Below are 57,671 nucleotides of genomic sequence, written 5' to 3'. Positions count from 1 at the left end.
GAAGCGCAATCGGCTTGGGTTCAAGTTGGCGGCAAAGCCGACATTGCCTTGGCCGCTTTTCCCGGCGTACCACTCACCGGCAAAATCACCGCGATTTTGCCGAGCTTAAATGACGCCAGCCGCAGCATCAAAGTGCGCGTAGAGCTAGCCAATCGGGATGGCCGTTTACGCCCCGGCATGTCGGCACAAGTCAAACTCGCAGCTCATTCAGCCAACTCAGCGCTGGTGGTGCCAACAGAAGCCGTGATACGCACTGGTAAACGCGCGCTGGTGATGCGGCTTAATGCAGACAATCACTTTGAGCCAGTTGAAGTCATCCTCGGTGCTGAAGTCGGTGACAAAACCATCATCGCTAGCGGCTTAACTGAAGGGCAAAAAATCGTTGCTAGCGGGCAATTCTTGATTGAATCCGAAGCCAATTTGGCCGGCATTAAAACCAAGCTGATCAGTGAGCCCGCCGCAATCAGCACGCCTGCCGTCGTTATCGATGAAGCCAATGCCAGCATTAAAGCCATGGATGACACACAAGTCACGCTGGCGCACGAGGCATTCAAAATCATCGGCATGTCGGCCATGACGATGCCGTATCCGGTGAGCAACCCCGAGGTACTCAAAGGCTTTAAAGTCGGCGACAAAGTGCGCGCCACAGTGCAGCAAACCGATGATGGCTTAATGCTTAAACGTCTACAGATCATCCCCAAATCAGGAGGTCACTCATGATTGCTCACCTTATACGTTGGTCGGTTGCGAACCGATTTTTAGTGCTGCTGGCGATGGCCTTTCTGACTGCTTGGGGCGTTTGGGCGGTGAAAACCACGCCGATTGACGCCCTGCCCGATTTATCCGATGTGCAAGTGATTATCCGCACCAGTTATCCGGGGCAAGCGCCGCAGATTGTCGAAAACCAAGTCACCTATCCGCTGACCACCACCATGTTGTCGGTGCCCGGCGCCAAAACCGTGCGGGGTTTTTCTTTCTTTGGCGATAGTTTTGTTTATGTACTGTTTGACGACAGCACCGATTTGTATTGGGCGCGCTCGCGCGTTTTGGAATATCTCAATCAAATCCAAAGCCGTTTACCCGCCTCTGCCAAATCATCCTTAGGCCCCGATGCCACCGGTGTCGGCTGGATTTATCAATATTCATTGGTGGATAAAACCGGCCAATATGATTTGTCACAACTGCGCGCTTTACAAGATTGGTATCTGAAGTTCGAGCTGAAAACGCTGCCCAATGTCGCCGAAGTGGCCACCGTCGGTGGCATGGTCAAGCAATATCAAATCGTGCTGGATCCGGTGAAGTTAATCAACTTTGGTATTAGCCAAAGCGAAGTACGTGAAGCGGTGGAAAAAGCCAACCAAGAAACCGGTGGTGGGGTTTTAGAAGCCGGTGAAACCGAACTCATGGTACGTACCGACGGCTATCTAAAGTCCATCAACGACTTCAAGGCTATACCCATCAAACTGGCGAATAATGTGCCGGTTTTACTCGGCGACGTGGCCCATATCCAGCTTGGCCCTGAGATGCGCCGCGGGATTAGCGAGCTCGATGGCGAAGGTGAAGTCGTTGGTGGCGTGGTGATTTTGCGCTCAGGTAAAAACGCCCGCGATACCCTCACGGCAGTGCATAACAAGCTAGAGCAACTTAAACCCAGCCTGCCCGCTGGCGTTGAAATCGTCACCACCTATGATCGCAGTCATTTAATTGATCGCGCCATTGAAAACTTGAGCTTTAAATTACTCGAAGAATTTCTAGTGGTAGCGCTGGTTTGCGTGATTTTTCTCGGGCATTTTCGCTCCAGCATGGTGGCGATTGTCTCCTTGCCGCTCGGCGTGCTGATCGCGTTTTTGGTGATGCGCTATCAGGGGGTGAACGCCAATATCATGTCGCTCGGCGGCATCGCAATTGCCGTTGGCGCGATGGTCGATGCTGCGGTGGTGATGATTGAAAACGCGCATAAAAAAGTCGAAGCTTGGCAACACGCCCATCCGGGCGAGGAGCTAAAAGGCGATGCGCATTGGCAAGTGATGACCGATGCGGCGGTTGAAGTTGGCCCGGCGCTGTTTTTCTCTTTGCTGATTATCACGCTGTCGTTTATTCCGGTGTTTACGCTCGAAGCGCAAGAAGGCCGACTATTCTCACCACTGGCGTTTACCAAAACCTACGCCATGGCCGCCGCTGCCGCACTATCGGTGACGCTGATTCCGATTTTGATGGGCTATTGGATCCGCGGCAAACTACCTGAAGAGAATAAAAATCCGCTCAATCGCTGGCTAATTCGGATTTATCGCCCGCTGCTCGATGCTGTTTTGGCCAAACCCAAAACCACGCTCGTGGTGTCGGTACTGGTCTTTTTGACTGCGCTGTGGCCGATTCAGCACTTGGGTGGCGAGTTTTTGCCGCCGCTCGATGAAGGTGATTTGCTGTATATGCCATCGGCCTTGCCGGGCTTATCGGCGCAAAAAGCCAGCGAGTTACTGCAGCAAACCAACCGGATGATTAAAACCGTGCCCGAGGTGGCACATGTTTCGGGCAAAGCCGGTCGCGCCGAAACGGCCACCGATCCTGCACCGCTAGAAATGTTTGAAACGACGATCCAGTTCAAGCCGCGCGATCAATGGCGAGCCGGTATGACGCCGCAAAAACTGATTGAAGAGCTCGATAATGCGGTGAAAGTACCGGGCATGGCCAATATCTGGGTGCCACCGATTCGTAACCGCATCGATATGTTGGCCACTGGGATTAAAAGCCCGATTGGCGTCAAAATTGCCGGCAGCAATCTGGATGATTTAGACCAAATTGCGCAGCAAATTGAAGCCATCGCCAAAACCGTTCCCGGCGTGAGCTCAGCGCTGGCCGAGCGACTCACCGGTGGGCGCTATGTCGATGTCAAAATTGATCGCGCGGCAGCGGCACGCTATGGGCTCAATATCAGCGATGTGCAGGCGGTGGTTGCCAGCGCCATTGGCGGCGACAATATCGGTGAAACCGTTGAAGGTTTGGCGCGCTTTCCGATCAATATGCGCTATCCGCGTGAATGGCGCGATACCGTCGACAAGGTCGCTAGCCTGCCACTATTAACCCCACAAGGCGCGCAAATTACGCTGGGCATGGTGGCAAAAGTGTTGGTGACTGACGGCCCGCCCATGCTCAAAAGCGAAAATGCCCGCCCGACCGGCTGGGTATATGTCGATGTGCGCGATCGTGATTTGGCATCCGTGGCGCAAGATTTACGCCGCGCCGTCAGCGAGCAAATCAAACTTGCACCTGGGATTAGTATTAGTTATTCCGGGCAGTTTGAGTTTTTGGAACGCGCCAATGAACGGCTCAAACTGGTTGTTCCTGCGACTTTGCTCATCATCTTTGTACTGCTTTATCTCACCTTTAAACGCTTTGATGAAGCCTTACTGATTATGGCAACGCTGCCCTTGGCACTCACTGGCGGCGTGTGGTTCCTGTATTTAATGGGCTACAACCTATCGATTGCCACGGGGGTGGGGTTTATTGCTTTGGCGGGGGTTTCGGCTGAATTTGGCGTGATTATGCTGCTGTATCTAAAAAATGCACAGCAAGAACGACTCGACCAAGGCGATCACAGCAATGCGGGCTTACACGATGCCATTACTGAAGGCGCGGTATTGCGCGTGCGCCCCAAAGCCATGACCGTCGCCGTGATTATCGCCGGTTTGCTGCCGATTTTATTTGGCAGTGGGTCTGGTAGCGAAATCATGAGCCGGATTGCTGCTCCTATGGTCGGCGGAATGATTACTGCGCCTTTGTTGTCGCTATTTATTATTCCTGCCGCTTACCAATTAATGCGCCGAAAAAAACCCGCAACCCGCGATTAATTCGGTGGCGATGCCGTCGTTTAACGCCGCACTCGGTGGCAAGACGACGGATCAAGTATAAAAAAAAGCGGAACCTCGGTTCCGCTTTTTTAGGTAATGTTCAGATTACGTGTTGATGGTTTTAAGTGCCTACGGCACGGCTGTTTACAGTCGCAGTCAGTGGCGGCCCCCTCTTTCTTTGACTCGCCAAAGAAAGAGGGGGAAAGAAAGGCGCCCCGAGCGCGCATCGGTCCCCGATGCCCTCGATCGTCGTGATCCAAACGATATAGCTGTTTGTCTCACTCCTCACTCGGTGCGCTTAGACGGGTGTTTAAGCCCCAGTCCGACGAGCGCGGCACGGCATCAACACCAAATCTGAACATTGCCATTTTTATTGGGTATAGCTATAGAGATCTTATCTAACAATAGCTCACAATAGATACCCTATTATTTAGAGTGATACTCAGATTTGCTGCTGGTGGTGGTTTTAAGTGCCTGCGGCACAGCACAACACACCAGCACCAAATCTAAAAAATGCTTACTTTGCTGGGCGGCCGGTTTTGATTTTTTCTAGCTGATGCAGCATTTTATGTAGCTCTTCATCGGCCAAGGCGCTTAAAGCATTTAAGCCAGCACGAATCAATTCGCTTTTTTTCACTTCAAGACCGGCGCCGATCACCCGCTGTTTTAATGCGGCAATCAAGGCGTAGTCGGCTTCGGGGAAGGTAAAACTATCGCGAATTAATTTGGCTTTTTTTCCCGCTTTTTTCGCTGGTAACTGGCTGGCTTTATCGAGTTTTTTACCCATTTTGGCTTGCGGCGCAGCGCTTGATTGCTCGCTGAGTAAATGCGTGGCCAAGGTTTCCAGATCATCAACAGAAACCGCCGCTTTACGTTTGCTAGTCACTTTAGCCATTGGCACATCGGCGACCGTGCTGGCGGTGTCAGCTTTAGCTGCGATGGGTTTAGCGACGGGTTTAGCTGTGGCAGTTTTCGTTGCGGCGGGCTTACGCGCAGCGGCTTTGGTCGCAGTAGCAGGGTTGGCCTTGACTGCGCTTGGCGCTGCGAGAGCAACGGCGCTCGATTCAGCGCTAGTGGGCGCCGTGTTCGATTTAGCTGGCGTGGTTCGAGCGCGGCGCGTTGTCGTTTTACGCGCTGTGCTGGCGCTGGTTTTTGGCGCAGCTGCGGCAGGAACTGTTGCTGCTGGTGTTGCAACTGGTGCGGCGCTTTCTACGGCGTTTTTAGGGTCTTTCACAATCGCCACCGCTGGATTTGTGGATTTAGTCATCAAAATCTCCATCAATAAAAGAATATAAACCGTATAAACACTTTACCCTGCTATTTTGCATGGTTTTAGCTGAAACATACATGTCTATTTGATGACAAATACTTAAATACAAACTAACAACATTTGAAAAACCATAAATCAGCGCTTTGCTGCGCGGCAAGCTCATTGCTTGGCCGATAACGCACCACAGCAATTAAACAAATTTACTGCAAGCTCGTTTTCAGGATTAAACCCAGCACCGCACTGGCGGCAATCACGTGGATGACATTGCTTTTGTATTTAAATAAAGCGATGGCCGCCGCGATGGAAATCAATACCGCAAGCCAATCGATTGAACTCAAAATGCCGCTGGCAAAGCCCGTTGGCCACCACACGTGATAGCCAAAAAACAGCGCCAGATTCACGATCACCCCCACCACTGCGGCGGTAATCGCCGTTAAGGGTGCGGTAAATTTCAAATCATTGTGGGTGGTTTCAATCAACGGAGCACCCGCAAAAATAAACAAAAATGACGGCAAAAAAGTAAACCATGTCACCAAACAAGCGGCGAGCGCACCGGCTAAAAACACCGATTCGGGCCCAAACAGCGCCTTGGTATAGCCGCCGATAAAACCAACAAAAGCCACCACCATAATCAACGGCCCCGGTGTGGTTTCGCCCAGCGCCAAGCCATCAATCATTTGTGTTGGCGTTAGCCATTGGAAGTCCAGCACCGCGCCTTGATACACATACGGCAGCACCGCATACGCGCCACCAAATGTGAGCAACGCGGCTTTGGTAAAGAACCACGCCATTTGCGTGAAGGTATGCTGCCAGCCAAAATACGCCATCAATAAGCCCATCGGCACCAGCCACAGCAGCGCACCGATCACGATGATTTTAAGCAGTCGGGCCCAGCTAAAAATCGCATGCGCTGGCGTGGGCGTATCGTCGTCAATCAATGCCGCGCCGTAAGACTGAGCGCCCTTGCCATGCCCACCAGCGGTTTTGAATTTGTCTGGCGCTATTTTGCCGCCGATATAGCCAACCACGGCCGCCACCAAGACAATCAACGGAAACGGTACATTCAGCGCAAAAATCGCCACAAATGACGCACCCGCAATGCCCCACAACAGATTATTTTTAAGCGCGCGCGAGCCGATGCGATGCGCCGCTTGCAGCACAATCGCCGTCACCGCCGGCTTAATCCCGTAAAACAATCCCGCCACCAGCGGTACATCGCCAAAAGCAATATAAACCCACGCCAATACAATGAGTATCACCAGCGAAGGCAATACAAACAACACCCCAGCGGCAATACCCCCACGGGTTGTATGCATTAACCAGCCAATATACGTTGCCAATTGCTGCGCCTCGGGGCCGGGCAACACCATGCAATAGTTCAGCGCGTGCAAAAAACGTTTTTCTGAAATCCAACGCCGCCGCTCAACCAGCTCTTGATGCATGATGGCAATTTGCCCAGCAGGCCCACCAAAGCTAATTAAGCCCAGTTTTAACCAAAACCAAAACGCTTGCCAAAAGCTCACCGTAGGTGGCGGCAGTTCAGTGGGTACGGTGGTGGGGATTTCATTTGGATTCATTGAATTTCCGAGCATCAAGCGCAGCCACACGCCAGCAAGCAAGGCACGAACTGCGGGAAAAATAGATTAGGCGATCGATCCGCTGCCTTACGATCCGCAGTCTTAAATAGGACGTAGACCCAAGACAAAGCAGCGTGACACCGCAGGTTGGCATTTTCACGACAAAAGAGTGCGATTAACGCTGCGCCCAAGCCCAAAAACTGACATTCAGTGTTTTTTGCTGGGGATCAAAAGAAGCTCTGCCGTCATTTCACCGGCAGAGATTACAACATTTTTGTAAGCAAAAAAAAATAATCAATCGGCAAGATCAAGCAAAAAAAGAAGATAACAAATAGGTATAGCCATCTAGGCTTTAATTAAAATGGCATAGACAGTAATACCCCAAATAATTACTTCAAAACCAAGCGCCATTGCACTGTGGTTTTATTTGGCAACACGGCAGTGCTGCATTGGCGATGGCTAGGGGTTTTTGAAGTTTGGTTTGGCGGCGGCTTTTTTAAAAAAAGTCAGCCTGATGCTGCGTTACCAAGCGCTGACGTAGAATGACTACGCTGCGCGCTTTGTGCCTTGGCTCATGCCAAAATCCGCGCAAACGCGGTTGTTAGCCAAGCAAACCTCAACAGCCCTAGATCGGCATATTGGAGGGCCAAATAAAGTACGGCCCAAATTTAGGGTTAAACTTCGCCTCACCGCCGATGGCTTTGCCTTGCTGAGTCAGTTTTGGCTTGTCATTCACCATCTCGACCAAGCCCTTGGCCACCAATAGATCAATCAGTGCTTGAGTATTTTTAAGCCCTAACTTGGCGGCGAGTTTTGAGCTGGTCAGCTTAGCGCCCTCTTGCTCCGTGTCTGCCACGGGAACAATCGCCAGCGGCGCAATCACCTGCGGTTTTGCCGCCACCTGTTGCGCCGTAACCGCGGGGTCATTCATACCAATAATGCCAAACTTTGCTTTGTAATCGATTTTTATCGGACGATGATGCCGCGTAAATAGTTCGGCAATGTCCATCACCGTTTCACCACTCACCATCTTGGCTAAACTGCCAAAAATACGCCCAAAGCCCGCATCATCCGAATTCGTTTTCGTCACCCATTCCAAAATCTGATCCGCTTTAATGATGTTTTTGCTATCGAAATTTTTGGGCCGCGTAATCCGTTGCTGCTTGCTGACCATCACCACACTGTGAAAAGAGGGCATCAGCGTAACGCCAAGGCGTGTTGGTAATGGCAGGGTTTTACTCAACGCCTTGAGTACTTCTATATGCTTTTCATTTTGTGCGAATGGGCTAGGAATACCGATGGGCTTTTTGTTATACCAAGCGGTGAACTCGCCTTGTTCGTTGATTTGCAAGTCAGCACTAAAGTTCTTGGTTTCAATCACAAATACATCGAGCAAACGGTTGATCAACAAATGGTCAATCTGTGCCACACGCCCATTGTGCTCGATCCGCAGGTCGTGAATCACTGCCCAGTTTTTTGAATCTTGTAAATAAAAATTGATTTCGTATTCACTATTTTGCTCACCCAGCATACCTTGCTTGAGGGCGTGGATTTCTTTGCTGATCAGCTCATGCTGCTTGGCGCTCAAATTGGGCGTTAACAACAATCGATTCAATTCATCAAATTGCGCTTGTTTTGACTCAGAAGACTTAAGGATCATCGGCTTATATTTTTGACATTTTTACGCTGTAAGTATAACTCGATTCTGAATCCACCCTCACGAAAAGCGAAATCAACAGCTTGCAGCCTTGAAATGACGCATTTAGACAAAAGACGGTTTATCAAAATAAAGGTGCATTATCTGGCAATGACCTAGGGTCCATTGATCTTTGGTTTTGCGCCGCGACTGACGTGCTTTTCGCGGCAAATCAAGGCCTAGCCAGCGATGACTAACCATTTTATGCGAGCTTGTACAGCACAGAGTCTCCGCAAAAAGCGCCAAAGCCCAACACGGCATCGCGCGCAGCAATGATTTGCGGCTAAGACTTAAACTGATTGATTTTTTAATTGACGCGATGAGGGCTAAATCATCGATATTGAGCGTACAAGAAAGATCGCCCGTGTAATCGGCGTCACAGCGACTTGGGACTGCTGCGGGTGGGTAGATTGATTTTCGAGCGCCAACGAAAAAGGGTTCCAGCTAAAAGGCTGGAACCCTTATATTCTTTGGTGCCGACGGCAGGAATCGAACTCGCGACCCCCTGATTACAAGTCAGGTGCTCTACCAACTGAGCTACATCGGCAACAGGACTGCATCATATAGAACGACTTGATTTAAGGCAAGCACTTCTTACAAAAGAATCGATAAACGTCTGGTTTTACAACGTTTTTATTTTAAATCCTTGCTGGTAAAAAAGGCGTCGGAGAAGAACGCGTCGCTAGGTAGTTGGTGTGAAAGGCAGCCGGTATAAGCCGCTTCGACCATCATGGGGGATCCGCAGGCGTAAACTTGGTAGTGAGCCAGGTTGGCAAAGTCGGACAAAACCACTTCGTGCAAGAATCCGGTACGGCCCTGCCACTGATCTTCGGGCTTGGGGTCAGATAAAACCGGGATAAAAGTAAAGTTGGGATAGAGCTGCTGCCACTGCGATGGCAATTCGGGCATATAGAGATCAGCCAAGGTGCGGCAACCCCAATAAAGCACCATTTCACGCTGGGTATGATTGGCCAACGCATGCTCGATCATGCCTTTGATGGGGGCAAAACCGGTGCCGGTGGCTAGGAACAAGATCGGTTTATCGCTGTCTTCACGCAAAAAGAAGCTACCGAGTGGGCCGGTAAAGCGGAAAATCTCGCGCTCTTTCATCGTGTTCCACACGTAATCAGAAAACTCGCCGCCGTCGATGTGGCGAATATGCAGTTGCAAAAAGCCCTCGTGATGCGGTGGATTGGCAATTGAGAAACTGCGCTTTTTGCCGGTTTTGGTGTGGATATCAATATACTGCCCAGCCAGATAGGTCAGCTTTTCGGTCGATGGCAGTTTTAAAGTCAAAATAGCGACGTCAGGCGATACTTTTTCGATGCGCTCGATGCGTGTTGGCAAGGTTTTAATTTGGATATCTTTAGTGGCGCTGACTTCGCGGCATTCGATACTCACTTGATCGCTGACCGGTGTGGCGCAACAAAATAAGGCATAACCTTGTTCTTGCTCGGCCGCGCTCAGCGCCGTTTCAGAATGATCACCATGGACGACTTCGCCGCTGAGCACCTTGCCTTTGCAGGCGCCGCACGATCCGTTTTTACAACCATACGGCATGTTAAAACCTTCTCGCATGGCGGCGTCGAGCAAGGTCTCTCCCTTAAAGACAGAGAGTTGCTGGCCCGAAGGTTCGATGGTAAGTTGTTGACTCATATTCATTCCATACTGTGTTAATGCGTGTCGAGCATTGACCAATGCCTGCCCTTAACTACGCCACGCTGTGAGCTACTAAATCTATGAAAAAACCACGCTTATTGATTATTGGTTGTGGCGATGTTGTTCGCCGCGCCCTGCCTTGGCTTAAGCAGCACTTTACGGTGTATGCAACTGCACGCTCTAAAGAATCTGCATTACAGCTCAATACCCTTGGTGTTCGCCCTATTCTTGCCGATTTAGATCGGCCAAAATCTTTAGCACGCTTAAGTGGCATTGCTGAGTATTTGATTCACAGCGCACCACCCGGTGACGGCGTGGGCGATCAACGAACGCGAGCCTTAATTGCCGCTCTAAGCCACGCCAATATCCAGCAAAATAAAATTTTACCACAGCGCTTACGCCGAGCTGTTTACATCAGCACCAGCGGTGTTTATGGCGATTATGCAGGGCAATGGATTAATGAAAGCAGCCCGCTTAAAACGCAATCGCTGCGCGCATTGCGCCGAGTCGATGCCGAAAAACAATTGCGTGATTGGGCAGGACGGCACGGTGTTCGACTGAGCATTTTACGCTCGCCTGGTATTTATGCTGCCAATCGTTTACCGCTGGAGCGCATTGCGCGGGGTGAACCGGTGCTCCACCGTGAAGAAGACAGTTATAGCAATCATATTCATGCCGATGATTTAGCGCATGCGCTATGTTTGGCGCTGTTTCGCGGTTTGCCGCTACGCACTTACAATATCGTGGATGATGAGCCGCATAAAATGGGCGATTATTTTGATCAAGTCGCCGATGCGATGCAGCTGGCGCGTCCGCCACGCATTAGCCGAGTCGAAGCGCAAACGCGGCTGTCGCCCGCCCTATTGTCTTATTTGAATGAATCGCGGCAAATTGGCAATGCCCGCGCCAAAAATGAGCTCAAGCTGCAATTACGCTACCCTAATACCGCTGCGGGTTTAGCGAGCGGCCTTTAAAACTGGCGCGCATATATGATGCTGAGTCCGTAACCTGATTTAATCGCCGTAAAGCTGGCCTAACAAAGTATTTGCTTTCGACGTATCTTTTACTATGCTGACTGATTGTTGACTGCGGAGTATAGATAATGATCAGCATCTGGATCACATGGGCGTTAATCTTGGCGGGCGCAGTGTATTTAATTTATTGCTGGTGGACGTTTCATCACAGCGCCGATGCACCGCGCGTTGACTATCGCGATGATCAGGCGCATTTTAATTTGCAGCTGTATACCCATGCCGAGCATTTTTCGCCGCACAAACCCGCCAAAAAGATCGTGAATGACAATAACGATCAAGCTGTGTGATGCGGTAAATGCAGCCTTCGAGTAGCAATAAAAAACGCACAGTCCGCTGTGCGTTTTTTTTTTGGCATCACCACCGAGATACGATTGGCGATCAAGACCAAAAGCGTTCTAACCAGCCTTTCTTTTGCCACGTTTTTTGCACGCCGCGCGATAAGAAGTGCTCAACATAGCGTTGATCGGCTTCCATAATATGCCGCGTCAACCAATTGCGTAAAAAATGCAGCAACTCAAAAGACACCGCTTCTCCTTGATTGAGCCTGGCTTGCAAATCCACCATTTGCCCAATCAACTCTTCATGATGCTGTTTGTGCGTTTCATAATCGGGATAACCCAAAATTCGCATCAAGCTTTCTTCTACCGTGAAGTGGATACGGGTGTAATCGGCCAAACGCTGCAAAATCTCCACCGAGGCCTCACGGCCATGATGCTGGCGAATCGCATCGTGTAATTCATTTAATAAATTCACCAGCACTTTATGCTGCTCATCAATCTCTTGAATCCCGACCGATAACGTTTCATTCCATTCAATCAATAAACTCATCGCTGACTCCCTCAGAAGCCGCCATACTGCCCAGCGCCGCACTGCCACTGTTTGATCCACATCAAAAAGTGAGCCAAGCCCGAGCCAGCCTCCCCTATCTACAACACTTGGCGCAGGGTTTAAATTCATTCACGGCAAACCGCTACAGGCAAACCCTTAGCGATGAATACCAGCGCCAAGCGCTTAAAACCTAATCGCAAAGAAATGGGTATATCACTGCAATATCTATACAACAAGATCTACACGGCAATACCCAATGGAGATAGGCAATATCACAAGTGCTTGAGTAGATCCCACTAAGCAGGCGATAGCATACTTTCGCGCATCACTACGCTTTGCAATGCGGCAAAGCAATCGGCATCAATGGCTGATCCCAGCATGCCGCGCATGATCTCAATGGTTTTTTCTGGCGAATTGGCGGCGTGATACGGGCGCTCGGCGCTGATGGTGTCAAAAATATCGGCGACGGTGATAATGCGCGTTTCCATACAAATCGCTGCGCCACTGATTTTGCGCGGATAGCCTTGCCCGTCGAGACGCTCGTGATGCGCTGCGGCCACCACGGCTAATTCGGCAAACTGGGCAATTTTTCCCAAAATAGTTTCAGTTAAGCTGGCGTGTTGTTGCACGGCCCGAAATTCTTCATCGGTTAAACGCCCCGGTTTTTCCAAAATTCGGCTACTCACCCCTAGCTTGCCGACGTCGTGCAATAACGCTGCGCGGGTAATCCATTGACAACGCTCGGCAGAAAAACCCATTTCTTGCGCGATTAAATTGGCATAAAAACCCACCCGCTCACTATGCCCAGCGGTAAACGGGCTTTTGGCATCCACCACTTGACCAAATGCCGAGGCGATATCGTCCATGTATTGCTCATCCAGTGGCTGAGTCCATTGCGCGGGCTCTAGCGACTGCACGATTTGATCAATATTGGGATCGTTCAACGCCTGCCAAAATGCCGGTTCTTGGCCAACCACATTAAACGCAGCCACCAATTCAGGGTCAAACCACACGCCGGCACGCTGCTGAATTTCTAAACGGGCGGCTTCCATGCCGTGCGAGAAATTAAATACATCAATCACTTGCGCTAATAAGGCAATCCGCGCATGGATTGGAATCGCGCTGCCACGCAAACCTTCTGGTCGGCCACTACCATCCCAATGTTCATCTAATGAATGAATCCCTTGCGCCACGGCTTCAGGGAACCGCAGCTGGCGGGCAATACGTGCACCACGATCACAGCGGGTTTGAATTAACTCTTGGGCGATTTGATCGCCATTACGCAAAATATTCAAAATCGCCGTTAAGCGCTGCGTCCAGTTTTCATTTTTGCCGGTGTGCTCAAAAACAAAGCCTAAAACTTGCGATAAATTATTACCGACTAATTTGAAATCATGTTTAAAGTGCTGATCGTCGACCAAATACAGCTCGCAAATTCGCGCCGCATTGCTGCTGCAACCCAAATCCTTGAGTAATAAGGTGTAATACAAAGCCCAAATCTGCGCTTCGTCCATGCCAATTTGCCGGCCAATATGCACGCCAATCCAGCAACAACGCACGCAATGGCCTTCAGGCTGTCCTTCAGTTAGATCTAAGGCATAACTGAGCGAACCCAATAGTTCAGCTAGTTTTAAATTTGCAGCCATTTTTCGTCTCACTCAGCGAAACACTCAAGGTCTTTAGACTTAACGTAACTGCTTACGCTAGCGTGCCAGCAAAACTCAATGAGCCATACACAAGTGATTGGCAACGGCTGGCACGACATCAGACCCAGCATAGCTTAATTTAGACTGACTTAATCCATACGAAAAAAGCCACCTTGCGGTAAATACAGTTCACTTAACGACAAACCCTGAAAACCTGACGCAGAGGCGCAGAGGCGCGGAGGAAATTGATGGTTTTGCAATTGATTTTCTCTGTGCCTTGGCGTCAAAAGCGACACCAGCAATGAAATCGAGAAAAAAAATGCCGCTCACTTGGCTAAGTGAACGGCATTACACCTTGCGGTGGCTTTAGCAATGCTGCAGTAATAAATGGCTTAATCTACGCCGCGAGCTCGCTCGGCATGGAATTTGGCGACAAATTGCGGGAATTGATCGACTTCAATTGCGGCGCGCATTTCCGCCATCAGCACTTGGTAGTAGTGCAGATTGTGGATGGTATTAAGCTGCGAGCTCAAAATTTCTTGGCAACGGAACAAATGATGCAGATAGGCACGGCTAAAATTGCGGCAAGTGTAGCAATCACAGCTTTCATCTAGCGGGCGCAGATCTTTTTTGTAATGCGCATTTTTGATTTTAACGTTGCCATAACGGGTAAACATCATGCCGTTGCGGGCGTTGCGCGTTGGCATCACGCAGTCAAACATATCAATGCCTTGCGATACGCCATATACCAAGTCTTCAGGCGTACCCACCCCCATTAGGTAGCGTGGTTTGTTGACTGGCAATTGCGGCGCGGTATGCGCCAAAATGCGCTCCATTTCTTCTTTGGGCTCACCAACCGACAAGCCACCAATCGCCATACCGTGGAAATCCAACTCATCCAAACCAGCAAGTGATTCATTACGTAGGTCTTCATGCATACCGCCTTGCACAATACCAAACAGTGCATTGGGATTTTCTTGGCGGTTAAATTCATCTTTCGAGCGCTTAGCCCAGCGCAGCGACATCCGCATCGAATCGGCGGCGGTTTTATGATCAGCAGGATACGGCGTGCATTCGTCAAAAATCATCACCACATCCGAATTGAGCACCTTTTGGATGCGCATTGATTCTTCTGGGGTCAAGAATAATTTATCGCCGTTGATAGGATTTTGGAACTTCACGCCTTCTTCGGTGATTTTGCGCATTGCGCCCAAGCTAAATACTTGGAAACCGCCCGAATCGGTCAACATCGGCTTATCCCAGCCCATAAATTGATGCAGGCCACCGAATTCTTTAATCACTTCCAAACCTGGGCGCAGCCACAAATGGAAAGTGTTGCCGAGAATGATTTGCGCTTTGATGTCGTTCAAATCGCGCGGCGTCATCGCTTTCACGGTGCCGTAAGTGCCAACGGGCATAAATACCGGCGTTTCAACCACGCCGTGATTCAAAGTCAAAGTACCGCGACGGGCACCTGATGAGGTGGTTTTTAATTCAAATTTCATGTGTTTCCTCGCAAGCCGGAAAACAGTCCGGCGCTCATTTTAAAGCACTCAAAAGATCCAACGCAGAGGCGCAGAGACACAGAGAAACCCACTTTGTTTTTTCTCTGCGCCTCTGCGTTAAAATTTTATTGTTATGACTATAGCGACTTCTCCAACAACATCGCATCACCATAGCTAAAGAAGCGATATTCATTGCTCACTGCATGTTCATACGCTGCGCGCATGGTATCAAATCCAATAAACGCTGCCACAAGCATTAATAACGTTGATTTGGGTAAATGAAAGTTAGTGATCAAACGATCCACCACTTTAAATTCAAAACCCGGCGTAATAAAAATATCGGTGTCGCCCACCGGCTCTACCAACAAGCCTTGCTGTGACGAGGCCTCCAGCGCGCGCAAACTGGTTGTTCCTACTGCAATCACCCGTCCACCGCGTGCCTTGGTCGCCAAAATCAGCTCGATAGTCGCTGGCGGAATAAAGTACCGCTCGTGGTGCATGGTGTGCTCGCTAATATCGTCGACGCGCACCGGCATAAAGGTGCCGGCCCCCACATGTAAGGTCAAAAATGCCGTATCGACGCCCATCGCACGAATTTGCGTTAGCAACTCATCGGTAAAATGCAAGCCCGCTGTTGGTGCAGCCACTGCACCGGGGTCACGCGCGTAAACAGTTTGATAGCGCTTAGCGTCTTCATCGTCAGGCACATGCGTGATATAGGGTGGCAATGGCAATAAGCCCGATTGCTCCAAAATCTCAAACACGCTTAAATCGCCAGCAAAGCGCAATTTAAATAAATCGCCTTGGCGCTCGACCATTTCGGCGGTGAAACCGCCTTGAAAATGCAAAATCGTCCCCGCCTTGGGCGCTTTAGACGCTTTAACGTGCGCTAAAGCCGTATGCTCATCTAAAACCCGCTCAACCAACGCTTCAATTTTGCCGCCACTGGCTTTTTCACCAAATAAACGCGCTTTAATCACCTTGGTGTCGTTAAACACCAAAAGATCGCCAGCACGCAAAAAATTGGGCAAAGCGCTAAATAGCGTATCTTGACGCGTTTGACCGTCAATATGTAGCAAACGACTCGCGCCGCGCACCTCAGGAGGGAACTGCGCGATCAATTGATCGGGCAAATGGTAATCAAAATCGGCAATCTGCATTAAAAAAACGCCTTCGTCGCATATGTAGCAAAACTACAAGATTGTATCAGCAAACATCGATATAAGCCGCGCCAACATTGACGTAGGCACGATTTAAAACAATCGTTTACACCCTCAGTAAAAAAGAAAAAGCACGCTTTTTCTGGACAAGTTCGCAGAACTTGCGGCAAACTCCGTCGATTACATTGTGTTACAAGGAGTTCGCGAATGGCCGATATCGGTAAAATTCTGGTTTTGCATGGCCCCAACCTTAATTTACTCGGACTACGTGAACCCCAACATTACGGCAGCAATACATTGGCCAGCATCAATCAACAGTTAATTGACTTGGGTGCGAGCCAAAAAGTTTCAGTCGAGACTTTTCAGTCCAATCGCGAATATGAAATCATCGAACGCATCCATGCCACATTACAAGACGGTACGGATTATATCGTGATCAACCCTGCTGCGTTCACGCATACTAGTGTGGCGATTCGTGATGCTTTGGCTGGCGTCAAAGTACCTTTTGTCGAAGTACATCTATCGAATGTACATGCACGGGAAACCTTCCGTCATCACTCCTATTTTTCTGATCTCGCCATTGGCGTGATCTGCGGCCTCGGCGCTAAAGGCTATGCCTATGCACTCGAGTTTGTCATCGACCGCTTAAAATCGGCCAAATAAAAGGCCTAAACAGCTGTTTTCTGACTAACCGCCACGCAAATATTTAAGTACGGCAAGACAAGACCTACTTTTACTGACACACATTTGTTTAAACCATAAGGTGGCCTGCACGACAGGACACCCATTTGACCTTTCAGAGGGGATTGCAACATGGATCTACGTAAACTTAAAAAACTCATCGACTTAGTTGAAGAATCAGGCATTGCCGAATTAGAAGTGACTGAAGGCGAAGAAAAAGTACGCATCACCCGCACCGTTGCCAACGCCCAATACATGCAACCGATGCAATATCATGTTCCAGCCCAACAACAAGCTGCCGCACCTGCGCCAGCCCCTGCGGTAACCGTTGAAGCCAGCGAAGCTGCAGCGCCGGTGGTTTCGGGTAACACCCAAAAATCACCGATGGTTGGCTCTTTCTATCGCTCATCGAGCCCAGATGCCAAACCATTTGTTGAAGTTGGCCAAAGCGTGACTGCGGGTCAAACGATTTGTATTATCGAAGCAATGAAATTATTGAATGAAATCGAAGCTGAACACAGCGGCGTGATTAAAGCCATCTTGGTAGAAAACGGTCAGCCCGTTGAATATGGCGAACCAATGTTTATTATTGGCTAATTCTGTGAGATGCCGGGTTAGGGATAGTAAGAAATTGGGAATAAGGGGAGTAGAGAATAGGGAGTGGGGAATAAAACCCACTCACCAATCCCCACTCCCCACTCCCCTCCCCCCAATCAGCAGCACTCACTGATCACGGAGTACCTATGTTTAAAAAAATCCTCATTGCCAATCGCGGCGAGATTGCACTGCGTATCTTGCGTGCCTGCCGTGAAATGGGCATCAAAACTGTTGTGGTTCATTCTGAAATTGACCGCGAAGCCAAATACGTCAAGCTGGCGGATGAATCAGTCTGTATCGGCCCGAATCCATCAGCACAAAGCTACCTGAATATGGCGGCGTTGATTTCTGCAGCCGAAGTGACCGAAGCCGAAGCGATTCACCCGGGCTATGGTTTTCTTTCTGAAAACGCTGATTTTGCGCAAAGAGTCGAAGAATCGGGCTTTGTATTTATCGGTCCACGCCCAGAAACGATTCGCCTAATGGGCGACAAAGTGTCGGCCAAAGATGCAATGAAAGAAGCTGGCGTACCTTGCGTACCAGGTTCAGATGGCGCATTGCCTGAAGACGGCGATGAAATGATTAAGATTGGCCGTAAAGTCGGCTATCCAGTCATTATTAAAGCCGCTGGTGGTGGTGGTGGTCGTGGTATGCGCGTTGTTGAGCGCGAAGAAGACTTGCTCGCTGCCGTCGCAATGACGCAAGCGGAAGCTGGCGCGGCATTTGGCAATCCAGTGGTGTATATGGAACGCTATTTGCAAAACCCACGTCACATCGAAATCCAGATTTTGGCCGACCAGCACGGCAATGCGATTTATTTAGGCGAGCGCGATTGCTCAATGCAACGCCGCCACCAAAAAGTACTCGAAGAAGCGCCAGCACCAGGCATTACCCAAGAGCAGCGTGAGCGCATTGGTGAATCTTGCGCCGAAGCATGCCGCCGTATGGGCTACCGCGGTGCAGGTACGTTTGAATTCTTGTTTGAAAACGGTGAATTCTTCTTTATTGAGATGAATACGCGAGTGCAAGTTGAACATCCGGTGACTGAGCTCATTACCGGTATCGACATTGTGCAAGAGCAAATTCGTGTCGCAGCGAACTTACCACTGAGCTACACCCAAGCGGACGTTAAAATCCACGGTCATGCGATTGAATGCCGGATCAATGCCGAAGATCCACTCAATTTCTTCCCAAGTCCTGGCCGGATTACGACGTATCACACACCGGGCGGCCCGGGTGTTCGGGTGGATTCGCACGTGTATCAAGGCTATTTTGTACCGCCAAACTACGACAGCATGATTGGTAAAATCATCACTTACGGCGACACCCGTGAGCAAGCGATTGCCAAAATGCGCATTGCTTTGTCCGAAATGGTAGTGCAAGGGATTTCAACCAATATCCCACTGCATCAGCAGCTCTTGGTGGATGCTGAATTTATCAAAGGTGAAACCAGCATTCATTACCTTGAGCATCAAATGCCGGAAATTCGCAAATTGATCGCGGAAAAAACGGCCGCATCACAGTAAACCTCGCAGCAAACTAAAAAAACGGAGCCCAAGGGTTCCGTTTTTCATTTTTACCTTGGCAAACCAGCAGTGAAGTTCAGATTTGGTGTTGATAGCTGGTATCACAAGTGCTTGAGCGGATCGAATTCAACCCCTTCCCCCTCGACGGGGGAAGGTTGGGATGGGGGTGTTGAACTTACAATATACGCAAGCGTATCACCCTCACCCTAACCCTCTCCCATCAAGGGAGAGGGAATGCCGCGATGCTATCGTCACCATCAACACGTAATCTGAACATTGCAAAAAAAAGCACAGTATTTAATCCTAGCTTTTAATTCATATGAGCTACGGATGCATACCTCATCAAAAATGCGGATACTCAAATTGAGCATAGCGACTACCTCAGCCTCGTCGACTTGGGCCTGAAAAACCAGTCCAGCGCCTCTGCAGCGCAGTGATCAATCAAACTGTAACCCTCAATTCACCCCGGCAATGCCTCTGTCATGCCATTGAGATTCCCCCTACTATCAAGGCTCATTTTCTTACCGAGGTGCTTGTGCTGAACATTGCATTAATAACTTATGTGTCGATTATGTCGGTCACGCCGGGGCCGAATAATTTAATGCTCGCCGCTTCAGGCGGCAATTTTGGTTTTCGCCGCACCCTACCGCATATGCTGGGAATTAGTATTGGCCATGCGGTGCAGGTGTTTTTAGTCGGGATGTTTTTAGCATGGGTGATGGCTGTGCTCAGTAGCGTTCGGCCGATTTTGGGTGTCATCGGTTGTGCTTATTTGCTGTGGTTGTCATGGCAAATTTGGTGTGCCGCCTCACCCGAAGGCAAACAAATTGCGCGGCCGATGTCGTTTTTGGCCGCGGCGGCGTTTCAGTGGATCAATCCCAAAGCGTGGGTGATGGTCCTCAATACGGTGATTTTGTTTTTGCCACACGGGCAGCAAAATCTGGGCGCAGTGCTCAGTTTGGCGCTGATTTGTGCGCTTATCAATTTGCCATGTATTGCCCTATGGGCATGGCTGGGCGATGCTTTGCGCCACCATTTGCTAGTGCCAAAAAACCTCAAACTGTTTAACGGCATCATGGCCTCGTTGATGGCGCTAACAGCATTTTATTTGCTGTATGGAGAGCTGATCGTATTGGTTTAGTCGTGCCCTTAGTCTCTGGTCCTAAACATTTTTGCGACGCAAAGTAAACAAGCACAAAAAGCTTTTTCGTCGATAGGGTGCGGTTCGTGGCAAAATACGTCCCTACAGAACTTAGGAACAGCATCATGGCATGGCAAGAACTCCGCCTAACAACCGATTCTGCACAAGCAGAAGGCTATTCGGACACCTTATTTGATTTGGGCGCGCTTTCCGTGTCGATTGAAGACGCAGCAGCGGGCACCGATGCTGAAAAACCTATTTTTGGCGAACCCGGTGAGCCAGTCGATCAATTGTGGGAAACCAGCATTGTAGTGGCGCTGTTTGATGTTGAGATGGATGTCGCCACTATTGTTGAGCACGCAGCGCAAGTCCTGCAGCTGCCTGCGCCAAGTTTCGAGATTGTCGACGTTGCCGATCAAGATTGGGTGCGCTTAACCCAATCGCAATTTGATCCGATTCCAATCTCTCCGCGCCTATGGATTACCCCAACATGGCACGACTGCCCAGATCCTGCGGCAGTGAGCATCCAGCTTGACCCCGGTTTAGCCTTTGGTACCGGCAGCCACCCAACGACCCGCCTGTGTTTGCAATGGCTAGATTCCAATTTGCTGGGCGGTGAAAACGTCCTCGACTACGGTTGCGGCAGTGGGATTTTAGCGATTTCTGCGCTCAAACTCGGCGCAGGAGAAACCGATGGCGTGGATATCGACGCCCAAGCGATGATTGCCAGCCGCCAAAATGCCGAGCAAAACAACGTGGTCGCGCAGTTTTATTTACCCGATGCCGCGCCGAGCAAAACCTACGACGTAGTCGTTGCCAATATCCTGACCAATCCACTCAAAGCATTAGCGCCATTACTGGCCAGCCGTTGCCGTATCGGTGGCAAAATTGTGCTATCGGGTATTTTGGCCGAACAAGCGCATGAAATTATCGCCATTTACAGCGAATGGTTTGATTTTTCGCCCGCAGCCGAGCACGAAGGCTGGGTTTGCCTCTCCGGTATCCGCAAATCCGCTTAATGAGTGAAGTCAGCGCATGAACCAAATTACCTGCTGCCCTAATTGCAGCACCGCCTTTCGGGTAACCGATCAGCAGCTCAGCGCACATCAAGGCAAAGTGCGCTGTGGCCGCTGTGCGTTTGTGTTTCATGCGCCTGATTTTATGCAAGCGCCCCTTGCTGGTAATGAAGCGAGCAATGAGCAAAACCAGTCCGACGATGCCATTGTCAATGAAATCCCCCCCAGTGAGACCGTTGACAGTCACATCGCTGACACCGCAACCGCTACCAGTGAGATTGCAGCTCAAGCCAGCTTCGCTGAGCCTGACAGCCCAGCTAGCCACACCGACACCATCGCAACGGTATTTGAACCGCTCGATACGCAAGCTGATCAGCAAAGTATAGCCACAGAGCCTTTAATTAATAAAGGCGATAGCAACATACCCGATGATATTGCCCAAGAAATCGATTTACTCCAGTTTGAAGTGCTCGCCCGCAACAGCAGCAATGACGAACCGCCATTGCCGACTGAAAACGAAGCTCAAAGCCAAGTAGAAGCGGCCGCCACACCAAGCGCAGCACAAGACCCAACACTGGCAATGGAAATTGAACTGGCCTTAGCCGCTGCAGCGGCGGCAGACGCAGCGCCAGTAGCGAGCGCGCCAAACCCAAGCCAAATTGAAATCGATAGTAATGCGGAATATCAACCGATTCTGAGCGATGACGATTTATTTGTACCGCACAAAAAAACCGCGCAACACACCGGCTGGTGGGCGCTAGCCAGCCTATTGGCAGTGATGATCTTGGTGCTGCAATTGCTGTATCAATTCCGGCTTGAGCTCAGCCAAGACTTTCCGGCTTTACGGCCAAAATATCTGGCACTGTGCGCCAAGCTCGATTGTGCGATGCCGCTGCCACAAAAAGCGCAATTGCTGCGCTCGGAGTATTCAGAGCTGAGTTTTATTCCGAATAATCCGCAATTAATTCAACTGAACGCCACCTTGCGTAATCTAGCGCCTTTTGCCCAAGCACTACCCAAGCTAGAGCTCACACTGACTGACGACAATGAACGCGTCATTGTTCGCAAAGTATTCACCGCCAAACAGTATTTGGTGCAAAACGAGCGCCAGCAAGATCGCATCGAAGCCAACGAAGAAATCCCCGCCTTCTTACAATTGGACTTGGGCGATTTACATTCAACTGGCTACTCCCTCTTTTGGTTTTATTAAGATCGCTTGTTTTTCTGACATTTGAAGTCATACTAAAGTTTGTTGACACTTGCTTTTCCTGCGCCTGGCAAACCAAATTTCAACAGACCCTAACAGTAGAAATTCAATCAGGAGATCAGCAATGTCGACCGTTATGCTCAATAGCACCCCAGTTAGTATTGGTGGCCGTTTTCCTCGCGCAGGTGAAACGGCGCATAGTTTTATGCTGGTCGACATTCACTTACAAGATGTGCCGCTGTCTAAATTTTGGGGGCAAAGAAAACTCATCGCCGTGGTGCCCAGCCTAGATGCCGCGATTGGTTTAACTATCGCCAGAAAACTCGAAACCATAGGGTATGAGCTCGAAAACACTGTGATTATGACGGTATCGGTTGATACCCCCTATGCGCTATCGCGAATTTTGGATGCCGAAAGATTTCTTAAAATCCAATTAATGTCGACCTTGCGCGGGCGTGACTTTCATAAAGACTACGGCGTGATGATTACCGATATTCCGCTGTCTGGCCTGATGACCACCGCCTTATTTGCGCTAGATGTCGACGACACTATTTTGTATTCCGAGCTGGTGAGTGATCTCAATGCCGAGCCCAACTATATGTCGGCGCTCGATTTACTCGACCCACCTACCGCTACCGCAGCCGTAACGGAAGTCGAAGTACTCAGTATCGAATAACACCCCAAGCTAAAAGCCAAGATCGGAGCAGCAATCCATCTTGGCTTTTTTGCGTCTGCAATACCCTGCGCCCCTTTTTTATGTCCGCCAACGACTCAATAAAAATTACGCTATTTAAATAAACTCTCACTTTTGATTTACTAAAACAGCCCCACTTACTTTCATGCAGCATTCATATAAAAACTTAGGAGCATTACATGGCATCAGTTACTCTTGGCGGCAATCCAGTCACCCTCAACGGCACATTCCCAGCAGTGGGCAGTACAGCACCGGCATTTAGCTTGGTGGCCAAAGATCTTTCTGACGTGAGCTTGGCTAGCTTTGCTGGTAAACGTAAAGTTTTGAATATTTTCCCTAGCGTTGACACCCCAACTTGCGCGATGTCAGTTCGTCATTTCAACGAGTCAGCATCCAAACTCGAAAACACCGTGGTATTGTGCATTTCTGCCGATTTGCCATTCGCCCAAAGCCGCTTTTGCGGTGCCGAAGGCATTGAAAACGTTGTGACTTTGTCGACCATGCGCGGTCGTGAATTCTTGGCCAATTACGGCGTTGAAATCACCAGCGCACCATTGGCTGGCGTTGCTGCACGTGCGGTCATTGTGTTGGATGCGAATGATCAAGTCATCCATGCTGAACTCGTTGCCGATATTAAAGACGAGCCTAACTATGAAGCCGTATTGAAAGTTTTAGCTTAAGCGCCCGATCAGGGTTAAACTTCGCACTGTTTAACCCTGTTTGATTTTTGAATTTTATGACCTCTTGGCCCCTAGATTTTTTCTCGACCACCCCTGCCTTTGCTCCGGTTTTACCCTATCTACAACGCTTTTCCCAAGCCCCATTGCATGCCGATTGGTTGACGGTGAGCGAGCGCATCCAAACCCAAGGCGGTGCCAATATTCAGTTTGTCGATCCCGATAGCATCACTGAATATTACGAGCTAGAAATCTACCAAAAAGGCCGTGTAGCTACCCGCTTAAACTGGCATGACACTTTTAACGCAACGATTTGGCAAGCCTACCCCAAAAGCAAAGTCGCACTCAATGCGCTGCACTTTAAAGCGATGCAAGCCGATCCAGACAGCAAAATCCGTGGCCCAGTGCGCGATGCGGCCACCCTCTTTGATGAATGCGGCTTAATTTTGCCGTATAGCCGCCCAGCGCTACTTGAGCTGATGGTCGCGCACCAATGGCAGGCATTGTTTGTCGAAGAAGCACAGGCATGGGGACAAGAAATCAGCGCCTTTGTTTTTGGTCACGCGACACTAGAAAACCTACTGCAACCCTTTGTGGGTTTAACCGGAAAATGCTGGCCGATTCAAGTTGACGCGGATTTTTTTGCGCTTGATTTAATCGCGCAACGCCAAGAACTCGATCACCGAATTGCCGAACAAATCGAGCTACACGCGCTACAAACCCCGCGCCAGCTCCCTCCCCTGCCGTATTTGGGCATTCCACAATGGTGGCCCGAGCAAGACGCCGACTTTTATGCCAATACGCGCTACTTTCGCCATGCGCGGCAAAAAAGCGCACCAAAATAAACCGTCACGCACGCTAACGCTGCCCTTATTGCACTCTTATTGCGCATGAAAGCGCTCCAGACGCTCGCAGATCGGTAGCAAAAAACAAGATAAGCACCTTAAATCAGCCACTTAATGGCAATGGCATACTGCTTGCTTTTAGTGCCGATCCGTTTTCAAGCTGATCACTAAGGGAGCAAGCAATGAGTGCGAGTAGTGTCGACGTTTTATTTATTTTATTAGGCGCCATTATGATTTTGGCGATGCATGCTGGCTTTGCTTTTTTGGAACTGGGCACGGTACGTAAAAAAAATCAGGTCAATGCCTTAGTTAAAATTTTGACCGACTTTGCTGTTTCTGCCATCGCTTATTTTTTTATTGGCTACGGTATCGCCTACGGCGTGCATTTTTTTGGCCCAGCCAGCGCCATGCTAGAAAACCATGGTTTTGAGCTGGTTCGATTTTTCTTTTTACTGACTTTTGCTGCCGCCATTCCAGCAATTGTTTCTGGCGGCATTGCTGAGCGCGCCAAATTTCACCCACAATCAGCGGCGACTTTTTTACTGGTCGGCTTTATCTATCCCTTTTTTGAAGGCATGGTGTGGAATAATAATTTTGGCATGCAAGATCTATTTAAAGCTTGGTTTGGCGCGCCCTTTCATGATTTTGCTGGCTCGGTGGTGGTGCATGCGGTCGGCGGCTGGATTGGCCTTGCCGCCGTACTGCATCTGGGCGCGCGCCGTGGTCGTTACAGCAAAGAAGGCCGTATTGCCGCGCATCCACCATCCAGCATCCCATTTTTAGCCCTAGGCGCATGGATTTTGATCGTCGGCTGGTTTGGCTTTAACGTGATGAGCGCGCAAAAAATTGAAGGCATTTCCGGTTTAGTAGCGATGAACTCACTCATGGCGATGGTGGGCGGCACCTTAGTGGCCACCGTGGTCGGCAAAAACGACCCCGGCTTTATTCATAATGGTCCACTCGCGGGCTTAGTCGCGGTCTGTGCTGGCTCCGACATCATGCATCCATTAGGCGCGCTGGTTGTTGGCGGTATTGCCGGCGGACTGTTTGTTTGGTTATTTACCCTGACGCAAAATCGCTGGAAAATCGACGACGTGCTTGGCGTATGGCCACTGCATGGTATTTGCGGTGCATGGGGGGGTATTGCTGCAGGAATATTTGGCAGCAACTATTTGGGCGGCATAGGTGGCGTCAGTATCTTGGCGCAAATCGTCGGCACCCTACTCGGAATTGCCATTGCTTTTATTGGCGGCTATCTGGTTTATGGCGTATTGAAAAAAACCGTCGGTATTCGTCTGACTGACGAAGAAGAATTTAACGGCGCCGATTTAAGCATCCACCAAACCTCAGCCAGCCCCGAGCGCGAAACCAATTGGTAAGTTTTAACGCCAGAAACAAAACCGCCAGATCCGGCGTTTTTTATGCAGGATTCGAGTTGTTTGCTTGGGCATGAAATCGGCACGGAGCGAATGCTGCATCGCCAAAGTAAGCACTTAAGTCGTTTGGTGTGCGGCAATACAGTTTGAGAAACAGGCCTGATTAGGCCTGTTTTTGTTGCTGCCGTTAAGGCATGCAAAAATAGCACCGCCTAAATCTTTGATTTATATTTATGTAGTGTCTATGGCATTCAAACTATCTTTTGAGTGCGTACTTAGAATTAATCATGTAATAATTTAAAAAGTGTCTATGGCATATCAAATAAATAATAGATTAGCAATGACAACGATTTTCGCAAAGCAATAAGCTATCCTATGGGCTGTGAAATAAGTAGTTCAACATAATTTTTCATAGCTTCGGGCTAGGGTAACTTAGGTCGGATTACTTGTATGTTAATATTGCCTATTATTTATAATTACCAATTGTTTAATTAAAATATTAACAAAGGTGCACTTTGAATAATTCAAATGAATTTAAAGATTTACATACTGTTTTTTCTGAAAGAATGCGTCCAATCGTATTTTGGACAGGTGCAGGTTTAAGTTCCCCACACATTCCATCTTGGGGCGGACTAGCAAATAAGTTGATCGAAGTAGCTAAAAATAGAGCCGGGGAATTTAATAAAACTGACTCAGCCTCGGTTATATCACAAATACAAAACGCAAATGGAATTAAAGATCTATGGACGAGAATTGGTAAAATCAAATCCATTCTTGGAAATGAAACATTCTCAACAGAAATAAAAAGAATTATTGGTGCAAGCGATACAATTGATATTCCTAAAATCTATGAACAACTATGGTCATTATCACCAACAGGGATGGTTACATTAAATTTAGATTTATTCACGCATCGAGCATCTACAAGCCACCCATCTGGACTTACACCAATAAGTCACTATCCAAAAAAATTCAATACTGCACTAAATTTTTTAAAAGAAAGAAAACCATTTATTGCATACCCACATGGGTATTTAGATTACTCTGATAGCTGGGCTTTTACTCGTCAAGATTTAGATGACTTACTAAAAAATAATGAGTACAAAGCATGGTTAAATATATTGTTTAGAAGCGCGACGGTAATCTTTATTGGTGTAACCGCTGATGATGTTGCTATAACAACATTTATGGACGCTATTAAAAAAGAGTCTAACTGTGATTTTATTGGTAATTTCTGGATAACTGACAGAGCAGATAGCACAACGGACAAATGGGCCAATGACAATGGAATTAGAGTTATTAGATATTCTAATACAGATGGTAGCCATTCTGAACTAATATCAATGATAAAAGAGCTTAAAAAACTCGTTAAAGAAGATGATAAAAATAAAGAAGAACCCGTAACGTATAGCGGTGCAGTGATAAACTACGACGAACTACTAGCGACAAATACTAATGAACAAGATCCAGATGTTTTAGTTACGAAAGATGAAGAAGTAATTAGATTGGAATTAAATAAAATTGTCGCTGGAATATTTAAAGAAAAAGACATAAAAAATAGAGACATTAAATATCAGGAATTCCTGAATAAGTATGAACGATCTATTCATAGAAGTTGGTATGTTTCTACATCTGGAAGTGGTAAATTTTTGGGTTACACAGTGACACGCGAAGTGGCTGGCGGAGCATTTGGAACTGTTTACGCGGCACATGATAATGATGGCAATCAATTTGCGATTAAAGTACTTAAACCAGAAAACTTCAAGAAGGTTGATTTTTACCGTAATTTTAGACGAGGAGTAAATTCATTAAGAATAATTACAAATAGAAAAATTAATGGAGTAGTTGAATTTAATGATGCATCAGAAATCCCACCATCTCTAATAATGGAGTGGATCGACGGCCCAAGCTTACAAAGCCTAGTTGCTGCACAGCAAACAAATAATTGGTACATTCGACTAAAAATTGCTCTTGAACTATCTTCTGTGTTAATTGATTCTCACGGAGTTCCTGAACGAGTTTATCATCGCGATTTAAGACCAGCCAATATAATGGTCAGTGATTTTTATGCGAACCCAGATGATTGGAAAGTTATTGTTCTTGATTTTGATCTTTCTTGGCATAAAGGTGCAGAAGATGCATCTATTATGCACAGCCCTGCTTTGGGGTATTTGGCTCCAGAACAACGCAGAAAAGTAGAAGGGCAAAACTCTAGAAGTGCGTTAGTTGATTCATATGGATTTGGAATGACGCTTTATTATTTATGTTCTGGAGTTCACCCGTACCCAGATCAACACTTATTACCAAGCTGGAATAAAACGGTAATAGATGCGTGTTTAAAATTAAGCTGTAAAGAGTGGAAATCTTTACCTGCAGTTATTGCAAGGCTCATTCTAAATTCAACATTAGAGAATCAATACGGAAGATGGAGCATGGCTCAAATTAATGGCGAGATTGAATCAGTAAATAATGCAATAAATGGCACCACGGGAGTGTCTGGAGAAACTATTGCTGAAGAACTCGCTATACATATAAACACAATGGCATCTTACAAGTGGAGTGATGATGATTCATCAGCTAGATATACCGGAGTAAATGGACTAAAAATATGCGTACGATTTGATCATGCAAAAAATAAAATAATTCTTGAAGTATCTTGGGAATATACTGGTGACCAGGATTGGAGTCGAGTAGAGCGAATGTTATCATCTGGATTGGACAACCTTAATACCACGCTTTTAAGTTTTGGATGGGAAGAAAATTGCAACAGGAGATCTAGAGGCTTTACAATAGAAGCATCTATAAATATTGATGCCATATCTATAAATATAATTAGCGCAGCAAAAAATATTGACAAGGCTGTAGGATATGCATCTAGTATTTCCAGTTTTTAACAAGGTAGAATAACAATGAAACCACATAACAATTAAGCATGTGTTATGTGGTTTTAATGTTTGGTACGCAATAAATATTAAAATAAATTCTTTAGTCGTGAAGAATTTACAGCAAGCTAGGCACTCTTTAATCAAAGTTCTTATCAATGCGATTTTTGTTGTAGGCATTAAACAGATACCTATGGATTTTAGTTGCAGAAACTATTGTTTGCGCAACGTAAACCCAGAATAGTTGTCCACTCAATTTGCCGGCTTATGGCCAACTGCCATCACCAATTGATTGGAATTTGCGCTCACCCAATATCACCCTTGATATTGGGTGAGCGTGAACACATTAGGCTGCGGTGATGATTTTGCTTTCGCGTGGTACGAGGTAGACGGTTTCGGCGACTTGCCAAGCGCCTTCGAGTTGTCGCTCGCGGGTGAGTTCGACCTCGACGACTTCGTGATCGGCCACTTCCACTTCGAGTCGTACCGTTGCGCCGAGTAAGCGAATATGGGTGATGGTGCCTTCAATCGCATGCAGGCTGGCAACACGGCTCAAATCAATTTCGTGCGGACGCACATACACGGTGGCGTGCTCGCCCGGCTCGGCGGCAAATTGACCGCTGCCTACCTTGGCCCACCCCTCGTGAACGCGAGAATGAAATAAATTCACATCGCCCAAAAATTGATACACAAACGGGCTGGCTGGCGTGTCGTAAACTTGAGTTGGCGTACCAATTTGCTCAATTTTTCCTTGATTCATCACCACCACGCGATCGGCCACTTCCAGCGCTTCTTCTTGATCGTGGGTTACAAACACCGAGGTGACGTTGATTTCATCGTGTAAACGGCGCAACCAACGGCGTAGCTCTTTACGTACCTTGGTATCGAGCGCGCCAAACGGCTCATCGAGCAGCAAGACTTTCGGTTCAACCGCTAAGGCTCGCGCTAAAGCAATACGCTGTCTTTGCCCACCAGAGAGTTGCGCAGGATAACGATCGGCCAACCAATCGAGTTGCACCAGATTGAGTAATTCATGCACTTTGCGTTTAATTTCCGCATCGCTAGGCCGAGTGGATTTCGGGCGAACGCGTAGGCCAAACGCCACGTTTTCAAATACCGTCATATGGCGAAACAGGGCATAGTGCTGAAAGACAAAGCCCACTTGGCGTTCACGCACATGCCTATCGGTGGTATCTTCACCATGAAATAAAATTTGCCCAGAGTCTGGCGTTTCTAGCCCAGCAATCACCCGCAGCAATGATGTTTTGCCGCAACCGGACGGGCCAAGCAATGCAATTAACTCTCCGGATTCAACATTCAAGCTCAAGTCATTGAGCGCTTTAAAGTCGCCAAATGTTTTGACGATATTGCGAATTTCGATGCTCATGGTTTATTCCTCGTGCCACCGTATCAGGGTGATATGTTAAGGCCACAAATACGGTGACTGATCTATTCGGTTTCTGATCGATTGCTGCGTCGCCGCGCCGCGACTTTCAATTGGGCTCAATTGGGCGACACGGTGCTACATTTAGGCTTGCGTTGCCGCACGACGATCGGCGATTTCTTGCTGCTCGGTACGCCACTCGATATAGCTTTTTATTGCCAGAGTCAGTAGCGCCAACAAAGCCAGAATCGACGCGCAAGCAAAAGCACCGACAAAATTGTATTCGTTGTACAAAATCTCAACGTGCAAGGGAATGGTATTAGTCATGCCGCGAATATGACCCGACACCACCGATACCGCGCCAAACTCCCCCATCGCCCGAGCATTGGCCAAAATCACGCCGTACAGCAAACCCCATTTAATATTGGGTAAAGTGACATGCCAAAACGTTTGCCAACCCGTTGCCCCGAGCACCAATGCCGCTTGTTCTTCATCTGTGCCTTGCGCCTGCATCAGTGGAATCAGCTCACGCGCCACAAACGGAAACGTCACAAAAACTGTTGCCAATACAATCCCGGGCACCGCAAAAATAACCTTAATATTGTGCTCGGCCAGCCACTCGCCCCACCAACCATGTGCGCCAAACAGCAGCACATAAATCAAGCCTGCCACCACCGGCGACACGGCAAACGGCAAGTCAATTAAGGTAATCAATAGGCTTTTACCTTTAAATTCAAACTTGGCAATCGCCCATGCCGCAGCCACACCAAAGGTTAAATTTAACGGCAGTGCAATCGCCGCCACAATCAACGTGAGTTTAATCGCCGCCAGCGCATCGCTTTCAACCAAGGATGCTTGATACAAGCCCCAGCCTTGATGCAATGCTTCAAAAAACACCGACAACAAGGGGATAATCAGCATGAAGCTAATCAATACCAAGGCCAAACCCGTCAGCGCATAACGTACCCAAGGCGCTTCCGTCGTCACTACTCTGTTTGCAATCTGTGTTGCCATTTTATTCTCCTAGAACTAGCGACGATGCCGTGTCACCCACCACTGCAAACCATTTATCAGTAGTAATAATGCAAATGAAACCACCAGCATCACCACCGCAATCGCCGTCGCGCCCAAATAATCGTATTGCTCTAATTTAGAGATAATCATCAAAGGCGTGATTTCAGATTTAAACGGCATATTGCCAGCAATAAAAATCACCGAACCAAACTCACCAATCGCGCGGGCAAAGGCCAGCGTAAAACCAGTCAGCAGCGCCGGAAAAATCGTTGGTAAAATCACTTTGCAAAAAATTTGCCAGCGGGTTGCTCCTAGGCTCGATGCTGCTTCTTCCAGCTCTTTTTCCATGTCCTCTAACACCGGCTGCACCGTACGCACCACAAACGGCAAGGTGATAAAGGTCAGTGCCAAGACAATACCGGCGGGAGTAAACGCAATCTTGATGCCGAGCTGATCTAAAGGCGCACCCAACAAACCATTGGGCGCATACAACGTGGCTAAAGCAATCCCCGCCACGGCCGTTGGCAATGCAAATGGCAAATCGACCAAGGCGTCGATAAAGCGTTTACCGGGAAAAGAATAACGCACCAACACCCAGGCAATCAGCAAGCCGACAAAGAGATTAATCAGCGCCGCGATCAATGACGCGCCAAAAGTCACCTTATAACTGGCCACCACCCGAGGTTCGGTGACAATCGCCCAAAACGACGCCCAATCCAAACCCATTGATTTACTAATCAAAGCGGCCAATGGCAGCAATACAATCAACGATAAATACAGCACGCTATACCCGAGCGCTAAATTAAACCCGGGTAAAACGCTACTTTGTTTCCATTTCATAGCGATTCCTTATGGGAATGTGCAGATGAGGTGCAGATAGTCAGCATCGCGGCATTCCCTCTCCCTTGATGGGAGAGGGCGTAGGGTGAGGGTGATCCGCTGGCGTGTTTTGTCAGCTCAACACCCCCATCCCAACCTTCCCCCGTCGAGAGGGACGGGGCTGCAGTCGATCTGCTCAAGCGCTTGTGATGTACGCATCAACACCAAATCTGAACATTACCATCTGATTATGGGTATATCTATCAGATCAATGACTAGCAAAGGCTAGATAGATATACCCAAGTTTTCCATCGACTTGCATTAACGTTTTTTGGCGATTTCTGCCGAGATTTGGTCGTAAATTGCGCCGTCGTCAAAGAATTTTTTCTGCGCCGCTTTCATGCCACCAAACTCAGCGACACCAAATAATTTAATCGGAGGAAACTGCTTGGCATATTTGGCGGCCACGGCGGCATTGCGTGGGCGTAGATAATTTTGCGCCGCAACTTCTTGCCCTTCTGGGCTCCACAGATAGCGCAAATATTCATCAGCCACTTTGCGCGTGCCGCGTTTATCGACCACTTTATCCACTACTGCCACCGGCAAATCCGCATCAATCGACACCGATGGGTACACCACTTCAAAATTGCCGCGGCCAAACTCACGCGCAATCATTTCGGCTTCGTTTTCAAACGTCACCAACACATCGCCCATCTGGCGCTGCATAAACGTCGTGGTTGCTGCGCGACCACCGGCATCAAGCAACGGCACATTGGCAAATACCGCTCGAGTAAATTCACGCGCCTTAGCTTCATTGCCACCATTTTGCTTCAGTGCTGCGCCCCAAGCGGCTAAGAAGGTATAGCGGCCATTGCCACTGGTTTTTGGATTGGGCACCACCACTTGCACATTCGGTTTAATTAAATCAGCCCAATCTTTAATGCCTTTAGGATTGCCTTTACGCACAATTAAAACTTGCATACTGGAAAAAGGCGCCGCTTCATCGGGATATTTCTTTTCCCAACCTGGATTAATTTGGCGGCCTTTTTCAACAATGGCATCAATATCGGTGCTTTGATTCATCGTAACCACATCGGCTTCTAAGCCATCAATGACTGAGCGCGCTTGTTTACTTGAACCACCGTGCGATTGCTGAATGGCTAATTTATCTTTGTATTTCGCTTCGTAATATTTTTGGAACACCGGGTTATAGTCTTTATAAAAATCACGCATCACGTCATACGACACATTTAATAAAGTGGTATCGGCCCAGCTGAATGCGCTGAAACCACCGAGCGAAATTGCCAATACGATTTGTTTAAATTTGGACATGATGCGCTTCCTTAATTTGAATACTGGCGACTGTAGCAACTTGGCAAAAGCGCGACAAAGAATATAAATCTATTTCTATATTCCATTTAATGGATTTAAATTTTTATCTGAATAAAAACAAAGACTTGCTCAGATTTTAACCAATAATCAACCGCAGTGGCTTGGCGATATTGCATCTGCAAAGCACTGCGGCTCAAATATCAATTGGTTTATTTATTGGCATTGATCATTTGATCAAAGATGCCGCCATCCGCAAAATGCAGCTTTTGCACTTTGCCCCACCCGCCAAAAACATCATCAATATCAAAGCGTTGAATCACCGGAAATTGCTTGGCATATTTAGCGGCAATCTCTTTATCAATTGGTCGATAATAATTTTGCGCAGCGATTTCTTGCCCTTCTTTGGAATACAAATAATTGAGGTATTCAGTCGCGACTTTACGGCTACCTTTTCGATCCACATTTTTATCGACAATCGCCACCGGTGGCTCCGCTTTAATCGACAATGATGGCGCAATAATTTCAAATTTATCGCGGCCTAATTCACGAAAGACCAGCTCAGCTTCGTTTTCCCACGTCACTAAAACATCGCCAATTCCACGCTGCGTAAAGGTCACGGTTGACCCCCGTGCGCCAGTATCTAAAACCGGGACATTCTTATATAGTTTTTGCACAAATTCGCGCGCTTTTTCATCCGAGCCATATTTTGTTTTGGCCCAACCCCACGCCGCCAAATAATTCCAGCGCGCTCCGCCAGATGTTTTTGGATTTGGAGTAATCACTTTTACATCGGCACGAATTAAATCATGCCAATCTTTAATGCCTTTGGGATTGCCCTTTTTAACTAAAAATAAAATCGTCGAGGTATAGGGAGAAGCGTTGTCAGGAAACTGTTTTTGCCAATCCGGTTTGAGTAGCTTGCCATGCTCGGCCAAGACATCAATATCTGACGCTAAAGCCAAAGTCACAATATCGGCATCTAAGCCATCGAGCACCGATCGCGCTTGTTTACCGGAACCACCGTGCGATTGTTTAATCGTCACATCATCGCCAGTTTTCTTTTTGTAGTAAGCAGAGAATGCTTTGTTATAATCTTGATAAAGCTCTCGTGTCGGATCATAAGACACATTGAGTAGCTCAACAGTGGCGGAATAACTTGGCGTAGCGATCGCCAAGGTCAAGATAACAAAGGCTATTTTTTTGATTTGCATGATAAATTCACCAACAAAGAAAAGGTGGAATTATCATGTCATATTTTTATTATAATCATTAATATCTTATTGTTGATTGCAAATAACAAAAATGAATATAGCTAGCACAGGAATGTATAAGTATTTGATATGCCAATGAAATAATGAAGCAACCTACTTCAGATCAAAATCCAAGCTCACGCAAGGTGATCATGCCGCTGCTAATCCAGCAAAGCTGACAACAATCAAAAGCAAATCGTCTTACTGATGAAACACATTGTTATTATGCTGCGAGCATTTATTGCTAAATAAGTTGACGACCATGCCGTCCAGCGCCAATAAACTCAATGCCATTTACTGCAAAACCGCGGTTGGCGAAAACGAAATTGTGACGCGCCAGCACGCCCTATTGAGCAAACCAAGACAAGCTTTGATTCTCATCGATGGTAAAAAAAGTTACGCCCAACTCAATCAATTACTCCCCACGATTGAACTTGATCGATTGATTAACGAATTACTTCAATTAGGTTTAATTCGCGACGCAAATGCCACCCTGCCCCCGCAAAGCTCTGTAACCAATCATGCCAATTGCATTACAGCCAACAATACTAAAGCCAGCACAATACCTTTAGATATCGAGCGTTTAAATACGATTAAGCAATTGATGATTGATAGCTCAAAAACATTACTGGGCATTTTTGCCAACACCTTGATCGAAAAAATTAATACTATTGATGATGCAGCACAACTCAGCCCCGCGATTGCGCAATGGAATTTAAGCCTGCGCGAATCAAAAAATGGCCAATTACATGCCGAACAATACTTAGAAGCCATTAAATCACTGATGAAATAGCGTAATAAGCAGCACGGCGATATACTAAGAATCTATCTTTTTTTACTAGGTTCGCTCTAATGCTTGCTCGATTCAGCTCATCATTATTTGCCGCAATGACCGCACTTAGTTTTACTGTGGCGCCACCGGCAATGGCCGACCAAGGCGAAAAACAAGCCATTTTATGGAAAGTTGAAAAAGCCAATACCCCTGCTTCTTGGTTATTAGCCACCATTCAAACTACCGATGGTCAAGTTGGCGAATTTACCCCTGCAACCTTGGCGGCACTCGGTGGTGCAAAATACATTGGTACTGAATTTCATAATGATATTAATTCAGTAGTCGATATGGCACGCACCATGCTCGATGAAAAACCGAGCTTAGCGCAAACCTTAGGCGCTGCTGATTACGCTAAATTATTACCATTGATTGAAAGCCGTGGCTATCCAGCATCGGTAACTGGCAAATTAAAACCTTGGGCTGCGATTATGATGTTATTGTCGCCACGTCCAGCCAAAGATTTAATTCCTATGGATGATCGTTTACTCAAATATTCAATGGAAAATGGCCGTAAATACTTTGGCGTTGAAAGTGTTGAACAGCAATTAGCGCCATTTCAAGCGATACCACAAGCCAAACAAATTCCTTTGCTAAAAGCGCTGATTAAAAATGAAGCCAAGCTTGAGCAAAATTATAAGCAAATTGTCAGTGCTTATTTAAAGCAAGATTTAAATCAAGTCCAAAAATTATTGCAGATCGAAGCATTAGCGCTACCTGAGGCTGACCGTGCTTGGTATCGCCAATGGCGCAACGAGACATTCAATCAGCGCAATAAAATCATTGTTGAGCGTTTAAAAGTGCCGTTTGAGAAAGGTGATTCTTTTGTCGGCATTAACGCTGGCCAATTACCCGGCAAAGACGGTTTAATCGCCAAATTACGTGCCGCAGGTTATAGCGTTAACGCTTTTTCGGCAGCGAAATAAATCCTATGCAGATGAAAACTTTACCCGGCACGGATTTATCCGTGTCTAGCCTATGCTTAGGCACAATGACGTTTGGTGAGCAAAATACCGAAAGCCAAGCGCACTCTCAACTCGACTATGCGTACTCGCACGGGATTAATTTTATTGATACCGCCGAAATGTATCCGGTGCCGGCTAATGCCCAAACCCAAGGCTTAACCGAGTCGTATGTGGGTAGTTGGCTAAAGCAGCAGCGCCGCGATCAATTGATTGTTGCTACCAAAGTAGCCGGCCCCAATCGTGGGATGGAGTGGATACGCGGTGGCCCACAACTCACAAGGGGGCATATCCTTGCAGCCTGCGATGCCAGTTTGCTGCGGCTCAATACCGACTATATCGACTTGTATCAATTGCACTGGCCGGCGCGGCATGTGCCGATGTTTGGGCAAAGTTATTACGAGCCCAGCCAAGAATATGCCGATGCTCCTGAATTACACGAGCAACTAGCCGCGCTCAAAGAATTAGTCGATCAGGGCAAGATCCGTTATGTCGGCGTTTCTAATGAAACGCCGTGGGGCGTGATGGCCTTCACGCGTCTTGCCGAGCAATATCAATTGCCGCGGATTGCGACGATTCAGAATGTTTACAATCTGATCAACCGCACGTATGACTATGGTTTGGCTGAAGTTTGCCATCGTGAACAAGTGAGCCTGTTGGCATATAGCCCACTGGCTTTTGGTTTACTCAGTGGCAAATATCTGCACGACGCTAAGGCTGATGGTCGAATGACGCGCTTTGCCAATTTTGGTCAGCGCTATTTAAAACCACAAGTCCCCGCAGCGATTGCGGCATTTACTGCGCTCGCCGAGCGCAATCAAATTAGCCCCGCACAAATGGCCTTGGCTTGGCTGCAAAGCCGTTGGTATGTGGCCAGTACCATTATTGGTGCGACCACGATGGCGCAGCTCGCTGAAAATATTGCCAGCACGCAACTTATATTAAATGACAGCTTACTGGCCGAAATTGAAGCGATTCATCGCCAATCACCGAGCCCGGCGCAGTAATTATTTTCAAACCGACCTCAAAGCATTAGGCATAAAAAAACCCGCAATCTACATTGCGGGTTTTTTGTTTTGCTACGCTTAACGATTGCGTTTAAATGCCAAGCCTTCAGCATCAAACAACATGCTGTGTTTCTCTGGGAACACAATGCGCACCATATCGCCAAACTTCAGGCCGGTCATATGTGCTGGCAGTTTCATGCAAATGATTTCATTCACGCCTGGAATTTCAACATAAGCCAAAACGGTATCACCCAAATGCTCAACCAAATCCACTTTAGCAGGGATTGAACCGGCAACGTTTTCGTCGGTCAATTCAATGTGCTCTGGACGAATCCCCAAAGTCACTTTATCGCCCACTTTGGCGCTACCTGGATTCACCGCTGCGCGAGCAGTAATGCCTTTTGGCAAGCGAACTACAGCGGCATCTTGCTCAACGCCAACCAATTGCGCTTCAAACAAGTTCATTTTTGGTGAACCCAAGAAGCTAGCAACAAACAAGTTCGATGGGTTTTCATACATTTCAAGCGGGCTACCCACTTGCTGAATGATACCAGCATTAAACACCACAATACGGTCAGCCAAAGTCATCGCTTCCACTTGGTCATGCGTCACATACAGCATGGTGGTTTTGAGTTCTTGATGCAGTTTTGACAATTCAACACGCATATTCAAACGCAGTGAAGCATCCAAGTTCGACAATGGCTCATCCAACAAGAATACTTTTGGATTACGCACAATCGCCCGACCAATCGCCACACGCTGACGCTGACCACCTGACAAAGCTTTTGGCTTACGTTCCAGCAAATGCGTCATTTGCAAAATATCGGCGGCTTTTTTAACGCGTTGATCGATTTCTGGTTTCGGCGTGCCAGCCAATTTCAAGGCAAAAGCCATATTGTCATACACGCTCATGTGCGGATACAAAGCGTAAGACTGGAACACCATCGCGATACCGCGTTTTGATGCGTGCAAGTCATTGGCCAATGTGTCACCGATATACAACTCGCCTGCAGTGATCTCTTCCAAGCCTGCAATCATACGCATCATCGTTGACTTGCCGCAGCCTGATGGACCAACAAATACTACGAATTCGCCGTCTTTAATCTCTAAATCAACACCCTTGATCACGCAAACGTCTTTGGTGTAGTTCTTCTTAATATTTTTAAGAGTAATGCTAGCCATTTTTAATATTCCTTAATTCTGAATTGGGTATTTTGTAAAGCGCCAATACAAGAGCATCTTATTTAACTGCGCCATCCATACCAGAGATAAAGTAGCGCTGCGTGAAGGCAAAGAAAATCAATACAGGGATAACAGTCAATACAATGGCTGCCATCAGGGTATTTTGCGAACCCGCTAATGGACCGGTCAAATCATTAAATACACCAACCGCCAATGGCTGCATTTCTTTCGAGCGCATAATAATCGACGGCCAAATGAAGTCATTCCATGAATTCACCAAAGTGAAAATACTCAGCGCGGCAAGCGACGGTACAGTTACAGGCAACATTACGCGCCACAAAATTTGCATTTCCGTTGCACCGTCAACACGTGCTGCATCAATCAAATCTTGCGGAACCGCTTCAAATGCTTGTTTCATCAAGAAAATACCAAATGCACCAGCAACACCAGGAGCAATAACGGCAAAGTAGCTATTGACACCAACTAAGCGTTTCCAGGTTTCATCAGGGCTGCCAAGCAACGCTTGCACTTCATTCATCCAATTACCGAACTTAGAAACGGTGATGAAGTTCGTCACAAAAGCAGCTTCACCAGGCAACATCAAGGTGCCAATAATTGCCATAAAAATCACATTGCGACCAAAAAACTTCATTCGAGCTAATGGATATGCTGCCAATAATGAAAAAATTGCAGTAAAGACTACCGAAAAGCCAGAAATAATGACCGAATTAAAGAAGTATTTTCCAAATGGGATTTCACTAAAGACGCGCTCGAACCAAATCAGCGTCATACCAAATGTATAGTTCCCAGTACCATCATCCGTGGTTGGCATAAAGCCAGTAGGGAATCGATAGGCTGTTGAACCATCTTGTGAAAGCGCAAATGCCAATGCCCACAACAAAGGAAACACGGTAAAAAAGGCAAATAATATTAAGCCACTGTAATGTGCAGTTAGGCCTAATGCTTTGCGAATGGCTTTAGTTTTAAACATAACAACTCTCCTCTATGTTCTTATTGTTTTTCGCCAAAGAAGCGGAATTGAAGAGCGGCCAGCAATACACAAAAGAATGTAACAACCAAGCCAGCAGCAGCCGATACGCCGAAGTTGAAGTTTTTAAACGCCTGATCATAAACATAAAACAGGGCGGTATATGTTTCAGCCTTACCGGATGTCAACACCACCACTTCTTGGAACACTTTAAGTGCACCAATCGTAGACAGCATCGTACACAGCAAGATCGTTGGTTTCATCATTGGCACTGTAATCTTCCAGAATCGATCCCACGCATTAGCACCATCCAAGACAGCGGCTTCTTCTACTTCACTTGGAATGCCTTGCAAGCCAGCGAGATACAGAACCATGTAGTAACCCAAACCTTTCCAGAAGGTAAACAACATAATTGAATACATTGCGATTTTTGGATCACCCAACCATTGGGTTTGAATCATTTCTGTAGAAGGTATGATATGCAAAAAATGTGCAATTGATGATGTTATCGCATTCAACATACCTGCGTAATTCAGTACAAAAGACCAAACCACACCAGCAATTGAAATCGCAGTAATTACAGGAATGTAGTAAACCGCACGAAAGAATGTCATACCTGGCAATTTATTGTTTACTAATTTAGCAATTAGCAAAGAAAACAATTGAATTGGCGGTACAACCAATAAGAAAAACAAAGAATTTTTTACAGCCTGACGAAATAATTCATCTTCCCAGATGTGCTTGAAATTGGCAAAGTTATTCCAAGTTGTTGCTCCCCCTGCAATCTCATAGTCATGAAAAGCCAAATAGGTGTTAAAACCCACAGGCCAAAAAACAAATATACCCATAAAGATCAAGGCAGGTGCCAAGAATAAATAGGCTAACAAATTGGAGTTTTTCACGTTTCGACTCTTCAGTGCGTTACAGACAAGGTAGATAATAACTCAATCCACACATTTTGTGACTTGATATTAACCAAACCCAGGTGATATTAAGAGCAGAGATTATAACTTAAGCAATGCAAATTTTGCACATTTGCATTGTATTTTTTAAACAAGTCAAATGTAACTAGAAAATCTATAGTACAAACTACAAAAAATAGACATTGCAACAACAGGGCGTTTTTTATAATGCTGCAACATTTTGGTGCACGATTATTTACTTCATTAGTAAAGTCTAATTAACAATTTCAATTTAATTTTGCAACGCACAAAAAAAGCGGTAATGCATAATGCATTACCGCTTTTTTTTAATTAACTAAATATTATTTAGTGAATTGAGCATTCCAAGCAGCAACAGCCTCATCCAAAGCTTGCTTAGCTGGGATACGACCTTGGATCGCAGCATCGATCTTGTCGTTCATTACTTTGGTCAAAGCAGCTTCGTCAGCACCTGCTGGCAAGTCTTTTACCATGAAGTGACGAGTTTTATCGATTACCATGCCACCCATCTTGAATGCTTTCTTGCCTGGGTCAGTCATGTCATTCAAAGCTGGATCTTTAGAAGCGGCAGCATTAGCCAACTTAGTTGATGCAAAAGTGTAAGATGCTTTAGCAAATTGCTCTTGAGCCCATTCGCCAGTGATGAAGTTACCCACAACACCAACAGCTTTCATGTCTTTTTGGCCTTTTGGCACTACGTACATTGTAGTCCAACCACCAAATGCCAATTTGCCGTTATCGCCCAATGGGAAGCTAGTTACGTCAGCTGCTTTGTAAGCTGCTGGGTTAGCATCTTTAATTTTCTTAACTGCGTGGCCACCTTCAGCGAACATTGCGAAGTTGCCATTCGCGAAACCAGCAATTTGCTTGTCAAAGTCAAGGTTCACATCTTTAACGATGGTGCCTTCTTTGTATGCATCAGCAAATTTTTGAACCAAAGCTACGTGTTTAGGGCTATTGAATGCCGCTTTGCCGTTAGCCATCAAAGGCAAACCTTCAAACATGAACCAGCCAGTGAAGCCGTCTTGAAGTTTAGAAGCCCAACCTGGTTTGCCAGTTGTTGCTTTGATTTTCTTAGCTGCAGCAAATACGTCGTCCAAAGACTTGAATTCTGGCTTAACGCCAGCTTTAGCCAACATGTCTTTGTTAAATACCATTACGGCAGTAACTTGGTAAGATGGGAAGCCGTAGATTTTGCCGTCAACAGTAGCGTTAGACAAAGCAGCGTTAGTGTATTGCGCTTTGTTGATGATGCCGTCAACTGGCGTCAACAATTTGCCCGACATTTCATTCATCCAGTCAGTTGGCACCAATGCCAAAGCTGGAACGTTACCTTCAGCAACAGCAGCAACGATAGCTGGCTTCATTGCGCCCCAACCCAAATCTTTTTGAGTCAATACGATGCCATTGTTCAAGCTGTTGAATTTAGCAACAACTTCTTTGTGGTATGCATCGTAAGTTGGAGCCAAAGAGTGAGACCAGAACTCAACTTTAGTCGCAGCTTGAGCTGTAACAACAGAAGCAGCGAAAAGTGCAGCACCAACAAGAACGGAACGTTTAAAGTTCATAACAACTCCTAACATTTAACATTGAATACGAGCAACACAAGGTCGCAGGAAAAGGGCTCAAATCAACAACAAGTAAACCAAAAAAATTTCAGGGCAATCTCAAGTCAAGTTGCAATAATGAATTTTTTTTCACGCATTACGTTCGATATGAACGCTTTTAGTACTTTTAATTTCATCAAGCCATCTTAATCACTCGGTGGTTCGAATTAGTTTCGTAAGCCACTGCGATCACACTACGGAATCTAGATTACCGTAATTCGCAAGATGAGTGAACATTCTCACCAACAGTGCGTCAGCCCCCCTCTTCGCTTCACGGATCGACGTTGTTCAAACAGCAAGATTGGTGAGATCAACACAATAAGAAAAATCTGTAGGCAAAAGCCCTAATGCTTTTTAAAAACTACATTTAGTCTTTATTCGTTTTTCGAAAAAGCACTACAAAACAAGGAAATATCGTGTAAGCAACGACAAAAAATGTAGGAAATCCCGTATGTTTTGGGTATTTTTGAGTAAATAAATACATTCTTACTGACAAATCGTGAGAGAAATTACATTGCTCAAGCCAAAGTTCGGCCAAAATTAAGACAGGGTGTGTAAATTTACCAATGTAATTTTTTGTACCATTACCGCAACACACTGCAATAAAAATGGCGTATCGACTTTCGCCGTACGCCATAAAAAACCTGCAGTAGCTCGTTTTTAACGATATAACTCCACGACAAAATCATAATAATCACTACGAAACCATGAATGCGTGAGTTCAATCGCCGTGCCGTCTTCTAAATAACCCACTCGCGTCAGATGCAACATCGCCGTGCCGGTGGGTACGCCGGTGAGTTGCGCTAATTCTTCAGTGGCATTGACTGCGCCAATATTTTGAATCGCGCGTACCACCGTGAGATTGGCATCGCGCATATATTCATATAAAGACTCACCAATGCGCTCGGGCTCTGGCACGTAGTGATAAGGTAAAGCGGTGTATTCCACCGCCATCACCACGTCATTGGCAAAACGTAAACGCTCCAAATGCACCACACGGCTATTGGGCGTGAGATTAAGCCTGAGTAATTCTTCTGAGCCGGCTAAAGCGAGCTCACGCTTGAGCCATTTGGATGATGGACGAAAGCCACGCTGCTTGAGCATTTCAGACAAATTAGTCAGCCGAGTTAACGGCTGCTCTAATTTAGGCGTGATATAGGTACCAGAACCTTGGCGACGAATAATTAAGCCTTGCTCGAGTAATAAATCGAGTGCTTTACGCGCCGTTACGCGTGAAATACCGAGCACATCACAAAAGGTACGCTCCGAAGGAAGGGGATCATCCGCTTTCCAAAATCCAGCATGAATCGCGGCAGCAAGCTTATGCCCAAACTGCAAATACAATGGTGTTGCACTATCACTATCGGGCTTGAGCACCAAAAGCTTGTTTTGATTTTGCATCCCCTACTCCTGAATTACTTAAATTCACGCGCAATTAAGATTAAAGCACCGGCACATGAGTCTTTTTGCGCGCGCGTCGTGCTCGCTAAAAACTCACTCGGCATATATGGGCGTAATGCCTCGGATAAACCACCACCACAAATCGCAATCGGTAACTCGGGAGCGGTAGCACGCAAAGCAATGGCGATATTTTCAATTTCTCGGCCAGCATCCATTACAAATGCTTTGGCAAATTCATCACTATCAGCAAACTCCAGCACAATCGGCGACAAAGAAGCGCATTCGCTTTGCTTCATTGTGCCCATCCATGCGAAAACTTGTTCACGTGTGTCGCCAGTAATCGACAAGAGTTTTTGCCCAAATGCCGTCATAGGACGACGACCATCCATTAGGCGTTGCACATGATTAATCGCTTTTAAACCCAAATAGGCGCCAGAGCCTTCATCTGAAGTTGGAAAGCCCCAACCACCGACTTCTAAGCGCGTACCATCGCTAAGCCAAGCCTCACCAATCGAGCCGGTGCCAATCGCAATAATGCCGCCATGCAGGCCATTATGTGCACCCAATAATGTTGAGTAGCCATCGGTTTCAATCACCACCTGAGCAAAACCAGGGTTTTGACTGGCAAACGCGTCGGCCCATGCTTTAACTGTAACGCCTGACAAACCAAAACCGACGGCGCACTGCGCAAAATCTGGCTCATTCACGCCGATGGCTTTAAAACCTTCTAAAATTGCTTGGGTGATATTTTGCCAAGCTTTCTCGATGCCCTGCCCTAACGCAGAAGGACCAGCTTGAGCGCGTACTTTTTCCACACCATCCAATCCTGCGATACAAATCCGTGTTCCTGTACCACCGCCATCCACGCCGATTAAATACTGAATAGAGCTCATTTTTCTTATCCTATATGAGTTAAATTAACTAAGCCGCCCTCCCTAAAAGAGCGAAATAGCTTTGGCTTTGTTAACGCAGGGTTTAATCGCTCTAGAACCACTTGATATCTTTTGCCATTAAACTCGTTCAGCACATCAATTAAATTGCGCCTTTACCATTACATTTAATTTACGAACACGCCAAATTAAGCATACCAATTTAGTGAGAGCAGCCTAACTTGTCAATTACAGCAGACAAGAAAAACGCCCGATAACTCGGGCGTTTGTTTTCAAACAAATAAGTTGGCCGATAAAAAACTTAGTCGATGTTTATAGCTGTGCAGCTCGTTATTTAAGCAAACTCACAGCGCTTTCTTTCACGTGTAAACCACATTCTTTATTTTCTGGGTTTTCCCACCACCAGCGTCCGGCACGAACGTCTTCCCCCATTGCAATCGGCCGGGTACAAGGCGCACAGCCAATTGAAGGTACGTACTGATCGTGTAGCGCGTTATAGGGGATTTGATGGTCGCGAATATAGGCCCAAACTTCTTTTTCGGTCCATTCAAGCAAAGGATTAAATTTCTCCAATCCATTACCCGCATCAAACTCTTGCTGCGCTAAATCGGTGCGAGTTGGTGATTGCTCGCGGCGTAAACCAGTAATCCAGGCTTTTTTGCCTTGCAAAGCGCGTTGCAAAGGCTCAATTTTGCGAATATGGCAGCAAGATTTTCTCAGCTCAACCGAGTTATAAAATGCATTGATGCCATTGCTATTTACATACTGCTCTACTGCTGCCGTTTGTGGGAAATACACAGCAATTGGATGCGATGGATATTGCTCCGCCACTTTTTGCATCAAGGTATAGGTTTCGCTGGGTAAACGGCCAGTATCGAGACTAAATATACTCACGGCGACTTGATGCTTAGCTAATAAATGCGTAATCACCATATCTTCAGCGCCAAAAGAATTGGCAAATGTCGCTGGACTATATTCAGCCGCAATTCGTTCTAATAGCGCGATGGTCTCAGCTAATTTTTGCGAAAAATCCATAATAAACCCCAAAATTAAAATATCAGTTTGTAGCCAATGAATACCAGCATGGTGGCCAAGCAAGGACGCAAAACACGATCAGAAATCACGCCAGATAAATGGCTGCCAAAATAAATACCCGGCAAAGAGCCCATTAATAAATACGCCAATAAACTCCAATCCATATTGCCCATACTGGCATGCCCTAGACCTGCGACTAAAGTCAGCGGTACCGCGTGCGCGATTTCGGTGCCGACTAAGCGCTTGGTGGTCATTAAGGGATACAAAAGAAATAACGCCACCGTGCCTAAAGCACCAGCGCCAATCGAAGTTAAAGTAACAATCGCCCCGAGTAAAACCCCGGTCAGCACCGTTAATGTATTTAAACGAGCGCCACTCATTTTAAAGCGATCACCGGCATGCTGACTGGCAAAAGCAATGATTTGCTGTTTAAACACAATCGCCACTGCGGTAAACAGTAAAGCCACGCCCAAGCCATGCTTAATCACTGCATTTAATGTTTGTGTATCGGTATGCAGATAGTGCAGCACCAGCAAAGTTAAAGCCGCCGCTGGCACGCTACCTAAAGATAAATAGCCGGTAATCGACCAATCGATATTGTTATTTTTTTGATGCACATAAACGCCACCGGCCTTGGTAATCGAGGCATAAAGTAGATCAGTGCCAACCGCCGCTGCGGGTGGAATCCCAAACCATAACAATATCGGCGTCATTAAAGAACCACCGCCAACGCCAGTCATCCCAACAATAAAACCGACGACTAAACCCGCAATGACAAAGCCTAAAACGCCAACATCCATCTTGTATCCTAGGGCCAAAGGGTTTGGCGGTTTTGATTTAGCCTTGCATCATAGCAATTATACTTATAACACCTTAGACAAATATGTTAGGATTTTAGAACCAAAAATTCTCAGTCAATTCTTTCACGAGTCTACGCTATGAAATTACAACAACTCCGTTATTTGGTCGAAGTCGCGAAGCAAGGGCTCAATGTTTCAGAAGCGGCGGAAAAACTGCATACCTCGCAACCGGGTATTTCAAAACAGATCCGTTTACTTGAAGACGAGCTTGGCGTGCAGATTTTTATTCGCAACGGCAAACGCGTGGTCGATATCACCGCACCGGGTCGTGAAATTTTGCGGATTGCTGAGCGTATTTTGATGCAATCGCGCAATCTAAAACGCATTGGCGAAGAATTTGTTAACGTTGAAGGCGGTAGTTTAATTATTGCCACCACGCACACCCAAGCGCGCTACGCACTGCCTAAAACGATTCAAACCTTTATGCAGCGTTACCCCAAAGTGCGCCTCTCGCTCAAGCAAGGTAATCCAACGCAAATCTCAGAAATGGTCGTCGATGGCAGTGCCGATATTGCGATTGCAACCGAAGGCATCGATCATTACCCTGAGCTGGCCACGCTCGATTGCTATTCGTGGAATCGCATTGTCGTCGTGCCCAATGGCCACCCTTTAACGACACTGCAGCGGCCAGTCATGTTGGAGGATATTGCCGCTTGGCCTTTAATTACGTATGACTTTGCTTTTGCGGGTCGCTCAAAAATCAACCGCGCTTTTGAGTTAAAGCACCTGATTCCAAATATTGTGCTGACCGCGATTGATTCGGATGTGATTAAAACTTATGTGGCTTTAGGCTTGGGTATCGGCATATTGGCCAGTATGGCGTATGAGCCAGAGCGAGATACCCAACTCACATCGATCGATGTAAGCCATTTATTTGAGCCCTCGACCACGCATATTGGCGTACGCAAAGACGCTTATTTACGCGGTTATGGCTACGATTTTATCGAGCTGTTTGCCCCGCACCTTAACCGCCAAGTGGTGCAAGCGGCATTGCTGTGTGAAGCCGAAGAGAATTAAACGGCACAGACTCTAATCGTGGATTGGTCGTTCAATCCACGAGTTTTTTGCCAATGCATCACTCCGATGCCGGCAAATATTGCGCCACAATATGCTGTAATTTAACTAAGTTCAGCGGTTTGGCTAAAAAGCCATCCATACCGGCCGCCAGACATTCGTTTTCACTATGCTCAAAAGCATTGGCAGTGAGCGCGATAATCGGCAAGGCGCGAGTATGCGCTTGGCTGCGTAAAATCCTTGTCGCTGCCAAACCATCCATTTCTGGCATTTGCCAATCCATGAGCACCAAATCAAAGGTTTCGGCATCGGCGGCAAGCAGCGCTTCTCGGCCATTTTCTGCCACCACCACACTGCAGCCTAATTTGGCTAAAAAAGCCTGCACAACGCGCTGATTAATTTTATTGTCTTCTGCCACTAGCACTTTACCGCGGTATTGCACTGTAGCAAGCATATTCACTGGGCTAGCAGTAGATACCTCTACACATTGCAATAATTCTGCCACCATACGCAATACAGTGTGCTCGGCCAACGCTACCTTGCACAAAAAAGCCTGCTGCGAACGCAATGCTACATCGGGCATTTGCCAGCCCAGCAATAAGCTGGGTAGCTCAGGCCACATCTGCAACAATTTCGCCTCTTCAACGATCAATAAATCAACGCGATCTATCGATTCTGGCGGTGTGGTGAGTATACGAACCCCCGCTCGCGCCAAACACGGCAATACCGTCCGTGCCACGCCGTCGGCTTTGCCCAACCAGAGCACCGTTTTGCCGTGTAAATGATAATCGGCAAACTCACGCGGTTTGGCCAAGTGCTGCAGTGGCAAGCTAACGATAAATTCAGACCCCTGCCCCAACACCGAGCGCAACTGTATATCGCCATCCATCAAGGCCAGCAACGATTTCGAAATCGCCAATCCCAAGCCCGTGCCACTAAAGCGCCGGGTAGAGCCCGATTCGGCTTGATAAAAACGCTGAAATAATTGATTGGCACTGGCAGTGTCGATACCAATTCCGCTGTCTTGCACCGCGATGCAAATCTGCTGTTGATCGCAATACGCCGCAATGCGCACAAAGCCATGCTCGGTGAATTTAATCGCATTGGAGATTAAATTAATCAACACCTGCTTTAAGCGTAACGCATCGCCAAAATACCAAGCAGGCAACTGCGGATCAATATCGAGCAGCACATCGAGTCGCGCTTCAACGGCGCGCGACGCCAAGACCGCAGCAGCCTCTTCGATAACGAGCGCCAATTCAAATGGCGCTTTGATCAGCTCAAGTTTACCGGCTTCAATTTTAGAAAAATCGAGTAAATCATTCACCAGCAACACCAATGAATCACCCGATTTATGCACATTGGTCACATATTCGGCCTGCTCGGCATTGAGTGGGGTATTACCCAGTAATTGCACAAAGCCCAAAATACCATTGAGCGGCGTGCGAATTTCATGACTCATCGTCGCCAAAAAATTTGACTTAGCCCGATTGGCCGCTTCTGCCGCGTCCCGCGCCACAGCCAAAGAATCACTTTGTAATAACAGTCGCTCATTGGCTTGGCGTAATTCTTCTTGCACTTGTTTGGCAGGAATCAATTGCGACACAATCGCCGCAAACAGCTTCATGACTTCTCGCTGGTACGGCATCAAGCTGCGGCGATGCAAAAAATTATCCGCCGCGATCCAACCGAGTAAAGTGTTGTCGGCATACAGCGCCACTAAAGAATTCCAACCCCGGCCAACGACGACTTTATTGTAATAAATCGCCGCGTCTTCTTTGACCATTACTTCGCCCGGTTGGGCTAAAGCATCACGAAAAATCTGATGCTGCGGCGTTGGGCTGCGATACCACGCTTCGTTGCAGAGTTGTCCATCATTATCAGTGCCATAAGTGCCGCACATTTCATTGGTTTGCAAATCGGCAGTAAATAACGCCGCACGATCAATCCCCAAATCGCCAATGGCGGCGAGCACCACCTGCCGATACAAATCGTCTAAATGCGTGGTTTGAGTAAGGCGCAGTGTCACTTGATGCAATTTTTGCAATAACTCACGATATTCTTCTGCCCGTTGCAAGCTTTGCTGCAGGCGCCGCGTCATTTCATCGCGTTCTAAATTGTGTCCATACAATAACGCCGCCACTCGCTCTTGCAGCATCTCGGCCAAAACTTCGCATTCAATGCGAAAGGCGGCGGTATCTAAATAGTTTTGCAATAAGCCAACATCACTCAGCTCAACGTAAAGCAAAGCTTGCAGCGTATTGCCACTCATTAACGGCAAGATCAAGCGCGATAATGCAACGGTTTCTTCATCCGCCACGTCCCAAATTTCTTGCATTTGATAGCTAACCGGACGAATCGACACCGCCGGTTCGCGCATTTGCCAAGTCAGCTCATCCACTGGCACGCCAAAAAAGCCCTTCGCTTGCTGTGGCTCGGCAAATGCCAAAGGCCGCTGGCCGATCACTGCCTCGGCATAGATCGCCACGACCTCGGCGCTTTCACTGGGCAAAATCAAATACGCACGCTTGGCTGAAAATGAATCTCGCACCGTGCCAACCAGCGTCGCGGCAAATTCATCCCACGATTCAGCTTCTAATAAAGCCGGTAAATTTAATACCGATTCGAGTTGCGTCAATTGCATTGCCAGCCTAAATTTTGAGCAAAAATCACGCTGAGTATGACTCAGCACCAAGCGCAGCATTGACTGCGTTATACTATGCAACTGTCTAATTGAATTAGTTCGTCATGAATCCATCTGCACCCAAAACCAATCCCATTGCCACAGTTGAATCGCTAGACCATGAAGGCCACGGCGTAGCACGCTACGAAGGTAAAACCATTTTTATTGATGGTGGCTTACCTTTTGAAACGATTACGTTTAGTAGCTATCGCAAAAAGCCAAGCTTTGAAAACGCGCAAGCGATTACCATTCATAATGACAGCTTTATGCGCGTTAAGCCCAAATGTCCACACTTTGGCGTTTGCGGTGGGTGTTCGATGCAACATATGGAATTTGGCGCGCAAGTGGCGGCCAAACAGCGCATTCTCGAAGACAATCTACGCCGCATTGGCAAGGTCAGCGCCGAATCGATGTTGCCCGCTATTTATGGTCAAGCTTGGGGCTATCGCGCGCGCGGTCGACTCTCTGCGCGCTATGTGGCGAAAAAAGAACAAGTTTTGGTTGGCTTTCATGAACGCCGCTCTGGCTTTATCGCCGATATGCGCGAATGCCATGTGTTACCCAAATCCATGTCGGATCAATTATTGCCGCTGCGTGAATTAATCAGCGCGCTTTCGATTGTCAACGACATGCCGCAAATCGAGCTGGCCGTCGGCGAGAACGTCACCGTCCTCGTGTTTCGCATCATGACCGACATTAACGACGCTGATTTAGCCTTATTTAAAGCCTATGCCGATCGCTGGCAAGTGCAAATCTGGCTGCAACCCAAAGGCCCAGATTCAGCCTACCCGCTCTATCCACTCGATGCGCCAGCACTGACGTATTCCTTGCCTGAATTTGGCATCGAAATGCCGTTTAAACCGACTGAATTTACCCAAGTTAATTACGCAATTAATCGCGTGATGGTGGCGCGCGCGATGAGTTTACTCGATCCGCAGCCGGGTGAAATCATTGCCGATATGTTCTGTGGTTTGGGCAATTTCACGCTGCCAATTGCACGCAGCGGTGCCAAAGTACTGGGCATGGAAGGCAGTAAGCAATTGGTTGAACGCGCTCTGGAAGGTGCGATTCATAATCAGCTCGATCACCTCACCAGCTATGAAATCGCCAACCTATTTGAAATGACCGAAGAATGGCTCGATAAGCTCGGTCGTTTTGACAAAATGCTGATCGATCCGCCGCGCGATGGCGCGATGGCTTTGTGCCAATCGATCAGTATTGAGCACGGCCCGAAACGCATTGTTTATGTGTCATGCAGCCCCGCCACCTTGGCGCGCGACGCTGATATTTTGGTCAATGTGAAAGGGTATACACTCAAAAACGCCGGCGTGATTAATATGTTCCCACATACTGCGCACGTAGAAAGCATTGCTTGGTTTGAAAAAGAATAAGCCCAGCGGCAAGCCCAGTATTTAAGCCATAAAAAATGCCGTTCAATCGCAAGATGAACGGCATTTTTTATCGCGTTAAGCGGCTATCGATTCACGACGAGCAACTAAGTATTACAGCAAAGCCAATAGCAAAACGGCTGCACGCGCTGGCAAGCGCGCATTATCGGCTACCAACCACATTTGTACTGAGCGACCATCGGCAGCCACTTGCAATTGATTGAGCCACACTTTGTCGCCACCAATCGCGTCTTGCGGCGTCGCAATGCCTGCTGCGCCATCGGCTTTGAGGTAATACAGCGCCGGCGAAGCTTGAATCGCCGCCTCAACTTGCGCCAGCGTCACCACGTCGTGCATCAACACATTAACGCTAACTGCATGACCAAAAAACACCGGCACACGGCTCACGGTAATGCAATTCACTGGCGTACCCACGGCAATCAGTTCGGCGCTAATTCGCGCTTCTTCACCGCAATCGGCCGTCGGTAATAAATTAAACGCCAAACGCTTAGGATAACCGGCTAGCTCAACTTCTTGCTGCGCAAACAATTGCCGCGTTTGCATCGACAATGCTTCAATCGCCGCTTGGCCGTCTTCGGACACCGACAACATCGCCGTTGCGCCAGCAAAATCAATCGCACCAACGGTTTGCAATGCCGCCAATGGCGCTGACATCATTGACGTTAATACATGCGGTAACCCAACAATTTGGCCACGTTGTGGCTTGCCAGATTTACTGCCGGTGGCGCCGGTTAAATCAATCACCGCCGCACCGGCGTCACACGCCGCTTGGGCATAGCGCTTGGCTAATTCTGGCGCGCCAATAAACACCACCGCGTCGGCTTTTTTCCAATCAAAACCGGCTACGTCAATCATCGGCAAGCTTTGATGGCGCAACTCAACCGAGACAGCGTCTTCGTCATCCGACAAAGGATACAGTGCGGTCAAAGCCAATGGCATTTCACCCAATACATCTAAAAATGCTTGAGATGCAGGGGTATCAGCCCCAACAAGAGCAACTGCAATAGCTTCAGACATAGACCCACTCCAAGTATCAAAAAAACAACCGCCTCATACACATAGTATGGGCGGTGAAGGCCGCATTTTACTCGGTCTGGCGCGATAAAACGAGTAAAGATCACCGAGGCTGAGCTTGAATCAGCACGCACGCCACGCCGAGCACAAAGCCCAGTCAAAAATTTTATCGCTGGCTCGGCTTATTCGCTAAGCTATTACCCGTACTGACCTCCTCTAGGCTGGCAATCGCTGACAAAATAAGCTAAACCCAAAAGGTAATTCAACACCAAAAACTAGCCAGTATCAGCAATACGCAAGTCAAGCCATCCAATTAGGTATCTAGCTTTAAACACTACAAATAAACGCATAGCGAGGTATACCCATGAAACTTTCTACAAAAAAATACGGACTCCTCGGTTTGGGGCTCCTGTTTATTGCCGGTTTGGCCAGCGCCAGCGCTACCACCGAGCCCACCCAACTGGCCAAAGACAATCATGGCTGCGTTGGTGAACAAGGCTATTCATGGTGCGTAAAACAACAGCAATGCGTGCGCCCCAGCAAAGTGCTCATCGACAATAATCTCGAGTTGACCGCTGAAAACTTCCATAATTTTTGCGAAAACAATCGTTAAACTACACCAGCGCGAAACAAGGGCATGTTGATTCCTCTACTGCATGCCTGCTTACTCATCACCAACAAGAATGATCACCATGAATAAATCCCTGCTTTTCGCCCTGCTGTTAGCTTGCAGCAACCTTTATGCCCACAGCGACACCCCACTGCAAGCTGAGCACGGCGGTACAGTAAAAGAATCTGCTGCTGGCCATCAATTAGAACTCAGTTACCGCCCTGACTCGCTCACGCTATATCTCAAAGACCACGATGGCCGCCCCATCAAAACCAGCGGCGCCAGTGCGGTGGTGATTTTGCAAAACCAGCAACAACAACGCCGAGTTTCACTCACACCGAGCGGCGCCAATCAACTGAGCACTCAAGGCGACTTTGCGGCGCTCGCCGGCTCCGTTGCCATTATTCAATACACGCTTGCAGGGCAAAAATTAGAACAAGCGCGGCTGATGCTACAATAGCCCGTTTGCGCTGGACTGCCGACTTGGCCATGGTGCAAATCAGCGACTTGCAAACCATCTACTGCTTGATTCATCGTCTTGGTTTTTGTGGGCAATGTTTAGTTGGTGTTGATGCTGTGCCGCAGGTACTTAAAAAACGATCAACACATAATCTGAACATTGCCTTTTTCGGACTTTCAGCATAAAACCCGCCACTAAAATTTAATTACAAATTTAGTTATTTTCAAACAAGAAAAACAACAAAAATCCAATTTTAATTTTTAATTCAAGCCGATTATTAACAATGACTTTTTGTCAGGCTTTGAGAGAATAGCCCAATCAATGCCGAGCGATGCTTGGCTTTTTTTGTGAATTATTTTCTTAAGGAAATCGTCATGGATCATCAACCCTCAATTACTATTTCCAGCCTAGATTTAGCGCGGATCGAAAAAATCATTCATTCGTCAGCGGCGCAAAATAGCCCAGGCTTGGCCGCACTGCAAAATGAACTGGATCGGGCCAATGTGCTTGAGCCGACGCAAATTCCACCTGGCTTAGTCACGATGAATTCAACCGTGCGCTTTATTGAAGATGCCAGCGGTGCTTTGTCTGAACTCACGTTGGTGTATCCCGACGAAGGCGGCGCAGCGGGATCGGTATCGATTCTAGCGCCAGTTGGTAGTGCGCTATTGGGTCTGTCTGTTGGCCAGTCGATTCATTGGCAAGTGCCGGGCGGGCGTGAGCTTGAACTGCGCATTTTAGACGTCATCAAACAGCCGGAGGCGATGGGTAAGTTTCACCGTTAATCCAAGCTGCCAGCGCGGCCTATTCCCATCCTAACGATCAGCTACGCGCGCTGATTCACAGCGCGCACTGATTTTATGAGCGGCAATACGCCGCCCATATCGCCCAAAAAGCCCCGAATCATTGATTTAACCCCCGCAAATTCGCTGCAACGTGGGGTTTAAACCACAAGTCTTACACTACGACCAGCCACATGTAACTCTGTGTACGGCGCTACGCAGAATCCCCTATTTTTAAGTTACAATCACCGTCTTTATTAGAAACCCAGAACTCAGGCAGGAGAGCATCGATGTCAATGGCAGATCGCGACGGCGTTATTTGGTATGACGGCAAAATGGTACCTTGGCGCGAAGCCACGACCCATGTGCTGACCCACACTTTGCATTACGGCATGGGCGTTTTTGAAGGCGTTCGCGCTTACGAAACCAGTACCGGCCCTGCGATCTTCCGCCTGCAAGATCACACCAATCGCCTGTTTAATTCGGCCAAAATTCTGAATATGACTTTGCCGTTTACCCGCGAAGAAATTAACGCCGCGCACATCGCGGTGATTAAAGAAAACGGCTTAAAATCGGGCTATATGCGCCCAATGGCGTTTTACGGCTCAGAAAAACTCGGCATCGCGCCGCCGAAAAAAGACGTGCACATTATTGTTGCCGCTTGGCCTTGGGGCGCGTATTTGGGAGAAGATGGTTTGGCCAAAGGCATTCGCGTTAAAACGTCGAGCTTTTCACGCCACCACGTGAATGTGACGATGTGTAAAGCCAAAGCCAACGGCAATTACATGAATTCAATCATGGCGCACGATGAAGCTGCCGCTGATGGTTACGACGAAGCGCTGCTGCTGGACGTGGATGGTTTTGTCGCGGAAGGCTCGGGCGAAAACATTTTCGTCGTGCGTGCTGGCAAGCTGTACACCCCAGATTTGACCTCGTGCTTGGACGGGATTACCCGCAATACGATTTTCCAAATCGCCACTGAGATGGGCCTGCAAGTCATCGAAAAACGCATCACCCGCGATGAAGTGTATATCTGTGACGAAGCATTCTTTACCGGCACTGCCGCTGAAGTCACGCCGATTCGCGAACTGGATAACCGCACCATTGGTTGCGGTAGCCGTGGAGTGATCACCACTGAAATCCAAAAGCGTTATTTTGATATCGTTCAAGGCCGTAACAGCCACCATGCCGATTGGCTCACTGCCTGCTGATGAACACCGTTGGGTGGATTGACGGTTTTTTGCCGCATACCCACCGCTAAGAACAACGCCGATCTAACCGCACCAGCTGCACGATGGCTGACAGACGATAAGTATCGGCGTTTTTTTCGATACAATGCAGCGAGCTAATCCCTACAAAATCCTCATTCGGAGTTCAACTATGAGCGTTAAAGAATCGCAAAAAGACATCGAAGTACTGGCTAAAGACTTGCCACTGCATTGCCCAATGCCAGAAATGAGCAGCTGGAATTCGCATCCTCGCGTGTTTCTCGACGTGAGCAAAACTGGCGCCGCACAATGCCCATACTGTGGCACGACGTATCGCCTTAAAGCCGGCGAAGTAGTTAAGGGTCATTGATATACCGGTCTGTGGTATCTGTATTATCAGTACAACTACAGACCACAGGCAGCGCTAAAGGTGAAACAGCGATGCTCGCTGCAAGCAGCCAGCCCAAAACGCCAACCTCAGTCGCCCGCAAGCAGATTGATTAATAAAGCGGCTTAATACGCCGCTTTTGTCGTTGATAAGTCGTAAAATAGGGCTTTACCACGCTGCGGCGACACGCGTTAACACCGCGCAGTATTTAGGAAAATTAAATTGAAACGAATTCTCATCGTCGCTCCCGCTTGGGTGGGCGATGCCATTATGGCGCAGCCCCTGTATGCACGAATCAAAGCGCGCCACCCTGATGCGCTAATCGACGTGCTCGCGCCCGCATGGACGCGACCACTGCATGCGCGGATGGCCGAAATTAACGATTTGATCGACGCGCCATTTACCCATGGCGAACTCAAATTACGTGAGCGCTGGGCCTTAGCCCGACAAATCAAAGCGCGCGGCTACCATCAAGCGATTGTGCTACCCAATTCTCTCAAATCAGCCTTGGTGCCGTTTTTGGCTGGCATTGCTAAGCGCACCGGTTGGTTGGGTGAAATGCGCTATGGCTTACTTAATGATGCTCGCGAGCTAGACCCGATTTTGCTACCGCAAATGGCGCAGCGCTTTTACGCCCTCGGTGCCGATGCGGGCGTGCCGCTCACTGAAGCGATGCCGTTTCCGGTGCTTACCATCAACGCCGATGCGCGCGATGCCACGGTGCGTAAACTCGGTTTGAGCATTGACACGCCCATTGTTGCGATTTGCCCCGGCGCAGAATACGGCCCAGCCAAACGCTGGCCTGCGGTACACGCCGCAGCGCTTGCCAATCGATTGATCGCCGAGGGTCAGCAAGTTTGGCTATTGGGATCAAATAAAGACCAAGAAATTTGCAACGAAATTCGCCAGCTGGCGCCGCAAGTGCTCGATTTAGCCGGCAAAACCAGTCTGGCCGAAGCGATTGATTTAATGTCGCTCGCCAGCAGTGTGGTGTGTAATGACTCGGGTTTAATGCATGTGGCCGCGGCATTACAGCGCCCATTAGTGGCGGTATTTGGTTCGAGCTCACCGAGCTTTACCCCACCGCTGGCGATTAAGGCCAAGATTGTTACCCTCGATTTAGAATGCAGCCCCTGCTTTGCCCGCGTTTGCCCGTTGGGGCATATGAACTGCCTCAATCAACTTGAAGCTGATCTGGTGTATACCGCGCTCAATAAATTAAAAGCATAAGTCAGTCGGCAAAAGTGCCCTTGCATGGTTGCTTCACCTTGCGCAAAAACTTTTGGCCAATTGCTTAGTTTGCAGCACAGCTGCACAGCCAACGCCGCTGTTGACGCGCAATAGCGGCGCACCGAGCCAGTCTCAATCGATGATTCAGCGGCAGCTCATCTGCATTGATTGAGCTCGCAGGGCGATCGATCACTGCGCTGCCCATTTAACACCGTGTTATTTTTAGGAAACCATGATGGAATTTCTGGATCTTGCCCCGATTGCGGGCGTGAATGGCAGCGTTGCCCTGCCCGGCTCAAAAAGCATTTCAAATCGCACCTTGTTACTGGCGGCACTGTGCCAAGGCAGCACCCGTGTATTGGGTTTGCTGGCTTCGGATGACACCGAACGCATGCTCGAAGCCCTTGCTGCGCTTGGCATCAAAATCGAGCAAATCGGCAACAGCCGTGATTTTATCGTGCATGGCTGTGGCGGTGAATTCCCCGTTAAACAAGCAGATTTATTCCT

50 protein-coding genes and 1 tRNA gene (2 of these 51 cut by a window edge) are annotated in these 57,671 nt (G+C 47.7%); 27 read left to right on the top strand and 24 right to left on the bottom strand.

The genetic code is table 11. The annotated features are described in order from the left end of the window. Positions 1-720, top strand: partial view of an efflux RND transporter periplasmic adaptor subunit gene (locus tag K4H25_RS05645; protein ID WP_221022386.1) — the end only. 756 nt of this gene lie to the left of the window's left edge; the window shows 720 of its 1,476 coding nt (coding positions 757-1,476); its start codon lies beyond the left edge, outside the window; it ends in the stop codon at positions 718-720. Further along, positions 717-3,848, top strand: coding sequence for an efflux RND transporter permease subunit (locus K4H25_RS05640; protein ID WP_221022385.1), 3,132 nt, complete (start codon positions 717-719; stop codon positions 3,846-3,848). The genes K4H25_RS05645 and K4H25_RS05640 overlap by 4 nt, the downstream gene beginning before the upstream one ends. A 517-nt stretch (positions 3,849-4,365) precedes the next feature. Here the strand turns inward: K4H25_RS05640 and K4H25_RS05635 are convergent. From K4H25_RS05635 to K4H25_RS05615, 5 genes are all read right to left on the bottom strand, one after another. Further along, positions 4,366-5,115, bottom strand: a complete 750-nt coding sequence (locus tag K4H25_RS05635; protein WP_221022384.1) for a hypothetical protein — start codon at positions 5,113-5,115, stop codon at positions 4,366-4,368. 203 nt (positions 5,116-5,318) lie between these two features. Further along, a complete protein-coding gene (gene chrA / locus K4H25_RS05630) occupies positions 5,319-6,695 on the bottom strand; it encodes a chromate efflux transporter (protein ID WP_221022383.1) in 1,377 nt (458 codons plus the stop codon). Positions 6,696-7,320: 625 nt separating this feature from the next. Continuing rightward, on the bottom strand, positions 7,321-8,355 hold the full coding sequence (locus K4H25_RS05625; protein ID WP_221022382.1) for a nuclease-related domain-containing protein: 1,035 nt from the start codon (positions 8,353-8,355) through the stop codon (positions 7,321-7,323). 507 nt (positions 8,356-8,862) lie between these two features. After that, positions 8,863-8,938, bottom strand: a tRNA-Thr gene (locus K4H25_RS05620). Positions 8,939-9,024: 86 nt separating this feature from the next. Further along, positions 9,025-10,047 carry a CDP-6-deoxy-delta-3,4-glucoseen reductase gene (locus K4H25_RS05615; RefSeq protein ID WP_221022381.1) on the bottom strand — a complete coding sequence of 341 codons (1,023 nt, stop codon included), beginning with the start codon at positions 10,045-10,047 and terminating at the stop codon, positions 9,025-9,027. Positions 10,048-10,130: 83 nt separating this feature from the next. On the opposite strand from K4H25_RS05615, the gene K4H25_RS05610 reads away from it, so the two are divergent. Further along, entirely contained in the window at positions 10,131-11,024 is an 894-nt protein-coding gene (locus K4H25_RS05610) for an NAD-dependent epimerase/dehydratase family protein (RefSeq protein ID WP_221022380.1), read from the top strand. 128 nt (positions 11,025-11,152) lie between these two features. Then, positions 11,153-11,371, top strand: a complete 219-nt coding sequence (locus K4H25_RS05605) for a hypothetical protein (RefSeq protein ID WP_221022379.1) — start codon at positions 11,153-11,155, stop codon at positions 11,369-11,371. Between the two features lie 91 nt (positions 11,372-11,462). On the opposite strand, the gene K4H25_RS05600 is transcribed toward K4H25_RS05605, so the two are convergent. From K4H25_RS05600 to queA, 4 genes are all read right to left on the bottom strand, one after another. Further along, the gene (locus tag K4H25_RS05600; protein WP_182076555.1) at positions 11,463-11,912 is read right to left on the bottom strand and encodes a bacteriohemerythrin; all 450 of its coding nucleotides are present in this window, start codon (positions 11,910-11,912) and stop codon (positions 11,463-11,465) included. 296 nt (positions 11,913-12,208) lie between these two features. Next, a complete protein-coding gene (locus tag K4H25_RS05595) occupies positions 12,209-13,558 on the bottom strand; it encodes an HD-GYP domain-containing protein (RefSeq protein ID WP_221022378.1) in 1,350 nt (449 codons plus the stop codon). A gap of 392 nt (positions 13,559-13,950) precedes the next feature. Next, complete coding sequence (tgt, locus tag K4H25_RS05590; RefSeq protein WP_221022377.1) at positions 13,951-15,063, bottom strand: tRNA guanosine(34) transglycosylase Tgt; 1,113 nt, start codon at positions 15,061-15,063, stop codon at positions 13,951-13,953. 137 nt (positions 15,064-15,200) lie between these two features. Continuing rightward, entirely contained in the window at positions 15,201-16,223 is a 1,023-nt protein-coding gene (gene queA, locus K4H25_RS05585) for a tRNA preQ1(34) S-adenosylmethionine ribosyltransferase-isomerase QueA (RefSeq protein WP_221022376.1), read from the bottom strand. A gap of 207 nt (positions 16,224-16,430) precedes the next feature. Here queA and aroQ point away from each other — a divergent pair, with 207 nt between their 5' ends. The 11 genes from aroQ (at position 16,431) to K4H25_RS05530 (ending at position 28,877) form a co-directional block, all read left to right on the top strand. Next, positions 16,431-16,886, top strand: coding sequence for a type II 3-dehydroquinate dehydratase (gene aroQ / locus K4H25_RS05580; RefSeq protein ID WP_182076553.1), 456 nt, complete (start codon positions 16,431-16,433; stop codon positions 16,884-16,886). Between the two features lie 150 nt (positions 16,887-17,036). Continuing rightward, complete coding sequence (gene accB, locus K4H25_RS05575) at positions 17,037-17,501, top strand: acetyl-CoA carboxylase biotin carboxyl carrier protein (protein ID WP_173533437.1); 465 nt, start codon at positions 17,037-17,039, stop codon at positions 17,499-17,501. A gap of 146 nt (positions 17,502-17,647) precedes the next feature. After that, a complete protein-coding gene (gene accC / locus K4H25_RS05570; protein ID WP_221022375.1) occupies positions 17,648-19,027 on the top strand; it encodes an acetyl-CoA carboxylase biotin carboxylase subunit in 1,380 nt (459 codons plus the stop codon). 535 nt (positions 19,028-19,562) lie between these two features. Then, positions 19,563-20,168 carry a LysE family translocator gene (locus tag K4H25_RS05565; protein ID WP_221022374.1) on the top strand — a complete coding sequence of 202 codons (606 nt, stop codon included), beginning with the start codon at positions 19,563-19,565 and terminating at the stop codon, positions 20,166-20,168. A 125-nt stretch (positions 20,169-20,293) separates the two neighbouring features. Beyond that, the gene (gene prmA / locus K4H25_RS05560; RefSeq protein ID WP_221022373.1) at positions 20,294-21,187 is read left to right on the top strand and encodes a 50S ribosomal protein L11 methyltransferase; all 894 of its coding nucleotides are present in this window, start codon (positions 20,294-20,296) and stop codon (positions 21,185-21,187) included. A 16-nt stretch (positions 21,188-21,203) separates the two neighbouring features. After that, the gene (locus K4H25_RS05555; RefSeq protein ID WP_221022372.1) at positions 21,204-22,394 is read left to right on the top strand and encodes a DUF3426 domain-containing protein; all 1,191 of its coding nucleotides are present in this window, start codon (positions 21,204-21,206) and stop codon (positions 22,392-22,394) included. Between the two features lie 121 nt (positions 22,395-22,515). After that, on the top strand, positions 22,516-23,067 hold the full coding sequence (tpx, locus tag K4H25_RS05550) for a thiol peroxidase (protein ID WP_221022371.1): 552 nt from the start codon (positions 22,516-22,518) through the stop codon (positions 23,065-23,067). 197 nt (positions 23,068-23,264) lie between these two features. Next, complete coding sequence (gene tpx / locus K4H25_RS05545) at positions 23,265-23,765, top strand: thiol peroxidase (protein ID WP_221022370.1); 501 nt, start codon at positions 23,265-23,267, stop codon at positions 23,763-23,765. 56 nt (positions 23,766-23,821) lie between these two features. Then, positions 23,822-24,607 (top strand): DUF3025 domain-containing protein, encoded by a 786-nt coding sequence (locus K4H25_RS05540; RefSeq protein WP_221022369.1) that lies wholly within the window; start codon positions 23,822-23,824, stop codon positions 24,605-24,607. A gap of 182 nt (positions 24,608-24,789) precedes the next feature. Further along, positions 24,790-25,986: an ammonium transporter gene (locus K4H25_RS05535; protein WP_221022368.1), complete on the top strand. Its 1,197-nt coding sequence runs from the start codon at positions 24,790-24,792 to the stop codon at positions 25,984-25,986. A gap of 512 nt (positions 25,987-26,498) precedes the next feature. After that, the gene (locus tag K4H25_RS05530; protein WP_221022367.1) at positions 26,499-28,877 is read left to right on the top strand and encodes a protein kinase domain-containing protein; all 2,379 of its coding nucleotides are present in this window, start codon (positions 26,499-26,501) and stop codon (positions 28,875-28,877) included. A 334-nt stretch (positions 28,878-29,211) separates the two neighbouring features. On the opposite strand, the gene K4H25_RS05525 is transcribed toward K4H25_RS05530, so the two are convergent. The 5 genes from K4H25_RS05525 to K4H25_RS05505 all read right to left on the bottom strand — a co-directional run bounded on the left by K4H25_RS05525 (position 29,212) and on the right by K4H25_RS05505 (position 34,625). Next, entirely contained in the window at positions 29,212-30,252 is a 1,041-nt protein-coding gene (locus K4H25_RS05525; RefSeq protein WP_221022366.1) for a sulfate/molybdate ABC transporter ATP-binding protein, read from the bottom strand. Positions 30,253-30,393: 141 nt separating this feature from the next. Next, entirely contained in the window at positions 30,394-31,263 is an 870-nt protein-coding gene (gene cysW / locus K4H25_RS05520; protein WP_221022365.1) for a sulfate ABC transporter permease subunit CysW, read from the bottom strand. Positions 31,264-31,278: 15 nt separating this feature from the next. Beyond that, positions 31,279-32,103, bottom strand: a complete 825-nt coding sequence (cysT, locus tag K4H25_RS05515; RefSeq protein ID WP_173533425.1) for a sulfate ABC transporter permease subunit CysT — start codon at positions 32,101-32,103, stop codon at positions 31,279-31,281. Positions 32,104-32,403: 300 nt separating this feature from the next. Then, entirely contained in the window at positions 32,404-33,414 is a 1,011-nt protein-coding gene (locus K4H25_RS05510; protein WP_221022364.1) for a sulfate ABC transporter substrate-binding protein, read from the bottom strand. A gap of 209 nt (positions 33,415-33,623) precedes the next feature. Then, positions 33,624-34,625 (bottom strand): sulfate ABC transporter substrate-binding protein, encoded by a 1,002-nt coding sequence (locus K4H25_RS05505; protein ID WP_221022363.1) that lies wholly within the window; start codon positions 34,623-34,625, stop codon positions 33,624-33,626. A gap of 280 nt (positions 34,626-34,905) precedes the next feature. Between K4H25_RS05505 and K4H25_RS05500 the strand changes: the two genes are divergently transcribed. The 3 genes from K4H25_RS05500 to K4H25_RS05490 are packed head-to-tail and all read left to right on the top strand — an operon-like array spanning position 34,906 to position 37,462. Then, the gene (locus tag K4H25_RS05500; RefSeq protein ID WP_221022362.1) at positions 34,906-35,457 is read left to right on the top strand and encodes a hypothetical protein; all 552 of its coding nucleotides are present in this window, start codon (positions 34,906-34,908) and stop codon (positions 35,455-35,457) included. 59 nt (positions 35,458-35,516) lie between these two features. Further along, a complete protein-coding gene (locus K4H25_RS05495; protein WP_221022361.1) occupies positions 35,517-36,419 on the top strand; it encodes a TraB/GumN family protein in 903 nt (300 codons plus the stop codon). A 5-nt stretch (positions 36,420-36,424) separates the two neighbouring features. Then, on the top strand, positions 36,425-37,462 hold the full coding sequence (locus K4H25_RS05490) for an NADP(H)-dependent aldo-keto reductase (protein ID WP_221022360.1): 1,038 nt from the start codon (positions 36,425-36,427) through the stop codon (positions 37,460-37,462). A gap of 78 nt (positions 37,463-37,540) precedes the next feature. Here the strand turns inward: K4H25_RS05490 and K4H25_RS05485 are convergent, their stop codons facing one another. From K4H25_RS05485 to K4H25_RS05450, 8 genes are all read right to left on the bottom strand, one after another. Continuing rightward, positions 37,541-38,644, bottom strand: a complete 1,104-nt coding sequence (locus K4H25_RS05485) for an ABC transporter ATP-binding protein (protein WP_221022359.1) — start codon at positions 38,642-38,644, stop codon at positions 37,541-37,543. Positions 38,645-38,702: 58 nt separating this feature from the next. Beyond that, positions 38,703-39,635, bottom strand: a complete 933-nt coding sequence (locus tag K4H25_RS05480; protein WP_221022358.1) for a carbohydrate ABC transporter permease — start codon at positions 39,633-39,635, stop codon at positions 38,703-38,705. 20 nt (positions 39,636-39,655) lie between these two features. Beyond that, complete coding sequence (locus K4H25_RS05475) at positions 39,656-40,534, bottom strand: carbohydrate ABC transporter permease (RefSeq protein WP_255588073.1); 879 nt, start codon at positions 40,532-40,534, stop codon at positions 39,656-39,658. Positions 40,535-40,896: 362 nt separating this feature from the next. Continuing rightward, a complete protein-coding gene (locus K4H25_RS05470; RefSeq protein WP_221022357.1) occupies positions 40,897-42,141 on the bottom strand; it encodes an ABC transporter substrate-binding protein in 1,245 nt (414 codons plus the stop codon). Positions 42,142-42,840: 699 nt separating this feature from the next. After that, the gene (locus tag K4H25_RS05465; protein WP_221022356.1) at positions 42,841-43,581 is read right to left on the bottom strand and encodes a GntR family transcriptional regulator; all 741 of its coding nucleotides are present in this window, start codon (positions 43,579-43,581) and stop codon (positions 42,841-42,843) included. A gap of 14 nt (positions 43,582-43,595) precedes the next feature. Continuing rightward, complete coding sequence (locus tag K4H25_RS05460; RefSeq protein ID WP_221022355.1) at positions 43,596-44,474, bottom strand: glucosamine kinase nucleotide-binding domain-containing protein; 879 nt, start codon at positions 44,472-44,474, stop codon at positions 43,596-43,598. Between the two features lie 327 nt (positions 44,475-44,801). Then, entirely contained in the window at positions 44,802-45,506 is a 705-nt protein-coding gene (locus K4H25_RS05455; RefSeq protein WP_221022354.1) for a phosphoadenylyl-sulfate reductase, read from the bottom strand. Positions 45,507-45,520: 14 nt separating this feature from the next. After that, a complete protein-coding gene (locus K4H25_RS05450) occupies positions 45,521-46,306 on the bottom strand; it encodes a sulfite exporter TauE/SafE family protein (protein WP_221022353.1) in 786 nt (261 codons plus the stop codon). A gap of 138 nt (positions 46,307-46,444) precedes the next feature. On the opposite strand from K4H25_RS05450, the gene cysB reads away from it, so the two are divergent. Then, positions 46,445-47,383, top strand: a complete 939-nt coding sequence (gene cysB / locus K4H25_RS05445) for an HTH-type transcriptional regulator CysB (RefSeq protein WP_221022352.1) — start codon at positions 46,445-46,447, stop codon at positions 47,381-47,383. 58 nt (positions 47,384-47,441) lie between these two features. Here cysB and K4H25_RS05440 read toward each other — a convergent pair whose 3' ends face one another. Next, positions 47,442-50,024, bottom strand: coding sequence for a hybrid sensor histidine kinase/response regulator (locus K4H25_RS05440; protein ID WP_221022351.1), 2,583 nt, complete (start codon positions 50,022-50,024; stop codon positions 47,442-47,444). 104 nt (positions 50,025-50,128) lie between these two features. Between K4H25_RS05440 and rlmD the strand changes: the two genes are divergently transcribed. After that, positions 50,129-51,454, top strand: a complete 1,326-nt coding sequence (gene rlmD, locus K4H25_RS05435) for a 23S rRNA (uracil(1939)-C(5))-methyltransferase RlmD (RefSeq protein WP_221022350.1) — start codon at positions 50,129-50,131, stop codon at positions 51,452-51,454. Positions 51,455-51,565: 111 nt separating this feature from the next. Here the strand turns inward: rlmD and K4H25_RS05430 are convergent, their stop codons facing one another. Continuing rightward, positions 51,566-52,489: an Asd/ArgC dimerization domain-containing protein gene (locus K4H25_RS05430; protein WP_221022349.1), complete on the bottom strand. Its 924-nt coding sequence runs from the start codon at positions 52,487-52,489 to the stop codon at positions 51,566-51,568. Positions 52,490-52,850: 361 nt separating this feature from the next. Between K4H25_RS05430 and K4H25_RS05425 the strand changes: the two genes are divergently transcribed. From K4H25_RS05425 to aroA, 7 genes are all read left to right on the top strand, one after another. Beyond that, positions 52,851-53,099, top strand: a complete 249-nt coding sequence (locus K4H25_RS05425; protein WP_221022348.1) for a hypothetical protein — start codon at positions 52,851-52,853, stop codon at positions 53,097-53,099. 79 nt (positions 53,100-53,178) lie between these two features. Then, on the top strand, positions 53,179-53,556 hold the full coding sequence (locus K4H25_RS05420) for a hypothetical protein (protein ID WP_221022347.1): 378 nt from the start codon (positions 53,179-53,181) through the stop codon (positions 53,554-53,556). Positions 53,557-53,930: 374 nt separating this feature from the next. Beyond that, a complete protein-coding gene (rnk, locus tag K4H25_RS05415) occupies positions 53,931-54,341 on the top strand; it encodes a nucleoside diphosphate kinase regulator (RefSeq protein WP_221022346.1) in 411 nt (136 codons plus the stop codon). 287 nt (positions 54,342-54,628) lie between these two features. Then, positions 54,629-55,549, top strand: a complete 921-nt coding sequence (locus K4H25_RS05410; protein WP_221022345.1) for a branched-chain amino acid transaminase — start codon at positions 54,629-54,631, stop codon at positions 55,547-55,549. A gap of 169 nt (positions 55,550-55,718) precedes the next feature. Next, positions 55,719-55,916 carry a zinc-finger domain-containing protein gene (locus K4H25_RS05405; protein WP_173533404.1) on the top strand — a complete coding sequence of 66 codons (198 nt, stop codon included), beginning with the start codon at positions 55,719-55,721 and terminating at the stop codon, positions 55,914-55,916. 240 nt (positions 55,917-56,156) lie between these two features. Continuing rightward, entirely contained in the window at positions 56,157-57,164 is a 1,008-nt protein-coding gene (waaF, locus tag K4H25_RS05400; RefSeq protein ID WP_221022344.1) for a lipopolysaccharide heptosyltransferase II, read from the top strand. Positions 57,165-57,399: 235 nt separating this feature from the next. Beyond that, a protein-coding gene (gene aroA / locus K4H25_RS05395) for a 3-phosphoshikimate 1-carboxyvinyltransferase (RefSeq protein ID WP_221022877.1) crosses the window boundary here: on the top strand, positions 57,400-57,671 show its beginning. It continues 1,018 nt past the right edge of the window; only the first 272 of its 1,290 coding nucleotides appear in the window; the start codon lies at positions 57,400-57,402; its stop codon lies beyond the right edge, outside the window.

Origin of the sequence: Deefgea piscis, assembly GCF_019665785.1 — a bacterium.
Taxonomy (GTDB): domain Bacteria; phylum Pseudomonadota; class Gammaproteobacteria; order Burkholderiales; family Chitinibacteraceae; genus Deefgea.
The sequence above is the reverse complement of the archived record's forward strand: the minus strand, read 5'-3'. Positions and strand labels throughout refer to the sequence as shown.

Excerpts from the sequence above, each read along its gene's own strand:
- K4H25_RS05540 (WP_221022369.1), top strand. The coding sequence starts at position 23,822 with ATGACCTCTTGGCCCCTAGATTTTTTCTCGACCACCCCTGCCTTTGCT.
- K4H25_RS05640 (WP_221022385.1), top strand. The coding sequence starts at position 717 with ATGATTGCTCACCTTATACGTTGGTCGGTTGCGAACCGATTTTTAGTG.
- K4H25_RS05430 (WP_221022349.1), bottom strand. The coding sequence starts at position 52,489 with ATGTCTGAAGCTATTGCAGTTGCTCTTGTTGGGGCTGATACCCCTGCA.
- K4H25_RS05465 (WP_221022356.1), bottom strand. The coding sequence starts at position 43,581 with ATGCAAAATCAAAACAAGCTTTTGGTGCTCAAGCCCGATAGTGATAGT.
- K4H25_RS05460 (WP_221022355.1), bottom strand. The coding sequence starts at position 44,474 with ATGAGCTCTATTCAGTATTTAATCGGCGTGGATGGCGGTGGTACAGGA.
- K4H25_RS05405 (WP_173533404.1), top strand. The coding sequence starts at position 55,719 with ATGAGCGTTAAAGAATCGCAAAAAGACATCGAAGTACTGGCTAAAGAC.
- K4H25_RS05600 (WP_182076555.1), bottom strand. The coding sequence starts at position 11,912 with ATGAGTTTATTGATTGAATGGAATGAAACGTTATCGGTCGGGATTCAA.
- K4H25_RS05625 (WP_221022382.1), bottom strand. The coding sequence starts at position 8,355 with ATGATCCTTAAGTCTTCTGAGTCAAAACAAGCGCAATTTGATGAATTG.
- cysT (WP_173533425.1), bottom strand. The coding sequence starts at position 32,103 with ATGAAATGGAAACAAAGTAGCGTTTTACCCGGGTTTAATTTAGCGCTC.
- accB (WP_173533437.1), top strand. The coding sequence starts at position 17,037 with ATGGATCTACGTAAACTTAAAAAACTCATCGACTTAGTTGAAGAATCA.
- K4H25_RS05610 (WP_221022380.1), top strand. The coding sequence starts at position 10,131 with ATGAAAAAACCACGCTTATTGATTATTGGTTGTGGCGATGTTGTTCGC.
- K4H25_RS05505 (WP_221022363.1), bottom strand. The coding sequence starts at position 34,625 with ATGCAAATCAAAAAAATAGCCTTTGTTATCTTGACCTTGGCGATCGCT.
- rlmD (WP_221022350.1), top strand. The coding sequence starts at position 50,129 with ATGAATCCATCTGCACCCAAAACCAATCCCATTGCCACAGTTGAATCG.
- K4H25_RS05555 (WP_221022372.1), top strand. The coding sequence starts at position 21,204 with ATGAACCAAATTACCTGCTGCCCTAATTGCAGCACCGCCTTTCGGGTA.
- K4H25_RS05470 (WP_221022357.1), bottom strand. The coding sequence starts at position 42,141 with ATGAACTTTAAACGTTCCGTTCTTGTTGGTGCTGCACTTTTCGCTGCT.
- aroQ (WP_182076553.1), top strand. The coding sequence starts at position 16,431 with ATGGCCGATATCGGTAAAATTCTGGTTTTGCATGGCCCCAACCTTAAT.
- cysB (WP_221022352.1), top strand. The coding sequence starts at position 46,445 with ATGAAATTACAACAACTCCGTTATTTGGTCGAAGTCGCGAAGCAAGGG.
- K4H25_RS05480 (WP_221022358.1), bottom strand. The coding sequence starts at position 39,635 with ATGTTTAAAACTAAAGCCATTCGCAAAGCATTAGGCCTAACTGCACAT.
- tgt (WP_221022377.1), bottom strand. The coding sequence starts at position 15,063 with ATGAAATTTGAATTAAAAACCACCTCATCAGGTGCCCGTCGCGGTACT.
- K4H25_RS05410 (WP_221022345.1), top strand. The coding sequence starts at position 54,629 with ATGTCAATGGCAGATCGCGACGGCGTTATTTGGTATGACGGCAAAATG.
- K4H25_RS05420 (WP_221022347.1), top strand. The coding sequence starts at position 53,179 with ATGAATAAATCCCTGCTTTTCGCCCTGCTGTTAGCTTGCAGCAACCTT.
- K4H25_RS05595 (WP_221022378.1), bottom strand. The coding sequence starts at position 13,558 with ATGGCTGCAAATTTAAAACTAGCTGAACTATTGGGTTCGCTCAGTTAT.
- K4H25_RS05450 (WP_221022353.1), bottom strand. The coding sequence starts at position 46,306 with ATGGATGTTGGCGTTTTAGGCTTTGTCATTGCGGGTTTAGTCGTCGGT.
- K4H25_RS05440 (WP_221022351.1), bottom strand. The coding sequence starts at position 50,024 with ATGCAATTGACGCAACTCGAATCGGTATTAAATTTACCGGCTTTATTA.
- K4H25_RS05635 (WP_221022384.1), bottom strand. The coding sequence starts at position 5,115 with ATGACTAAATCCACAAATCCAGCGGTGGCGATTGTGAAAGACCCTAAA.
- K4H25_RS05485 (WP_221022359.1), bottom strand. The coding sequence starts at position 38,644 with ATGGCTAGCATTACTCTTAAAAATATTAAGAAGAACTACACCAAAGAC.
- accC (WP_221022375.1), top strand. The coding sequence starts at position 17,648 with ATGTTTAAAAAAATCCTCATTGCCAATCGCGGCGAGATTGCACTGCGT.
- tpx (WP_221022371.1), top strand. The coding sequence starts at position 22,516 with ATGTCGACCGTTATGCTCAATAGCACCCCAGTTAGTATTGGTGGCCGT.
- K4H25_RS05490 (WP_221022360.1), top strand. The coding sequence starts at position 36,425 with ATGCAGATGAAAACTTTACCCGGCACGGATTTATCCGTGTCTAGCCTA.
- tpx (WP_221022370.1), top strand. The coding sequence starts at position 23,265 with ATGGCATCAGTTACTCTTGGCGGCAATCCAGTCACCCTCAACGGCACA.
- K4H25_RS05455 (WP_221022354.1), bottom strand. The coding sequence starts at position 45,506 with ATGGATTTTTCGCAAAAATTAGCTGAGACCATCGCGCTATTAGAACGA.
- K4H25_RS05525 (WP_221022366.1), bottom strand. The coding sequence starts at position 30,252 with ATGAGCATCGAAATTCGCAATATCGTCAAAACATTTGGCGACTTTAAA.
- K4H25_RS05535 (WP_221022368.1), top strand. The coding sequence starts at position 24,790 with ATGAGTGCGAGTAGTGTCGACGTTTTATTTATTTTATTAGGCGCCATT.
- chrA (WP_221022383.1), bottom strand. The coding sequence starts at position 6,695 with ATGAATCCAAATGAAATCCCCACCACCGTACCCACTGAACTGCCGCCA.
- queA (WP_221022376.1), bottom strand. The coding sequence starts at position 16,223 with ATGCAGATTGCCGATTTTGATTACCATTTGCCCGATCAATTGATCGCG.
- K4H25_RS05495 (WP_221022361.1), top strand. The coding sequence starts at position 35,517 with ATGCTTGCTCGATTCAGCTCATCATTATTTGCCGCAATGACCGCACTT.
- K4H25_RS05510 (WP_221022364.1), bottom strand. The coding sequence starts at position 33,414 with ATGTCCAAATTTAAACAAATCGTATTGGCAATTTCGCTCGGTGGTTTC.
- K4H25_RS05615 (WP_221022381.1), bottom strand. The coding sequence starts at position 10,047 with ATGAGTCAACAACTTACCATCGAACCTTCGGGCCAGCAACTCTCTGTC.
- rnk (WP_221022346.1), top strand. The coding sequence starts at position 53,931 with ATGGATCATCAACCCTCAATTACTATTTCCAGCCTAGATTTAGCGCGG.
- cysW (WP_221022365.1), bottom strand. The coding sequence starts at position 31,263 with ATGGCAACACAGATTGCAAACAGAGTAGTGACGACGGAAGCGCCTTGG.
- K4H25_RS05425 (WP_221022348.1), top strand. The coding sequence starts at position 52,851 with ATGAAACTTTCTACAAAAAAATACGGACTCCTCGGTTTGGGGCTCCTG.
- K4H25_RS05605 (WP_221022379.1), top strand. The coding sequence starts at position 11,153 with ATGATCAGCATCTGGATCACATGGGCGTTAATCTTGGCGGGCGCAGTG.
- prmA (WP_221022373.1), top strand. The coding sequence starts at position 20,294 with ATGGCATGGCAAGAACTCCGCCTAACAACCGATTCTGCACAAGCAGAA.